The sequence below is a fragment of the Clostridium sp. YIM B02555 genome, from assembly GCF_022320955.1.
Taxonomy (GTDB): Bacteria; Bacillota; Clostridia; order Clostridiales; family Clostridiaceae; genus Clostridium; species Clostridium saccharoperbutylacetonicum.
This window is the reverse complement of sequence record NZ_JAKJJY010000003.1, coordinates 173015-230685: the sequence shown is the minus strand read 5'-3', so window position 1 is coordinate 230685 and position 57671 is coordinate 173015. Positions and strand designations below refer to the sequence as shown.

Below are 57671 nucleotides of genomic sequence, written 5' to 3'. Positions count from 1 at the left end.
ATTTACAGTTTCAGCCGCAAAAGCATAACTTATATTTTCCCCAAATAAAAAAATCATAAGAAGAGTATTTGCCAAAAATATCAAAAAATATCTTATTCTATTTTTCAATTCCTTTTCCCCCCATACAAATAATTTTATAAAAATATAATCCTTCACTTCTTATAATCTTCATTTTTATATTTTTTATTTATGGTAATTTTATGTACTTTGTATAAGTTGTAATTAATCAGTACCTTTCATTTTAATAAATTCTGAAAAATAACCAGATTTTCAAAACAATTGATAATTGAACATATAAAAAACTGCAATAAAGAGTTGACCATAATTATCTCTTTACTGCAGTCCAAATTTAGGGTATATATATATAGGTTTCATAATAATTGCTATTAAATACTTATTAAAATTGTAGAGTGTCAGTTTTTTAATTTTTGTATTATTTATTATGAAACACCATAAGCTTAATAATATTTTTATAATGTTTATTCACTAAGATATTGATCTATAGCCGCAGCAGCTTTTTTCCCTGCTCCCATTGCTAATATAACTGTAGCAGCACCTGTAACTGCATCTCCACCAGCATAAACACCTTCCTTAGTTGTTAAACCATCTTCATTAGCAACTAAACAAGCTCTCTTATTAATTTCTAATCCTTTAGTAGTTGAAGAAATTAATGGATTCGGTGAAGTTCCAAGTGACATTATTACTGTATCTACATCTAAAACAAACTCGGAATTCGCTACTTCTACTGGCTTTCTTCTTCCTGAAGCATCAGGTTCTCCAAGTTCCATTTTAACGCATTTCATTCCATTAACCCATCCATTTTCATCTGTTAAGATTTCTGTTGGATTTGTTAGAACATCAAAGATTACACCTTCTTCTTTAGCATGATGTACTTCTTCTGCTCTCGCTGGAAGTTCTGATTCACCTCTTCTATAGACTATGTGAGCTTCTGCTCCTAGTCTTAAAGCAGTTCTTGCAGCATCCATAGCAACATTTCCTCCACCAACTATAGCAACTTTCTTTCCTGCTCTAACTGGAGTATCATATTCTTCTTTGAAGGCCTTCATTAAGTTTACTCTTGTTAAAAATTCATTAGCTGAAAATACTCCATTAGCATTTTCTCCTGGGATTCCCATGAATTTTGGAAGTCCTGCTCCAGATCCAATAAATACTGCTTCAAATTTTTCATCTTCAATTAATTCATCAATTGTAATTGTTCTACCAATGATTACGTTAGTTTCTATTTTTACTCCAAGCTTCTTTATGTTTTCAATTTCAGCTTTAACAACATCTTCTTTAGGTAATCTAAATTCAGGGATTCCATAAACTAAAACTCCGCCTGCTTCGTGTAAAGCTTCAAAGATTGTTACATCATATCCTTTTTTAGCTAAATCCCCAGCACAAGTAAGTCCTGCAGGACCACTTCCTATAACTGCAACTTTCTTTCCTTTCGATGCTTCTTTGTCAGATAAATCTACATTGTTTTTTCTCGCCCAATCGGCTGTAAACTTTTCTAATTTTCCAATTGCTACTGCTTCGCCTTTTATTCCAAGAACGCATTTACCTTCGCATTGGCTTTCTTGTGGACATACTCTACCACAAACTGCAGGAAGTGAGCTGTATTTTGCAATTTCTTTAGCTGCACCTTCAAAATCTCTATCCTTAGCTTTTGCTATAAAACCTGGAATGTTTATTGATACTGGACATCCTTCAACGCATTTAGGATTTTTACAATTTAAACATCTACTAGCTTCTTTTATAGCCTTTTCATCATTGTACCCTAAACAAACTTCTTCAAAGTTTTTAGCTCTTACTTCTGGAGCTTGTTCTGTTACAGGTGTTCTTTTCATTCTTTCTTGCATATCCATTATTTATCCCCCTTGCATCCACAACCACCATGGTTATGAGTATCTCCTTCTTCAAATTCTAGTGTTGCTCTTCCTTCTTCACTCTTATACATAGCTTGTCTTCTCATTGATTCATCGTAATTTACTAAATGACCATCAAATTCTGGCCCATCAACACAAGCAAATTTAACTTCACCACCAACTGTAACTCTACAAGCACCACACATTCCAGTACCATCAACCATTATAGGATTTAAGCTTACTGTAGTTGGAATATTTAATTCTTTAGTTAACATAGACGTAAATTTCATCATTATCATAGGTCCTATAATAATTGCATGATCATATTTCTTTCCTTGATTGTTAACCAATTCCTTTAACATATCTGAACCTGTTCCTTTTGCTCCATATGAACCATCATCTGTAGTCACATATAAATTCCCAGAAACCGCCTTTAATTCTTCTTCATAAATTAATAAGTCTTTATTTCTGCTTCCTAAAATAACATCTACTGCTACTCCATGCTCATGCAACCATTTAACTTGTGGATATACTGGCGCAGCACCAACTCCACCTGCTATAAATATTATATTTTTCTTCTTTAATTCTTCTAAATCTTCATGAATAAATTCACTTGGTACACCTAATGGGCCAACAAAATCGGCAACATGATCTCCTTCATTAAATGAAGCAAGCTGTTTAGTACCTTTTCCTATTGTTGCAAAAACTATAGTTACAGTACCTTTCCCTGCATCATAATCTGCAATGGTTAATGGTATTCTTTCACCTTTATCATCATTTTTAATAATTATAAATTGACCTGGTTTTGCAGATTTTGCAACTCTAGGTGCTTCTATATCCATCAAGAATATATTATTCGTAAGTTCTCTTTTACTAACAATTTTGTACACGCTTTGTACCTCCTATAATTTGAATTCCTATATATATTCCAATTATCCCAATTCTCATATAATGTATGTATTTATCATAATAGCCATAATGTTCCTAATTTCTTTCAAAGCAGTAAAAGCCCTCTATATTGAGAGCCCTTACCACATATATATAATAATTTGATTATGAGCGTAATAATTTATATTTTATAATTCAACCTTAGTTCCATAGAATGTGCATTCAAATAATTTTTCCATTGTAGCATCATCTATTTCTCTAGGATTTGAACCTGTACATGCATCTAACACAGCATTATGTGCTATAAATGAAAGATTAGCCTTGAAATCTTCTTCAGTAACTCCATATTCCTTCATTGAACTAGGAATGCTTAATTTTTCATTTAATTTATTTATTCTAGCAATTAATGCATCAGTTAATTCAGCATCATTGTTACCTTCTAATTTTAATGCTCTAGCTATATCAGCATATCTTCCTTCACATTTAGTTCTGTTATATTGAATTACATATGGTAAGAATATTGCATTTGCACATCCATGAGGGATATGGAATACAGCACCTACCTTATGAGCCATTGAGTGAACTATTCCAAGTAAAGCATTTGAGAATGCCATACCAGCTAAACATTGAGCTTCGTGCATTAAGTTTCTAGCTTCTTTATCACCTTCATATGATTTAAATAAATTCTCATTAACCATTTCAATAGCTTTAATTGCTAGTGGATCTGAGAAATTTGATCTTAAAGATGCAGTATATGCTTCAATAGCATGAGTTAACGCATCCATTCCAGTATGAGCTGTTAATGTTTTTGGCATTGTTTGTGCTAATTCTGGATCAATTATAGCTATATCTGGTGTTATGTTAAAATCTGCTAAAGGATACTTAATTTTTTCAGTATAATTTGTTATAACTGAAAATGCAGTTACTTCTGTAGCAGTACCACTTGTAGATGGAATAGCTACAAACTTAGCTTTTTGTCTAAGTTCTGGTAATCCAAACGGAACAATTGCTTGTTCAAAAGTAAAATCAGGGTATTCGTAGAATATCCACATAGCCTTCGCTGCATCAATTGGAGATCCTCCGCCTATAGATACAATCCAGTCAGGTTCGAAATTTCTCATAGCCTCTGCACCCTTCATAACTGTTTCAACTGATGGGTCTGGTTCTACACCTTCAAATAATTCTACTTCCATTCCTGCTTCTTTTAAATAATTTTCAACTTTTTGAAGAAATCCAAATCTTTTCATTGACCCGCCGCCAACTACAACAAATGCCTTCTTTCCTTTCAAAGTTTTAAGTACTTCAAGAGCTCCTTCTCCATGATATAAATCTCTTGGTAACGTAAAACGTGCCATAAACTATTCCTCCTAAAATTAATCAGTCATTTTTTATCCTCGTAAATATATATAGCAACTTCCATGCCAACTTGTTATTTATTTATCAAATTTATCCTGATTTTTTACAATAATACTTTATCAAAAGTATATTTTCGGAGCTTTTTCACTAAGAAACAAGGATTTCAGCCTATTTACAAGAGCTTACTCAAATAGCTTTATACCGTCTATTATAAATAAAATTAATATTTTTTATAATTGCTCTCCAATATATTTTACACTTTAATAAAATTTAAATATATTTTTAACAAACAAGTGTCCTAAAATAATACATATTATAAAAAATGTGTGTATTATTTTAGGACACCGTATGATTTTAGGACATTTCAATATTATATTTTTTAATCTTCAAATATAAAGTATTTCTACTAATACCTAACGCTTTAGCTGCCTGTGTCATATTATTATTGTACACATGTATAGCTTTGCGAATAACTCCCACTTCTAACTCCTCTAAATTAAAAACTTCTTCATTATTTATTATATCTTTAGCATAGAAATTTTCTTCAATTAATACCTTCTCTTGCTTTAAGGCTTCTGAATCATTTTTATTTAAACTTTCCCATTCTTCCCATAAATCAAAGGATAATCTTCCATCCAAATTAACTATATTTTCAATATAATTTTCTAATTGCCTTATGTTTCCTGGCCAATTATAAGAAATCAAATCATTATATAATTTTTCATCAATCTTTGGTATTGTTTTATTTAAACTGAACGATTTTATTCGCAGAAAATAATCTATAAGCATTTTTACATCACCTTTTCTTTCCCTCAAAGGTGGTAATGTAATTGGTATTACACATAATCTATAATACAAGTCTTCTCTAAAGGTACCCTTTTTAACTTCATTTTTTAAATTTTTATTAGTAGCTGCTATCACCCTCACATCAATTGGAATTTCCTTACTTCCCCCTAGCCTTGTTACTCTTCCATTTTGAAGGACTCTTAATAATTTTACTTGAGCATCTAATGGCATTTCTCCAATTTCATCTAAAAATAAAGTTCCACCACTTGCAATTTCAAATTTTCCAGGATTACCACCTTTTTTTGCACCAGTAAAAGTTCCATCCTCATATCCAAATAATTCACTTTCTATAATATTAGCTGGTATTGCGCCACAATTAATTGCAATAAATTTATTTGCTCTTCTTAAACTATAATTATGCATAGCTTGAGCTAATATTTCCTTACCTGTTCCACTTTCACCTTGAATTAAAACTGTTGAAGGGCTATTAGATATAATCTTGGAATTTATGATTACATTAGCAATAGCTGCACTTTCTCCAATAATATCATTAAAGGTAAAATACGCTCCAGTATCATTCTTAGGATCTTTTTCTTCTTTTTCAGTGCTTATGGTTACAACCATTCCAACAATGCTTTCTTTATGCTTTATTTCTTTAAAAATCAACTTTATTTTATGATTACTATTATGCTTAAATTTTATTTCTTTTATAACAGCATTATTACCATCATTTAATTCATCTATTATATTTCCTAAGTCAGGTAAAATATAATCAATTTGTTCATTTATAAGTAAATGTTTATCTTTATCAAAAATCTCTGCTCCAAGCTCATTAATATTGACTATTTTTCCATCTTTACCTATAATCATAATCCCTTTATCTACATTATCTATTACGCTTTCCATATAATTGTAGGTTTGATTTAAAATATCACATACTTCCTTTTTATCCATTTCATTTTCAATTGCTTTTACGCCAAATACAACTAGTCCTAAAGTATGTGGATGCTTCATATTGCTTCTTCCTGTTAAATTTAAAGTACCAATAATTTCTCTTTTCGTATTATGTATAGGTGCAGCTGAACAAGTTAATTTATGAAAACCTTCTATGTAATGCTCTGTTGCAGTTATCTGAATACATCTATCCTCAGAAATTGCTGTTCCCATAGCATTAGTACCGATATTTTGTTCATCCATATAGGCACCAACATTTAAATTATCAACACCAAGCTTACTGTTGTTCTCTTCTGCTCCTTTAATATATAAAATACATCCATCTTTATCTGTTAATACTATAATAAATTCATTGTCCATTACTGCAGAAAATACCATATCAATATATATTTTTGATATTTCTATTAATTCCTTATTTTCACTTAATTTATTTTCCAGCTCTTCTCCAACAAGAATTTTATTAGAATAATTGGATTGTTTAATAACACCATAACTTTCACTTCTCTTATGAGAATTTTCAATCACTTCTCTTTTATTATCCATAAAGAAGCTTCCTCCTCTTTTGATACGCAATAAATATCACACTGTAGAAACACTAATCGCAGCAACTTTATCCTTTAACATCTTCTAAAATAATTTTAAGTAATTCATCTTTATCTCTAATATCCTCTTTAATAACCCTATCTGCCTGCTTCATTTTTATCTTTTCAAAATATTTTCTAACTAATCGTCCATTTCCAAAATTCTTATCTTTGTTATCATATAGTTTTTCAAAAATAGCTACCACTTCAATTTTTGCTTCTTCTGAAAGCATATAACTTTCTTTTTTACATAACCCATCAAATATTTCCATTAATTCCTTAGCATCGTAATCAGAAAATTCCACTGTAAACTTAACTCTGCTTTCCATACCTGGATTTAAATTTATTAATTCCTTCATTTCCTTGGTATAACCAGCCATTATTACTACAAGCTTATCTCTACTATCTTCCATTTCTTTTATTAAAGTTGCTATTGCTTCTTTACCAAAATCATTGCCTGTAGTTCCATTTAAGCTATAAGCTTCGTCTATGAATAGTATTCCGCCATAAGCTTCTTTTATTTTATTTAGGGTTTTAGGTGCAGTTTGTCCAACATATTCTCCAACTAAATCTGAACGAGTCACTTCAACCATATGTCCCTTCTTTAAAACTCCTATAGCTTTTAATATTTTACCAATAATTCTTGCAACAGTTGTTTTTCCTGTACCAGGATTACCTGTAAATATCATATTTAATGAAATATCTTGAGATTCAATACCCATCTCTTTTTTTCTATGTTGAAGTTCTAGCGTATTTACTATTCCTTTAACAATATTTTTTACATCCTTTAAACCAACTAAGTTATCTAATTCATCTTGTAATTCGATTATTTTATCTCGAGCATTAAATTCTAAGTCTATTCCAAAATCCTCAGAAGTTAGTGTTACCAACTCTTCTTTAGATACTTCACTGTCTCCAATTCTAAAAGCTTTTTCCCTTATTGCTGATTCTAATATATTTCTCGCAACTCTTGCATTTGCAAAATTCTCATCAACTTTCTCTATTTTTATTTTTTCAAGAAAAGCCTTTTCTCCTTCTTCATCAAGTTTGTAATAATCTTCATTGGCCATACTTTTTGCAATTTCAACAAGTTCAAAGTCCTTATAATCTTCAAATTCAATATCTAAATTAATTCTACTCTTAAGTCCAGGATTCAATTTCATTAAGTTTCTCATTTCTTTTGTGTAACCGGCTAAAATAACAGTAAATTTATCTCGATTATCTTCCATAGCCTTAATTAAAACTTCTATAGCTTCTGCACCATAATCATTACTTCCTTCTCCGCCCTTAGCTAAAGAATATGCTTCATCTATAAACAGAATTCCTCCCATAGCTTTATCAATTGCCTTTTTAGTAAGCTTGGCAGTTTCTCCTATATATCTCCCAACAATAGTGCTTCTATCAACTTCTATCAATTGACCTTTTTCTAAAATTCCTAAATAATAAAATATATCCCCTATTAATCTGGCTACAGTTGTCTTTCCTGTTCCCGGATTACCTAAAAAAGCAAAATGATAACATTGATTAATATTTTTCTCAATGCCTAACACATTTGCTCTATTATTTTCATATTTAATAAGCTGAACAATTCTCTTTATTTCATTCTTAACGTTATCTAATCCAATTAATGCTTCAAGTTTTTCTAAAGCTTCTTCTAAAGAACTAGAATTTCTATCATCCTCACTTTTAATTTTTCCTTTATTAGAATCAATAGCTTGACTAATTTCTTTTGAATTTACTTCTTCAACCTTACTTATATTTTCATTATTATCCGTATCATTAGATTTAACTAAATCTTCATTTTTTAGACCCATATCCATAATGTCATCAATAGATGATTTTACTTTACTTTCATTTATTAGATATTCTTCACTTTTATCATCATTACCTGAACTTAACTCTTGCTCTTGATTTAATCTAGCTTTACTTAACATAACTTTTTCATATATTTTTGAAACATATTTTGTTGCTTTTTGAGAAATATATGAATCAGTATTTTCAATAATGCAACGCTTACACTCTTTTAAACACTCAAAATATTCACCATTTATATATAAATATTTAATTATATCAAAGTCAAGCTCGTTATCATTACCAAGTTCCCTAGCTTTATTAAGAATTTCTAAAACTTCTCTTTCATCTTCTCCTCTGGCAATATAGCATCTACTTAACAATCTTATGGCTTGAAAGTTTTCATCATCAATATCAACTGCTAAAGATGAATATTGCATAGCTTCTTCATAATTATGCCTATATAGTTCTATCTTACCTAGAGTTATAATAGCATTCAAATTATAATTATCAAGTTCATATGCTTTTTTTGCATAATTATATGCACTTTCAAAATCATTTATTTCAAAAAAACAGCAACCAATTAAACCTAAATACTTATTGTTATTTTCGTCATAATATATAGCTGTTTTTAAACAATCTGTAGCTTTTAAGTATTCTTTACAATTATAATATGTCAAGGCTAGTAAATAATGAAGTCCGGGATGATCTGTAAAACACTTTATTGCCTCTCTCAAAATCGTAGTTGATTTAGAATATAAGCAGTTATTATTGTATTGCTGAATTTCATTTTGAAATCGATAAAATTGTGACCTATCGTGTAGATTTGTAAATTCCATATTCCCTCCTCCCGAAGCCTTTACCGCTTATTATAATTATAATTTCTACTTTCCACAAAATTATATCATAACTACTTATTTTTTCATATTATATCCTTTACAAGTTATATAAAATATTTACAAATAATAATCGATTTATGTATAAAAAAAAAGCATAAAAATTATTTTTTAAACCTCTTGTAATAAACTTAAGTTTATTACGATTATAAAAAACATTTTCTATGTCTTTCCTTTTGTTTCCAAGATAATGTTGATTTTCATTTATTATATAAATACAATGAATTAATTGAGGGGAATCTAAAGAATTCATATTAAGTATCCTGTTAATAAACGCCCTATAAAATCAACATTATCTTTTCCTATAACTGCTCTATATATTAAACCCTTAGCAATTATATACAAATTTTAATTTGTTTTTCTCTCTCTATTAACTATTATATAGCATTATAAAAATAAGTATATTATACCAAAGTATAATATTTATAATTTTTTTCCTTATGTAAACGATATTATGTGTATATTTTTCACTTTTATCTAATAAAAAAATTAAAAATATTTTTTTTATACAGTTTTAGCTTCATATTTTAAATGATTTGTGTCATTTAATCCAATTAATGCCGGCATCATTTCATCATTAAAAACAACAGTGTTAATACATGTATTTCCTAATGCCATTTTATGGTACATAGTCATATCCCATTCAAATATTCCTATAAGTCCAGCTTTAATAATCCCTCCATGAGCAACAATAGCAATCTTATTCCCTTTATGTTTTTCTACAATATCCAAAATACATTTTGTAGCCCTATTTGCTGCATTATGAATACTAGAATCTCCACCGCAAATAAAACTTTCTTTTTTATCTGTTCTCCAAGCTTTAAAAACTTCTGGATATTTTTCTCTTATTTCGTGTATAGTCATTCCTTCCCATTCTCCAAAATTAATTTCTCTTATTTCTGGAGCAATAATTACTTCTTTATTTGTGTTTTCTGCAACTATTTTTGCTGTTTCAAATGCTCTAATAAGTGGGCTTGCATATATATAATCAAAATCTCCATTAATTCTTTCTTTTAGTACACCAGCTTGTCTAATACCTTCTTTAGAAAGTTCTATATCTGTACACCCTTGAAATTTCCCTAAGGTATTCCACTCTGTTTCTCCATGTCTAATTAATAATACTGTTGTTTTCATATGTTACCTCTTTCTTTTACATTGATATGTTATTAAATAAATCTGTACTATATTTTTGTATATCTAGTAAGTTTACCATATTATATTTTTCTTTAATACCTTTAAAATATTCAGCAATTGAATTTTTATCTATTATGTTATTAGAATTATCATCATCAAAAGCATTCTTATACATTACATTCGCTCTGGTTAATATCCAAGGTGCCTCATTTTGAGTCATTTGAGTCAATATTTTTCCACTATAGCAGCCATAAAATTTAATTATGCTTTCAACCACATTTCGCTCCACATCATCAATTTTTAATTTTCTATTTTCTAATATATCTTGATTTGTTTCTTCAAAGCCAATTTTATTATACCTATCCCATATACTTTTATATATTGGACCATTTGCACCTGCTTCACAATCTTCTGTAAAGATAAATTTATCCGTAAAAATATAATAAAAGCCTTGAACGTAATATAGTAATTTATAAAGCATTGAAGGGGTAAAATCCTCACATCTAATCAATAGATATTTAATAACTGCATCCATTTTTTCTTCTGAAATATTATTATTTAAAATTTCTTTTACAGCTTGTCTACTTATATTATAAGCCACAGCATTTATCCTATCTTTATTTGTTTGTAATATAATTGAGTAATAATTAGGATTGCTATATATTTTTTCAAGAATATCACTATGAGAATTTGCTGGTATATCTCCTTCTAAATATCTGTTTACAGAGTCAATTCCCCATCCTAATAGCAAAGATAACGTCCGTTCATCAATGCAATACTTCGCTATAATTCGTTTTATAATATTAACAGATACAATATTATGCTTTTTCTTATATTCTTCTTGCAAAAGCTTTAAATTGTAATCATATATTTCAGTCACAAAAATTTCATTTCCGCATTCAATACAAATAGTCTCATTAGCTTTATAAATTATTTCTTCTTCATTTAATATAGATACTTTATCAACTTTTTCTATTTTATATTCATTTTCTTTCATGCAATATTCACAGAAAGATTTTTTCATGAAAATCCTCCTCCTTTAATCTTGAAGCACTTAATCTTGTTTAAATAGAAAAGAACTTGCCTTATTTCTTTTATGTAACGAGACTAACACTCTATATTCCTGAAATTCATCCCATATTACATTAAATTTCATGTAAATATATATTAGTTCTCTTTTATCTTCAATATTATATAATTCTTTTTGCCTACAAAAAACGTAAAGATCATTTTGTTCAATTCCATTCTTCATATTTTGTACACCATAGCAAAAATCCTTATAATCTAAATCACATAAAATACTTATTCGTTTCTTTTCATTTATATTATATTCCTCAATAAATTGAAGATTTTCCATTTTATTTTCGTCTAAAGATATAGTATATTTATTTTCTCTGACACATTCTTTTATAATTTCTACCAAATTTTTAATCTGTTCTTCAGTATAATCTTTTAATATCACAGTTCCTCACCACCTATCATTTATAATGGCTTCCAATAATATAACAAAAGATTATCATTTTAAACTATTTGTGTCAATAAAAGCCAACAGCAATGCTATTGTTGTCCAATAGACAAATGAAATCAAACAGATTTTTATTACACAGGACTATTAACATATAATTAAAACTTTTAAGCCTCTGCTTTATAAAAATATATTTGATTTCTAATATATTTTATTATACTATCCATTAACCTTCTTGAGGTGGATATTCTTTTTGTATAGATTCTGCTTTTTGTTCTGCTACTAAATCATCTAGATGCACAGTAATAATTTCTTGAATTGCTTCATTATTAGTTTTATAAGCTTTAGTTCTTATTTTATTAGTATATACACCTTTCATTCCATCATTATATATATTTCTTATAGCATCTAAAACATATGGATTTTCACCTTTAAATTTATTAACATCATAGCCTTCCATTGCACTCCATATAGCTATTTGTGTAGCAAAATATGCTTCATTTTCATCACTTAAATTTAATTCTGCAGGAGATCTATTAGGGTATCCAGCCGCTACAACATTTCCGATATTCTTACTAAGGTCTCCAATTGAAGAAAAACTTTGACCAGATGGATAGTTTTTATTAATTTCTAAGCAATATACAATATTTTTGCTTCCCTCAATACTTATTTTTCTTGCGTTAAGATCATAACCATTATACTGAACAGTTCCTATAATCTGCTTACCAGTTATTACTTTAAAATTTGGTGTTGCATCTGCACCTATGATCATACTCATAAATAATGTTAAAATCATAAAGTAATTTATTTTTCTTAAATATTTATTTATTTTCATTACACTTTCCTCCTATTTATTATCTTAGGAGTAGTTTTTGTTTAAATTATCTTATATATTCATAAATTGAATATAAATCTACGATTTGAACTAAAAGGTAATGCATCACAAAAAAATTAAGGATATGGAACCATCTTTCCATATCCTTAATTTTAATTAAAGTTTATATAATTATTCTTTTTCATTCATTATTCCAAGTTTATCAAATATCATAAAGCTTATGCTTAATACCATAGCTACTAACGTTGCTAATCCCATTCCCTTAATTTCAGTACTTCCAAAAGTCAATTTTATTCCACTTAAACCTATAACAAATATTATTGAGGTTAAAATTAAATTTCTTGACTTAGAAAAATCAACTTTTCCTTCAATAAAAGTTCTAAGTCCTGAGGTTGCTATTGATCCAAACAATAACAAACTAACTCCTCCTATAACAGGAGTTGGGATTGTACTTATAATCGCTGACATCTTCCCTGAAAAACCTAATATTATTGAAATTAATCCAGCACCGCAAATTACATATACGCTATAAACTTTAGTTAAGGCTAACACTCCAATATTTTCTCCATAAGTTGTTGTTGGTACCGAACCAAACATTCCAGAAATTATTGTTGATAATCCATCTCCAAGTAGTGATCTATGAAGCCCTGGATCTTTTGTTAAATCTTTACCTACAATGCTGCTTGTAACCTTTAAGTGACCTACATGTTCAGCTATTACAACAAAGGTTGCAGGTAAAATCGTCAAAATAGCATTTATATCAAAATGTGCAACTTTTATATTAGGTAATAAAAAGAAGCTTGCGTTGCTTACTGTGCTAAAATCTATTAATCCCATAGATAAGGATACAATATAACCTACTACAACTCCAATTAATATAGGTATAAGTTTTAAAAAGCCTCTTAATAAAACATTACATAATATTACTGTTACTAGAGTTATAGAAGATACTATTACCCAACTAACATTTAAGGTTTGAGTATTACTTCCTCCTACTGGGAAACCTGCCATATCTGCTGCTGTACTTGCTAATTCTAAACCAATTATAGTTATGATTGCACCCATAGCTGCTGGTGGAAATAATTTATCAACCCATCCTATACCAGTATATCCAACAATTATTGCTATGATTGAAAATACTACTCCTGCTGCTACAAAACCACCTTGTATTGTTTCAAAATTATAACCTTGACTATATAATAATAATACCGGCGAAATAAACGCAAAACTTGAACCTAAATAAGCTGGAATTTTTTTCTTAGTGAGAAATGCATATAGTAATGTACCTATACCATTAAAAAATAAGACAGTTGTTGGATCAATTTTAAAAATAAGTGGAACTAAAACCGATGATCCAAACATTGCAAATAGATGTTGAAAACTTAGAGGAATTGCCCTCTTTAAAGATATTTTTTCTGTCACGTCCACAAAATCGTTTGTGTTTTCGTATAATTCATTAGTTGTCATATTTATCCTCCTTCTTAGCTTCTCTGAACTAAATTAAAAGTACGCTCTTGATAACTTAACATAATGACATGCACTTTGTCAAGTTATTAAAATCCCCTCAAACTATTTTATAACAAATTATTCTATGATATTATTATATATAAGAGTAAATCATTATCACTTTAATATTTACAACCAGTGAGTTTTAAATTATATTTTAACTTATGATATTAAGAGGTGTTGCTAATGGAATTCGTCGATATAAATACTTTAAAAGAAAATGAAATAGTTAAATTTATCACGCCTGAAAAGACCTTAGTAGACGGGATTATAAAAAAAATCTCAAGTGATTGCTTAGGCATAACAATTAATTCTAGACAAGATTCATACTTAATCTTATCTAAGGACCAACCTGTAAAAATAATATTAATAAATAAGCATCAAGCAATTAAATGCTCCTCTGTTGTACTTGCCTGCACTCAAAATGATCATGAACAAGTTGTATTAATAAGTAAACCTCAAGTTTTATTTGGTATTGAAAGAAGAGAATATGAAAGACTTCCTATTGTTATGGATATAGAATATTCACTACTTCCAGCTGAAGTAAATTATGAAAAGTTAAATGCTGTCGAGCCAAAATACCTCAGATCCTTAAAAAAATCATACACTGTAAATATCAGTGCTGGCGGAGTGTATTTTGTACTTCCAAAAATTGAATCAGATAGTAAATTAGCAATTATTTCTTTAAATATAAAAAGCGAAAATATAATTTCCCTTTGTGAACAAATTAGACTTGATCACACTGATGATACTAAACATCAAAGGGCTGCCTATAAATTTAATGACATAAAAACAAATCACAGACAATTAATTTTAGATTTTGTTTCAGAAAAATTGAAAGATAGTGCTGAATTTAAGTAGTTTTTATAAAAATTAAAATCCTTCTATATTACTGATATAATAGATTATCAATAATACAGAAGGATTATTTTATTCTTTGGGAATTTATAGTGCAGTAAAATCTGTGGATAATATATAAAAAAGACTATTTAACTGAGTTGTGTATAAGAAAAGAATAAAAAACAAATCATATTCGCCTGCCAGTTTTTTCTCACATACGTTCGAAAAGGCAGATGCGTAAAAAAAATCTTCGGCTCCACAGTCGCCTGCGATTTTTTTATACTTTAAATTTTTGTATCATAGCAGTAAGTCTCTGAGCTAATTCTGCCTGACTTTGAGCTGATTTTGCTACATCATTAATGGCAATAGTTATTTCATTAACACTACTAGCTATTTCTTGAGAACCTGCAGCTGATTCTTCTGCTGTAGCAGAAACACTCTGTATTGCAGAGCTTATTTGTTCAACTACATCATTCATTTGCTTTGAAGAAAACGAAATTTCTTGTGTAATCTTATTAACAAATTCCGAATCATTTTCATACTGAATTCCTGTGTTATGAAGAAATTCATAGTTTGGTTTTACATTATTCTCCATAAATTTAAGTACATCTTCTCCACTTAGCGAAAGTTTAGTAACTGCAAATTGTACTTGATTAACCAATTCCTGAATATTAGCAACAGCTCCAGAAGATTGCTCTGCAAGCTTTCTTACTTCATCTGCAACTACAGCAAAGCCCTTACCTTGTTCACCTGCTCTTGCAGCCTCAATTGCAGCATTTAACGCAAGTAAATTAGTTTGTTCTGCTATATCTCCAATAGAATCAGCCATAATTTTTATCTCTTCTACTACCTTAGCTTCTTCAATCGCAGTCAAAATGTTAGTACGATTTTCTAGGTATATAATATTACTTTCATCTATATTTTTTGAAGCTTTATTTTTAATGTCAAGTGCACGTTTTTTAATCTCTCCAACTGAAACCTCTGCATCACTAGCTCTATTTGCAAGCCTACTAGTATTAGCGTTTATTTCCTCTGTCGATGCATTTACTTCTTCAGTAGTTGCACTTAAGTCTTGAACCCCTTTAGATATTTGCTCTATAGATTCGTTTACCACTTCCATCTTTGATGAAACCTCTTCAGTCATTGCGGATAGTTCCTCACTAGTTGAACTTATGTCACTTGCACTATTAATTATTTCACTAATTAGATCTTTTATGTTTAGATTAGCTTTGTTTAATGCTTTAGCCATATTCCCAATTTCTTCATTTGTGTCAATATTAATTATTTGAGTCAGATCTCCATCTCCAAGTGCTTCAGCAAAATTTAACACTTTTTTTAATTGCCTTGAAATCCAAAGTGATATTAAAGCACCTAAAATAATTGAAATAATTAATATTAAAGAAGTTATAATAATTATTTTATATAAAGAATTATTATAGGTTACATTATTATCTTTATTAGCTTTATCTGCTTGATTTACATTAATTTCTATTAATTCACTTAAGTCATCATATATTTTTGATCTGATTTTTGTTAAATTAGAATAATATCCATCTGCTTCGTCATATTTATTGTCATTTACAAGTTTAATAACTACATCATAACTGCTTTTATATGCCTGTACATCCTCCTTAAGTCTACCAAAAGCCGGTTTCTCCTCATCTGACAATATTGTTTTTTCATAATTTGACATTATACTAATAGTTTCATTATAAAATTTATCTATTTCTTTCTCCAGTTGCTCATTTTGATTGTTTATATTTCTCTGATAGTTTAACTTCAATAGGTCGCTACGAATATCTCCTAAATTACTCTTTAAATTGGATAATTGCTTTATTGATTCGAAATTATAATCGTGCATAGAATTTGAATTCTCTTTAATTGTTTTCATATTAAAAATACCAATACCACCTACTATTACTATAAAGATCGATACTAAGATAAATGAAAAAATCAGTTTTTGTGCAGTCTTTAAATTTTCAAACAGTTTCAAAATAACTCCCCCTCAAAGTATTTAATAATTTTTAACTTTGTCACATTTTCTATTCAATCCTTTATCATGCCTCCATTAGGAAGCATTTCATCTATTGGTGGGACTCCATTTTTTTGTTTGTACTCTTTCCTTTTGCACTCTTCTTGTTTCTCGCTTATGCAATACATTGCTACAAAGCCATTTACTGCAAGAGCTTTTGATTCACCGTATTTTTTCACGAATCCACATTTTTCCAGGTTCTGACAATCACTCATAATCATTCCCTCCCTATAATCTACATTAATATATATATATACAATTAATTCTTCACATATTAATTAATTCCTTTAAAAAATAAAATAAAATCCCATAAAAAGCGCCTTCATTAAAACAAATTTTTACAAAAAAGAACCTAATAAAATTTATATCATTTCATTAGGTTCCATTTATAATGCCAATAACAAATATGTAAAATAAATTATTCAATAATTATTTTTTTATATATACTATTTGACCATTTATTACTTTGTAATTTTCATATCCATACTGAACTTCTACATCTTTTCCAATAACTACAATGCCATATTTTTTCTCTAATTCATCTTGTTTTGCTGAAGCATCTAGTATTGAATATGATTTGACTCCATCAACACATTTTACTATTTTACCAGTTGCTTTTTCGTAGAATACTGTTATTTTGTAATCTTTTATAATAGTTTTACCAGAGTTCAACATTGAAATATCATTCTGCTTGTTTTCAACCCATGCACCATCTATTCCAAGAATGTAACCATCAACAACCATGTTCTTAACCACATATCCATTTTTATCAAAATAATACCAGTTGTCGTCTATTTGTTTCCAACCTAGAGCCCAACTATTCCCTTCTGCATACCAATACCCATGACTATCACTTCTCCATTCTGCATTTATCCCCATTGGTAACATTAATATAGTCAGTGTAGATGTTATCAAGATAGCTAGTAACTTTTTTTCATAATTATTATTCCCCGCTTTCATTAGTATAATATACCTCATTATACAAAACATAGCATGATTATGTAAATAATAAAAAACATACGTCAATAGATTTTAAAAATTAATCAGTCATTTTTATTTCTACCTAATATTAAATTGAAGTTTAATTATTTGATGCGCACTTGCAAAACTCCATCTAAGATTTCAGTATCTAATATTATGCTCAGTCTATTCTTCATGAAAAATAACTTATGACCATGTAAATTATACAACATTATTTCCACTTCTTCTACTTTATACTTGTTTATGCAAATTAGTACATATAATACATCCCCCATTCCAATTGTGTAGCAACATAAAAAGATACCTACATTTCTGCAAGTATCTTTTATAAACTTTATATTTAATTATCTTTTCAAACAATCATTTTATGCTATTACAGTTGAAGGTATTTTAATTGTTACTGTTCCTCCAGGTAGTATATCTCCAACATTAACTATAATGTTTTTAGATGTTGAACTTGAATCAACTGTTCCTTGAGTAGTTGTTACTCCATTAACATTAAAATCTATATGATTTGGCGCTGGATCCTTAACCACTACTGCTTTAGCTGTCTTTGTCCCAGTATTAGTAATTACAAGGGTATACGTGAAATTATCTCCTATCCATACGTCTTTTACATCTGCTGTTTTTACTAAACTCAATTTAGTGTCAGATGATCCATGAAATATAATCGTAACCTCTCCACCAGGATTATTGGTATTGGTACCTTTGGCATGAGCAATATTAGTTATATACTCTGTATCTATTGGTTGAGGATTTGGATCTGTTCCTTTTGGTATTACAGTCACAACACATTTAGCAGTTAATCCATCAGCAGTTGTCGCTATTATAGTACAAGTTCCTTCTTTTGCCGCAGTTACTTTACCAGCTGAATCTACTGTTGCTACTGAAGAATCACTTGATTTCCATGTTACTTGTGCTCCTGCTGGAGTTGTTGTTGCTATTAAAGTTTCTGAATCATCTATTATTAAATTTGTAGTTGATTTATTTAGTGATATTGACTCTTGCTCTGCTTTTTTAGTTACAGTTACTATACATATCGCAGTTAAACCATCAGAAGTAGTAGCTGCTATAGTTGCTTGTCCTTCTTTTATCGCTGTAACTTTACCATTTGAATCTACTGTTGCAATTGATTCATTACTTGATTTCCATGTTACACCTACACCTGCTGGTGTTGTTGTTGCAGTTAATTGTTCTGAAGCATCTTCTGTTAATATCATTGTTGATTTATTTAATAATATAGATTCTTTATTACCAGTCCAAGTTCCCCATGCAAACTGTCCACCATAAAGTCCCATATTAGCTACTGTTCCATCTGGATTTTTTCCTGTACCTTCATTTTGCCAACGACCTGAATCTGAAGTTAATTTAAATTTATCATCATAAGTCACATTACTTACACAAGTATCATTAGTCGCTATCTTTGCCTTAAATGCACAATTTACATAATTAATAGTACTATTATATTTAATACCTTGTTTAATTATTAGACAGTTATAAAAATTAGAACTAGTTACACTTACGTTAGTATAATATGAATTTTCTTCAAATATACAATTATATAAATTAAGACTTGCTATGCTAGCAAATATTTCACCATAAGTAGCAGTACTTGAATTAGATAAATAAACATTATATATATTTATAGATCCATTACTTATACTGCTAGTTATTTTAGAGCCATATTTTAAATAATCACCTATAATAGTGACACTTTTACTAGCAAGATTAATAGGATTAGTTGTTTCTTTAGTAGTACCTTTTAAAAATATAGCAGAACCTTTAGCACTGCACACTTCTAAAGCCCTTTTGATTGTACTATATGGATATTTTTCATTTCCAAGACCTGTAATGTCATCTCCATTTTGTGGATCTACATAAATAACTTTATCGAAACTTATAGTTGTATCATTAATGCGTACTGTGGTAGCGTAGCTGACTGACAACACATGGCTGACTGCAAACGCATTAGTGAAATTTCCAAACATAATAGCAAAAGCAATTATAAACATTACACTAAACTTTTTAAAATAATTTTTCATTTATCAGTTCTCCTATTTATTCATTAAATTATGAACATGTTCATCAATTATTTTAATCTCATAATTAGTTAAATCCAACAAAAATCGTAATACAAATTCTGCCATTTTTCCAAATTAAAGATATAGTCTATCTAGAAGCAATGTATGCGTCAGATATGAACAAGAAAAAAGACTATTGAAAGTCCTTAATCATGCTTATAATTTTTATTTAATTATTATGCTCATTCTTCCTAGTATGCACCAATATTAAAAGGCACCTACATTTTTGTAAGTGCCCATTATATAAATAAACATATTAATATTTTCTTATTTCAAAAGATGTTATTTGATTATGTACAACATCTTCTTCTACTGATATATTTGAATTTACTGTTTTATTAAATACATATGTTAACTTATTTTCAAATTCTGATTTATTATTGTACCATGATTTAAACTTATCAACCTCAGAACTTGAAACATCAAATACTTTTGTTTCTCCATCTGTTAAGTTTATTATTAAAATTGCCCCTATTTTCGTATCAGTTGTTGGATTATCTGGTTTAGGAACATCTTTCTTGGTTACATTGATAGTACATGATGCACTTAACTTATACTCATCATTTGTTGTAGCTGTTATTGTACAAGTTCCTTCTTTAAGCGCATTAACTTTTGTTATTTTACCATTAGTAGGATCAACTTCTATTGTTGCTATTGAAGGATCACTCACTGTCCATGTTACTCCTACTGATGCTGGAGTTGTTGTTGCAGTTAATTTTCCTGAATCCCCCTCTGTTAGATTCATTGTTGATTTATCTAATGTTAATGATTCATTATATGGTAATAATTGTCCATCTATATCTATTGCATCTATTCCTACAAATGTATTTGAGTTCTTTGATTTAGATATAACAAAGCTATGAATTCCAGGAGACAAGTTAAGTTTTTGAATAACTATTACTTTTGATTTTGGATTATCACTCCCATCATTAACCTGCCAAATATTTTCTGAAACACCATCCAAAGTGAATATCGCATCAGGATCTCTGTCCTTAGCTAACGGTGCTATAATTCTCAATTTTGTACCTGTAAAGCTAAATCGAAGAGTAGCATCAGAAACCTTAGTAGAGTGACCTGTATAATTTACGTATCGAGTATCATTATTTTTGAACGAACTCCAATTGTCTTCACTGTATTCTATTGTGCTATTAGTATCATCATATCTTATCCATCCTTTTTCAGGTTGTTCTAGTATATCTCCCTGTTTAGGAATATTACTTAAAACAGTACTTCCAATCTCTTTATATTCCTCTGATGCAAAAGCACTAGTAGCACATCCTAAAATTAGCACCAAAACCATCACAAACATAACACTAAACTTTTTAAAGTAATTTTTCATTTATCATTTCTCCCTTATATTTCAATAATAAATGAATGCGCATTCCTTATATTTATTTTAGTTCTAATACCTGTTAAATCCAACAATAATCGTAATACAAATTCCTTTATATCTAAGAAATATAGTAATTTTTTACAGTATTCATTTTAATGTAAAGATAAGCCAAATAAAAAACACCTATAATGGTGCTTATTTGGCTTATTAAGTTTTCATCATATATTTCTAGTATGTAGCAATATAAAAAGGCACCTACATTTCTGTAAGTGTCTCCTATATACTTAAAATTCTATTATCTTACTTCAAACCAATCTATTTGATCATGTACTACATAATCTTTGTAAGTGCCTTTTGTAAACTTATATGTAGCTGTCAATGAATGATCTTTATCTCTATTTTCGAACCATGATGTAAATTTATTAATTTCATCTTGTGATACAGTGTATTGTTTTATTTGTCCATCTACTAATTCTATCAATAAATTAGCATCTCCAGAAGGTTGAGTTGGTTGAGGATCATCTTTTTTAGTTACTGTAACAGTACAGATTGCAGTTGAACCATCTGCAATTTTTGCTGATATTGCACACACACCCTCATTAGTTGCTATTACGTTACCTGTCGAATCTACAGTTGCTATTGAAGTATCACTTGATGTCCAAGTTACTTCTGCACTGGCTGGCGTAGTAGTTGCGATTAATTTTTGCGCATCACCTATTGTCAAATCAATTGAAGACTTGTTTATATCTATTGATGGTGATAATAAATATCCACTTGAATCTATATCTATTGCATCTAACCATGTTGTATAACCTAAACTTGCTGAAATGGTTACAGTATGAATTCCTAATGTTAATCCTGTTTTTTCATATGCTATTACTTGATATAACGAAGACCCTTTTTCTGAATACGTTGTCGATTCTGAATCTATAGTGATTTTTCTGGTAGCATCTCCTGTTAAAGTATTTAACCCTATTATTCTTATATTTTTTCCATAAAATGAAAATTTGATTTTAGCATCAGATGAAGAACTATACCATACATGACCTTCATACCTACCAGCATCTGTCGCATTTACCCATCCAGAACCTTCTCTTAGAAACTTATTATTATCATCATCAATTCTCTGCCACCCATTTTCAGGTAATGCTAATTGTTGCCCAACAGTAGCTGCATTAGCACCATTTCCACCATATATCATTCCAATTCCAATAATAGCTAAAGCCATCATAAACATAATACTAAACTTTTTAAAGTAATTTTTCATTTATCATTTCTCCATTAATATAATTTTAATAATAAATGAACGCGCGTTCCATATATTTATTTTAATAGTTATACCAATATAATCCAACAATAATCGTAATACAAATTCCTTTATATCTAAGAAATATAGTAATTTTTTACAGTATTCATTTTAATGTAAAGATAAGCCAAATAAAAAACACCTATAATGGTGCTTATTTGGTGGCTTATTAAGTTTTCATCATATTTTCCTAGTACTCACCAATATTAAAGGACACTTACAATTTATGCAAGTGTCCTTATATAAACATACATATTAATATTTTCTTATTTCAAAAGATGTTATTTGATTATGTACAACATCTTCTTCTACTGATATAGTTGAATTTACTGTTTTATTAAATACATATGTCAACTTATTTTCGAATTCTGATTTATTATTGTACCAAGATTTAAACTTATCAACCTCTGAATTTGATACATCAAATACTTTTGTTTCTCCATCTGTTAAGTTTATTATTAAAATTGCCCCTATTTTCGTATCAGTTGTTGGATTATCTGGTTTAGGAACATCTTTCTTAGTTACATTTATTGCACATGATGCACTTAAATTACTACCATCTGTAGTGGTTGCTGTTATTGTGCAAGTACCTTCTTTTAACGCATTTACTTTTACAATTTTACCATTAGTAGGATCTACTTCTATTGTTGCTATTGACGGATCGCTTGATTTCCATGTTACTCCAACTGCTGATGGAGTTGTTATTGCAGTTAATTTATCAGAATCACCTTCTGTTAAATTAATTGTTGATTTATCTAATGCTATTGATTCATTAGGATCTACTAGATATCCAGTATAATTTATATCTATAGCTTTTAATGTTAAATCATTACATCCATTAGTTTCTGAAGTATTAATATTTTTTAATTCGATAATATGATGTCCTACAGACAATCCAGAATCTTCATATATTAAACCCTTAATTGCGGTAATATTTTGAGAATAAGCTGAATAAGTACCAATAATATTTCCATCTATTTTAATTTCAACTTTAGGAGAACCATTATTATCATACCATGATATAATTCTAAATTTACTTCCATAAAATCCAAACTTTATACTACCAGTATTATCATTTCTCAGATAATGCCCACCATTTTTATTTATCCAATTTGATCCGTTATATATTATTTTATTATTGTCATGTTCATATCTTGTCCATCCTTCTTCAGGATTAACTAATTCCTGCCCAATAATAGTAGCATTAACAACATATCCATTTTGAATCATTCCAATTCCAATAATAGCTAAAGCCATCATAAACATTATACTAAACTTTTTAAAGTAATTTTTCATTTATCATTTCTCCCCTTTATTTAATAACAAATGAATGCGCATTCCATATCTTTATTTTAATTCTAATGCCTGTTAAAACCAACAATAATCGTAATACAAATTCCTTTATATCTAAGAAATTCAGTAAATTTTTAGATATTTTATTATCAATATTTATACTATTTTACTTAAAATGGATAACAATAAATGACTTTTTATTTAAGCCTTTAATGCTATTTATGTTTATTTTATTGATAGTTCTTACTATGATGCACTAGTTTCAGTATATTTGCTTTCTGCTAATTGCATTAACTTAGTATATTCATCCTGTGAGATTACGTTAAATGCAAAGAATACACCCAACTTCTTTTCTACATCATCCTTAGTTGGATAAAATTTGTTGTTAATAAGATTCTCCATGATTAAATCCATTTTACTTACCTCCATTTTCTTTTAATAATATTTGTTCTTGTAAATTTGCTAATTGAGCTTGAGTTTCTAGCAATTGATCTTGTGTTTTTTCTAAATCTGTTTTTGGTATATCTTCAAGTATTGGTACGTTTGGTATTTTACTTGTATCAATGCCTGTTAGAATTTTATTTTCTGGTAGTTCTATTTCTAAATACTTTAAATCTCCTTGTGGTTTTTGATAACTTCCTGTTATCGGTGAACTAAAAATAGTTCCTGTATTATCATAAATTATTAATGTGCTCATATTTATTTTATCCTCCTAATTAATTAACTATATGCAAACCAAATTATAGTATCCCCACCGCTAACACCGTCAGTATTTAAAGGCATAACGAAGCTCCCTCCGTTTACTCCTAATGCTACTGTTGATTTTGTACTTGCTATACTTAAATTAAACCATAGTTGAGAATAACCATAATCAATTGTCAATGCAATAGAATCTGGCATTGAGTTATGCCAGTAAAACCTAGTAGTAGGCTTTGATTGTGAATATCCAAATATAGCTGACAGTGTGAAATTAAGACCAGATACAGATATCAATTTTGCGGCAGCAGAATTGTTAGGTCCATAAACGTTGTATCTTGTAGATCCTACTATAGCGGTATTAGATGCAAATTGTCTTCCTCCTATACTTGCTATTGTTGCTTGACCATTAATTAGACTTCCATTAACCCATGCACTAAATCCCGATAATATTTGTGCCGATGATGCATTAGCTGGTGTTTGGCTTGCTAAACTATTTGCAGTAATTGTTCCACCACTAGCATGACCAGATGGAACATTAAAGCTTTGTCCACAATTCAAATTAGCATTTAATTGCCCATTTTCAGGCATTGAGCCTGTTACTACTCCACTATCTCCGGTTGCTGTTTTACTTATTAATAGATCACCTGATGTTAAATTCCCACCACCTCCTTTACCCAATACAATAAAATTTGTGCCATTGTAGCATAATTGATAAGGTAGTCCAGCCTTTAATCCATTAGCAGTGATAGGATTTCCTAGTGTATCTAAAATTGTTTTAGCTTCCAAACCATTAATATTAAGGCTACTTGCACCTGTGCTAGCTGTTCCTATTTTTATACGCACTGTTAAGCCATCTTTATATGCTGTAATATCAGTGTTAGTAACTGTATAAGCATTAGTTCCAGTTGTAGCCCCACAATAATATATTCTATCTTGCACAATATCTGACTATTATGCAGCAATATTTAAAGGTACCTACATTCTGCAAGTACCTTTTATAAACTTTATATTTAATTATATTTTCAAACAATCATTTTATGCTATTACAGTTGAAGGTATTTTAATTGTTACTGTTCCTCCAGGTAGTATATCTCCAACGTTAACTATAATGTTTTTTGATGTTGAACTTGAATCAACTGTTCCTTGAGTAGTTGTTACTCCACTAACGTTAAAATCTATATGATTAGGTGCTGGATCATTAACAACTACTGCTTTAGCTGTCTTTGTCCCAGTATTAGTTATAACAAGAGTATATGTGAAATTATCTCCTATCCATACGTCTTTTACATCTGCTGTTTTTACTAAACTCAATTTAGTGTCAGATGATCCATGAAATATAATCGTAACCTCTCCATCAGGATTATTGGTATTGGTACCTTTGGCATGAGCAATATTATTTATATACTCTGTATCTGTTGGTTGTGGATCTGGTGTTGGTATTGGTTCAGTTTTTTTAGTTACATTTATAGTACATGATGCACTTAACTTATACTCATCATTTGTTGTAGCTGTTATAGTGCAAGTTCCTTCTTTAAGAGCATTTATCTTTGTAATTTTACCATTTGTAGGATCTACTTCTATTGTTGCAATTGAAGGATCACTTACTGTCCATGTTACTCTAACAGCTGATGGAGTTGTTATTGCAGTTAGCTGTTCTGAATTACCTACATTTAGATTCATTTTTGATTTATCTAATGATATTGATTCATTAGAATCTATTAAATAGCCATCATTATTTATGTCTATAGCATCAAAATTTAGCCCTAAATTAGTAGTATATAATTCAACAGTGTGAATTCCTTTAGTTAGTGAATTGTTTTGGTATAATAGTAATTGATAAATCTCACCATTTATTTGCTCTGAAAAATCCCCACATTCAATTCCATCTATTTTAATATAAACGTGATCTGAATAATAATTATTAATATTTTTATATCTATGAGCTATAAATCTAAAGTTACTCCCAAAGAATTTAAATGTAACAGACGAAGGTATAGAACAGTAATGATGACCTGCATTATAAGTATTAGAATTGTTGTCCTTTCTCCAACCACTACCTTTATAAATGAATTTATTATTACTATCATCATACCTTTTCCAACCCTTTTCAGGATTTTTTAATATATCCCCAACTTTTGCACTATTTTCAACAGTATTATTTAAATTAGCAGTTCCAACCACATAACTATCATCTGCGAAAGCACTAATTGATGCACCAAACACTAACATTACAGCCATCACAAACATTATAATAAACTTTTTAAAGTAATTTCTCATTTATCATTTCTCCCTTATTTTCAATTATAAATGAATGCGCATTCCATATATTTTATTTTAGTTCTAATACCAGTTAAATCCAATAACAATCGTAATACAAATTCCTTTATATTTAAGAAATATCGTAAATTTTTACATGTTCAATTATCCATATTTATACTATCTTACTTAAAATGGATAACAAAAAAAGACTTTTAATTTAAGCCCTTAATGTTATCTACACTTACTTTATATTAATCAGCCTAAAACCTTAATTATATTTAAGAAAGTATTTATATTAATTTAATCTACCTGACATAATACTGTCACAAAAGAATCATATAATAAAAACATAAAGTAGTTAAAGCATTATTATTTACCCCTTAAATAATACATATTAGCCAGTATTTAGAATAGTCTGTTACACCCTAGCAGGCTGTTCTATTTTTATTTTATAGAATATTTTCAAAGAATATCTTATTGCTTCTCAACGTGAATCATTTTTTTAAGTTGTAATATTCTTTTCTAATAATTATCTGATTGACATTACTTTTAATAATCTACAATAAACATAATCTATATATTTTAAGGAAACTTTATGCAATAAAAAAAACGCTTTTAATCTATTTATTTTTTAAACAATAGATTAAAAGTGTTTCTATTTACACATTTATATATTTTCAAAAGAACCCAGTGAAATTTGTACTAATTTCTTAATTATCTTTGTATTAAATTGTTTTTATTTGAAAATAATGGTATAATAAATATGCCATCTCGAATAATTTATATATCGCAGGAGGCGGTACACATGAAACGTAGACTTAACAGAAAACGTTTCGATAAAGAACTAGTGAAAGATATATTTGTTTTTCTTGGATCTCTATTTAATTTAGTCTCCGTAATTCTAAAATGCTTTAAATAATAAATTGATATACAAAAGTAAAATTTATAGGATTAATGTAATTATATTACTTAAAAGCGTGAATGGTACTCACGTGAGATGGTAAATAATATAATTAGAAAGTCCTTTTATTTCATTAAATTATCAAGTACAACTTAACAACTTATCCTACCCAAAACACAGATATTATTATACCATAAATAGGAATAAATGTAAATAGAAAAATAATTCTATAAGTATAATAATTAAGAAAAAAATAGGGATAGTAAAACAAGAATTTCTTCTGTCTACTATCCCTATTAATCCTTTAACTCACACTATAGAACAAACTGCCTAAAGTTGCTTTGATAGCGAAAACTAAATACTCGGTCTCAATCCATATTTCTGTATCATTACCTCTGACATAACGCTTAATACCTTGGAAGTAATTCAATATCGACTCATTCGTAACAATCACAAGCATAGGATAAATAGTTTGTAATAATATGACCTTTATTATTTATCATTCCACTTTTAAATCTATCAAATGGAAATTTTCTCCTGTGTACTCACTCTCTCCTTTTTCCCTATGACCATATACAGGCATATTACTATATTTATTACATAAATAATATTTCAATTCACACCAAGCATTAAATTGTTCTGTTGGCATTTCTATTCTATTATCGTAATTACCCTCTAAAGCAATTCCAATAGTATTAGTATTACAACCTTGGCAATGTACACCAATAGCATTATCTGGCCTAACCTTATGTACTGAACCACCTAATCTAATATATAATGATATCCAATATCAGCCCATCCATTTTCATTTTTATGCATATTATGTATTTGTTTATTTGCCCATCATATTATTTTTCACCTTCCATTTTATCTGATCTTCCATGGGCAAATTGAACACTTTCTTCAACTTTTATAAGTCTACTATCTTGATTTTTTATATCATTCTTTAAATCCTTAGATATTATTACTAATATTATCTAATTTAACATTTATCTTAATTTAATCTACCTGACATAATACTGTCACAAAAGCCTCATATAATAAAAACATAAAGTAGTTAAAGCATTATTATTCACCCTTAAATAATACATATTAGCCAGTATTTAGAATAGTCTGTCACACCCTAGCAGGCTGTTCTATTTTTATTTTGTAGCATATTGCCAAAAGATTCTTTATTATTTTTATACTTGAATCAATTTCTTAAGTTGTAAGATTCTTTCCTAATAATTATCAGATAGACATAGCTTGAAGTAACCTACTATATTACCATCTATTTGTTTTTTAAGAATTTTAGGCAAAAAAAAACACTTTCAATATATTAATTCTTAACTAATATTATATATGCCATATTTTCCAACAACAAAAAAGAATCTAGTATAACTTGTACTAAATTCGAAATAATAATATTTATATTATTATTTTAAGCCTCCTACTTATTATTTCAAGTCTTCGAAATTGTATTTTTTACCATATAATGATATACTTAACATGCCATCTCGAATATTTATACATCGCAGGAGGCGGTACACATGAAACGTAGACTTAGCAGAAAACGTTTCGATAAAGAACTAGTGAAAGATATATTTGTTTTTCTTGGATCTCTATTTAATTTAGTCTCCGTAATTCTAAAATGCTTTAAATAATAAATTGATATACAAAAGTAAAATTTAAAGGATTAGTATAATTATATTAATTAAAAACGTGAATGGTACTCACGTGAGATGGCAAATAATATAATTAGAAAGTCCTTTTATTTCATTAAATTATCAAGTACAACTTAACAACTTATCCTACTCAAAATACAAGTCTTATTATACCATAAATAGAAATGCATGTAAATTATTAATGTGATTCTATAAGTAAAATAAAAGAAAAAGATAGGGATAGCAAAACAAGAATTTCTCCTGTCTATACTATCCCTATTATGTATTGGCTAGTTGTGCAATTTAGCCTTAAATATTATAACATATTAAATATTTACTGTGTAATACGAATTTAAGAACAATTCTCCTATCCATTATCCCTATACTACCCTAACTTTTCCATTATTCTATCCACTTTTTGTTCTATGTCTTCCATTTTAGTATTTATATTACCCACAAATGAAGCATTAGTTTCCACCAATACTTTATTATTCTCAGTTATTGTACTAAGTAACTTTAAAAATTCATCTAATATTGGTTTAAAAAATTTATCACATAATGCTTTAAATCCTCTATAAACACCATAAATAATTATCAATGCTAGTCCAATAGGAAATCCAACGCTTCCTATTAAACTCCCCATAGCTGTTAAATCCATTATTGTCACCTCCATTCTGCTTTATCAATTTCTTTTGTTTGATTTACTGCATTGTCTTGTCTTTCTTTTCCAAAATAAAAAGCCACTAACATTGTATAAATTGTAAGAAATTCTGTACTCAATCGATTGTTAATTTCCAATATTGCAAATACTATTGTAAGTATCACAGTTATTAAAAATCTCCCTGAAGTTAATTTGTTTACTATTCTATCTAACATTCTATCCACTCCCCTTGCTCATTAAATTTATATATTATTGTTTCATTTGTTGCCATCTTACAATCATTCTTAAAGTAATACCATTTATCCCTGTATTTTAACCATCTATTTTGATAACAATATCCTTTTTCATCAGCATAATACCAATCATTTTCTAATTGAAACCATTTATTTTGAGGATATGTTCCATCACTATTAACATGCCAAAATCCTTTGTCATCTTGTTTCCATATGCCATTGGAATTCTTTGCTACATTTTGCACAACTTGACCAGTTAATCCACATACAATTGCATTAGATATTGCTTCAGCTCCAATTGAATTATATTTATCAACATCACTTTGAGTATCGCAGAAACATATTTTGATAAGTATATCTGTAGCCCTAGGATGTTTAACTACATATAATCCAGAACCATCCTTAATCACTCTATTTGAAATCCTAAAGCCACAATATTATTTAATATATTTCTAGCTTCTGGAACTTCTTTAGCATTATAAGTAAATACTTCTGTTCCAACTCCACCGCCTGCATTTGCATGTAAACTAACATAAAAATCTACATTGTTATTATCAGCCTTTTGACATCTTTGACATAGTGAAGCTGAAACACTTGAAGCTTATGTTGGTCTTACTCCAATTACTGTATGGCCTAATGTAACTAGTTTAGCCAATACTAATGTTCCGACTGCATTTATAATGTCTTCTTCAGCTACAAAACCAACCGCTCCTCTGTCACTTCCAACTCCATGCCAAAATCTACTGCTATTTTCATTTATAAATCACTCTCTTTCCATAAAATTAGGCAATAAAAAAACAGGTGCATATAAACACCTGGAATTATTGCTTTTTTTCTATTGTTAAATTACGTTATTATTATGTTAATTTTTCCTATTACAAAGAAAAATATGTAACATGCCAATTTCTAATCATTAATTTTACTTTGCATATTGTAATCATTTAGAACTTGATTAATCTTCATCTGGACAATCTTGAATCATTTCTTGTTTCATTTCATCAAGTAAATCTTCAATATCTTTTATTAATCCCACAAAATCTACTATGTCTTTTTGTGTTAATGAAGTACCTAACCGAGAATTAATAGTCATCAAAATATATGACCTTTCCTCTCCATAATGTTTTTCCTCATCATACTCTTTTAAATTAAGTGAACATTATTCCAAATACAATTATATTTACTATCGCTAAAAATTTATCCAATTCAAATCCTCCTAAACTCAATTTTCTGCATAATAAAAGAGCACATTTTGTGCCCTAATTTAGAATCCTTTTTTAAAAATCCAATTCTTTAATTATATATACTCGCCATTCACCATTTTCTTTTAATTTCTTTATATAACCTAAATTTTTCAAATCTTTTTGATAATTCACAACTAATTCGTTACCCATATGATCTGGCGATCCTTCATAAACATAATCAATCATTTCTCTAAGATTAGTTTTAGCCAATTCTGTATTATTTTCTTTACTCTTATTTAATATATACTCATATGACCTAACTAAATATTTTCTATAATTACCTGTTGGATTTTCCTTTTGAGCCCTTAAATAATCTAATTCTTGTTTCACTTGTTCTTCTGTCATTTCTTTTCTCACCATCTTCCATATAATACAATTATACAAAAGATGGCAAACTCCTCTAAAATTATGCAAGTATATAAATTAACATTTCATCCCCATAAACTTCCTAATATCATTAATATCTTTTTCTATTTTAATTATTGTTGATTTATTGCTTGTGATTGCAGCTTCATTAATAACGTCTTTGTCATGAAAGTTAATTTCTTCTTTTAGTTCTTTTAAGATAGTTCTATATATAAAGCAACATCCAAAATGATTTTCTTTCTTCAGAATATCTGCATAAAAGAAAAGTACCGCAATTATTATATAAAGAAATAATAACAATTTATTTCATGATTCTCTATTTTACTTATTCTTTTAAATGTATCTTTATATATATTAATAGGTTCATTATTCATATTGTCCACCTTCCATATAATTATATCCTTATTATGTAAAAAGTGGCATGATTATGTAAATAGTAGGAACCCTGTTTGTAAAGTTATTTCAATAAATATCTATTTATTTTTTATTTAATAGGTGCAACTCCATTTCTTTTGCTATATTGAATAACTCTTTCATATCGTAGTCATCTTCTAGTTTATTTTCTTTTTTCATAATATATTTTAAGAATTGCACATCATTCATAAATTTCACCCCAATATATACAATTATGTAAAAGATGGCAAAATACTTTATTAAGTTCTACAAATTAGTATAATAAAAGAACCCTATTTCTAGAGTTCTTTCAGTTTTTATGTAATTCTACATTCTTTAATACCTAACAATAGTAAGATATTGTCGTGAATATAAAACTCCATTTTTGTATGCGTCAATTACAGCTGTTCCAGGTGCTTTTCCAATTACAATCATACCTTGTATAGTAACATATTCCGATCCAGACACAACTTTTATTGAATCTCCTGTCAAGGAAGTCCAATGTCCGACTCCTAGTTTACTATAATTTGTAATGGCATTTGTTTGTTGAGAACCACCAAATAAATTACTTAAATCTGTTCCATTAATTTTAGTTGGTTCTTTTCCACCAAATAAATTACTAATGTCTGTTGCATTAATTTTAGTCGGTTGGCTTCCATTAAATACAGATGCTGATGCGCTAATTGTAGAACCAAATAACGTACAAGCGGTAAGTGCTATAACAATTAACTTTTTCATTCCTTCACCTCCTCTATATAATATATTATACAAGGAATGTAAAATTCCTTTTTATTTTCCAAATTAATTTTAATTTTCCATAAATTCTTTTAATTTCTTATTCCAAACTACAACTTTATAATCATATTAAGGATATTTTAACTTCATCATTTTCCACTTAATTTTAAAAGTTTCTTCTATTGTTTCCTTGCAACCTTTACAATCAACCATAATTATTTCACCAGTAGTAAGAACTCCAATACAAAATCGACAGTTAAAGATATCTCCCTAACTGCCTTATTATTCTTATCTCTAAATTTATTTTGAATTATATATTTAACTTGCCTTTGAACATTACTAATTCCTAGTTTGTCCTTATTTTTCAATATGTATTGATAATAATTGTATTCAGTTTCAGAATCCCACTTAATTCCATCTGAATCAGTAATTTTTTTACTATAAAATCTCTTTCCCATTATTTTTACCCTTACTCTCCCAAACAATATCCATTGCAGTATTTATCAAAACATACACTAACAAAAGAACACAAGTAACTTTTAAATTAGTGCCATTGTCTCTAACAACTTTTACTAATGCATCTAATTCCATAAATTATCTTAGAACGCTTTTCCTTATATTCTTTTGCTTTGTCTAAATTTCTAATATATTTTTCTCTTTTCCTAACCATATTACTGTTATATCCATAGTCTTTATCAAAGCAATCACTATATAAATTCATATACTTTTGTTCTGTCTTAAATAAATCTTCTATAGCACATTCCTCTAATACAATAAACTCAAAACTGTCTAATCCATAATTAACAACATCTTCAACCATGTTTTTATTACCTAATCCATTTGCTAACTGACTCTTATAGTGGCTAAATCTCTTATCAATGTCAGTTGCTGAGCCTATTCTAATTCTTTTAGTCACATTGTTTTTAATTAAATATACTCCATTAATTTTACACATAATAATTCCTTCCTTTTTCAACAACCTGTTTAGTCGGTTGTCCACTTATTTAAATTTATTTTTCATTTTTATATTGTATTTAAATAATTATAATATTTTTAACATAAAAAATAATAAAAAAAAAGCACCCCAACCAAGTAGTGCTTCATCAGTGATTTAGTATTTGTTTACATATCAATTCAGTAGTCCTTTGAAAAAGGCACTCCATCCTACCAAAGACAAGTGCTAATTTCGTAATTATTTAAGTACATAATTTTATGCTTATCTAGACACTATAAGCAAAGATTATAGTTACCAGCCTATACCCTATTTTCTCTTTTTGGGAAGCGATGCGTAATAAAAACTTTATATAAAACAAAAGATGTGAGTTTTTATTTTACTCACACCTCTATATAATCTAATTTATTTCTTTGTATTAATTATATAATCTTTATACTCACATGTTTCAATAAATTCACACTTCTCAGTTTTACATCTTAAATTTGCGCCATCATTTGCAAAAGGTAGAATTATATTTGTCTGTGTACCAATTTTTCTTACATTCACATCATAACCTTTTTTACATTCTTTTATCATTTGATTCCTCCTATGTTATAGTTTACAAATATTATAACATATTGTTAGGATATTTGTTGATAATTTTCGACATAATTTCATTTTTTTTATTAATTACATATTAATTCTTTAACTTGTTTCTCCTCTACTATCATCTCTTCAACTCTCAGAAGTTGCAATTTCAATAAATTCCAATGATCTTTTACATTGATTAATAGTCAATATATTTTCTTCATTAGCTTCCAATCCAGATATTGTATCAAGACAATCTTCCAATGCCTGTTCGGTTTTAAGTTATGATTCAAATTCAATTTGCTTAAGATCGTCTATAACTTGTCTCTCAGAACATTCAGATAATTTATCCATTAATTCTTCAGCCTCGTTAAGTGTAAATCCACCTCTTACCATTTTCTTAACCATCATCATATTACTCATAATTAAGCCACCTTTCTAAGTTGTTGTAACATATTTTCAACTGCATTGCCAATATTTACATAACCATTTTCATCCATTATGTATTTCTGCCTTAGCAATTATATCTTCAGCATTATTATCACTTCTATAAGCTACTATTTCATTTTTAATATATGAACAACCTACATTGCTTATATTGAGCTTTTTACATTTATCTAATAATCTATCTCGGATGGATTAATTAAATTATTTTTATCTATTTCAACTAAATAATTTTTTAACTTAAGTTCACATGAATCGGTTTTATCATGTAATAAATTTTTAATTTCATTTATATCTCTTTAAAAAGACCAAAGAACTGTATAGTTCATCAGCCATAAACCTTAATTATATTTAAGAAATCATTCACCTTAATTTAATCAACCTGACATAATCTTGCCACAATTACCTTTTATAATAAAACCATGATGATGATAATTTTTCATAAATATATTACCCTTTAACACAGTATTCAGGATAGTCTGTTACCCATTAACAGATTGTCCTTTTTATTTTTATAATTATCTACTCATCATTTCATTTACTATCTTAAATAGAATAATTTATATTAAGTTAATTAATTTGACATAATGTTGTCACAATTACTTCTTATAATCATAATTGTTAGGCTTGTTAAATTATTACTGCAACTATAATTTAATATTGTCCAAACTCAGTACTATTTTCAAATGACTTATTACACCACAATAAGTCACTTTTTTATTTTCTTACCAAAGGCTGATTTACTGAATAATTTTTAAGTAAAACTTGACTTATGAACAATGCCCAGAGAATAATGTTTTAAATTGAAGAATTTGAGCAAAAAAATAATTTACCTATAAGCTATCAAAAAAATTAAATTCTTGATAGTTCATAAGCAAATTAACTCTAAAGCTAATGTTTTGAGTTGAATAGGAATCGCTTTAAATCTTTGTTATTAATTACATTTCTGTATAAGCAGTTTTACCAACTAATACTTGTCCTAGTTGTTAAATCACTACTCTTTACCCGCCTTTAGACACCAAGTAACCACCGAAGCTGTTATTTATAAAGGTATTGGTCGCCACGCACCTATGTCATATAAATACTTTCCTAGCATTTATAACAAAGATAATTAATACTAGCTTTATATGACATTGTCACTCTATAGCATCGGTTGACCAGACCTATGGGATATTTTATACTTGTCCCATCGCATAGCAAGTAAAGTTCGCTTTAAAATTTTGCGAACTTAATAAACCATAGCATCTTTATTTTTTGAAAAATTTGTGATATCATAATTTTATCGAGATTATGTTACCACTTGAATAAGATGGTACAGATTATAAACTATATTCAATTGTAGTTTTAGAGTAGGTAAGTTGCTGGTAACAACTCACCTATTTTTTTATTTAATTTTTATCTCTTCAAATTTTTAGTTGTATAATCTTTCCCTAATAATTATTTCTATTCATATTTTCTAAAGGACTAAATCTCTGATATTTTTTTCTAAAATCCTCGTCCATTAAATCAAGATAGGATTTTTCGGTAACAGTCACCGAGCTATGTCCTAAAATTTTACTAAGCTTATGAATAATTGTTTGACTATAATAAACAACTCTGTCTCTTCTACCCTTGTTAATCTCTGATGGTATTAAAATAGTTCTTCTTGTAAAATCAACATCATTAATAGTTAAATTTAAAGTTTCATTTAGTCTCATCCCAGAATCCATAATAATATTACATATAATATAATCACGATACTCATGGAATTTTGTAATATCTATAGATTTTATCAGTTTATTGAACTCAGCATCTGTTAATTGATCTTTGGCTTTTCTTTCAGTTTTTACAAATTTACATTTAGATACCGTATTTTGCTTTATCATCTGATTTTCTTCTAATCAATTAAAAAACACCTTAATATTCCTCAAATAATTGTTTAATGTACTGTCAGATACTTTTTTACCTATATCTGACCTTCTATCAATATTAGCTTTAACCATTCCATCTATGCTTGCTACAAAACTATATTTCCCCCTATCTTTTGTAAATGTAATGTATTCTTGTACAATATCTTTATTAATCTTATTAATATCTGTAATATCCTTTTCTTCTTCAAGGTATCGCATAAATAAAATTAATGTTTGATTATAAGATTTAATAGTTTTAATAGATAAATTTTTATAGTTACAATAATCTAAAAAATCTTGAATTAAATCTATCATTAGTTTTGTTTTTTTAATAATTCTTGGCAAAGAAAAAACACCTCCTATACATCAGTGCTTGAACTGACGTACAAAAGGTATTTATTTAACAATTTAATTTTAAGTTCATAGATACGAAATGCTAAAATCCATAGCGATTTTCATTATGTTTATCGATATGAAATTTTCACTAAATAAGTCTGTCATTAGACCTAGCTAACCTTGTTTTTCAAACGAAGCTTATCAGCGATAATAGCGATAAATTCACTATTTGTAGGTTTACCTTTTTCTGTATGGACAGTATATCCAAATAGTCTATTAATAGCATCTATTTGTCCTCTACCCCATGCTGACAAGTCCCAACGACTATAGACATTTAACCATTAAAGCAATTATATTTTACTTTCCACTCTAAAATTATATATATTTTTCCTAATATTAGTTGGTATAACTTATTGATATTAGTTGCTATTATTATATAGCTTTTTTATAAGTAATTCAACTGGTGAACCCACCTATTTATTTACCTTTGCATTATTTTAATTAGAAGTATTTGAACTAACTAATATTCTTTATAATCTATATATTATAAAAGCAACTAATGCAAATTTTTAGCATAAAAATAGAAGAAATAATTAGGTCTTAACTTGTACTAAAAATTAAAATGGCATATCATAATCATCATTTACCTTTATTGTTCTTAATCTTGATACTATATTCCTACAAAGCAATTCTCGCTCATATGTATTAGATTTCTTCATTAAGTCATAAAAGTCTTTAACGACTGATATTCCTATTTTTTCTGAATTAGTATATTTAAAATTTGTTTTAATAAAGCATTTAATTAAATCTTCATTATTTTGAATCAAGTCTTCAAAAATACTTTCTTCTAGCACTATTTCAAGCTTTTTTAGAATAATATTTGAATCCATTTCATATTCTTGATAATTATTTTCATGTTCAATTATTATGTTTGTCAATCCATCTGCAAAATACATATATATTTCTTTCTTATAATCATCTATCATAATATTTTCAATTATACTTTTATTTATCTTCTCTCTAATTGCAATGAATGAATCAATTCTATCTTTCTCATTAACTTTAATCATGTTCTCAATTATATAATTATATTTAAAATTCTTCATATTATTTGAATCTAATATTTTTTTAAATAGTTTTCCTAAAAAATACATATCTGTTTTACTAGTATATTTCCAATCTAAAATTTCATCAGGCATCTCACTCACTGGCCATTTTAAAATAACGCTAGCATCCTCTTTTGAATTATTTTTAATATTTTTACCAAATCCAAAATCTATTATTTTTACTACACCATCATTTGTAATTAGTATATTATTCGACCTTATATCTCTGATGATTGAAGAATATATTGATTACTATAACAATATACGCTTGCAGAGAAATCTTGGTGTATTAACACCAATGGAAAAGCATGAAATATATTTACATGCAGCATGAAAACTGCCAGCAGGTTAGACCCACTGGCAGAAAATTTTTTGTTTTTTTAATTGTCCACTTGACGGGAAGCAGTTCATAAAACTATCTCTTTTCTATTTTATAATTTCTTTTACATATATTTTTTGTGGTTGTCCACGTTTTATATCTCTTTCAATTAAATCAAATTTTTCTAATTGTTTCAACATTCTAGTGGATACACTATTTGTTGTCCCTACAACTATTGAAATTTTCTCTCCAGTTATAGCAACATACTCTTTACCGTCTTTATCTTTTTCTTTTGGCAACGCAGAAAGAAGACCATATAATATAGCATCATTATGTCTCAATCTATCAGGATCACCATCTTTATTGTATTTTGGGTTTATCAACAATTCTATCGGTACTGGTATTGATTGACCATATTCTTCTAATATATTATCAATATCTTTAATATCTTTGTTCATTATAATATCACTCTCCCATAAAAATATTAACCAGCAAATTCACTAGTTATTTTTATATTTCGATAAAATTACAAAATATCCTTTAAATTACATAAAAATATTTAAATAATTATAACCAAAGAGTTTATTAAATATTAAAAAAGACCACCATTTAGGTAGTCTTAATAGAATAATATAGTTATTTAGTCTTATCAATACTATAACTCCAAAATTTATCACCATCTAGTATTTCTTTTAATTCTTTACTTATATTATGACGTATATAAATTGTAGAGCCATTAGCAATACCAGTCCGCAAATAATTACGTGCTGATATCAAATCATTTTTTTGAATTATGTTGGAATATCCTAATATAAAGCTTGCAATTCGATGACATTCTTGCAAATCCTCAAAATAAAAATCTTTTTCTTTTATTATGTCTCCAATGACTTTTCTTATTAAGTCAGAATACTTTTCTATTAACTTCATATCTTCATTGAATTTTTTTACATTAATTACTCTCACTAGTGTTTTGCCTTTATTTTTATTCATTTACATTTCTCCTTTATCATTAGTATTATTGATAGTATAGAAAGAGTTTATTAAGAAGAATAGTGGAAACTTTTTCCTAATTTTTTAAATCAAATGGATAAAGTGTATTAATTATATTTAAAATGGAGAATATAAAAATAAAATATTTTGAAAGTGAGTGTTATTCATGAATTCCGATGTAAAACTTGAACTATCATTTGCTACTACAAATTCATATATATTTAGAGGTATATTATCAGGAAAAGATATAGAAGTTCATATTCATATTGGTCAATACCATGTAATGCATATAAATATAATTGTATCAGATTTAGGTATTTTTATAATTAAAGATAGAAAATTCTTAACTTATTTAGATAATTTGATGTTAGAAATAAGTATGCAAGTCGCTAATTTATTCGGATTTCTTAATACTGGTTATAATGTCGAAACCTATTTTCATATTAATTTTAACAGCATTAGAATTAATTTTCCACCATGTTTCATGATAGATTCAGACGAGGAATATAAGCGAATACGTTCAAATCTCAGCGAGATAATTTTTAATAAAATTAAGACCTTTAAACCTAAAGAATTTTATTGATATTTAAAGTTGTCATTTCATCAACTGTTTTAGTTTGTCCAATTATTTTATGTGATTGAGATATAAAATCTTCACGTGATTCAATCGGTAAATCAAGTAGTGCAAATATTTTAAACTGTCCCAACGTTGAGACGCCTACTATAATATAAAAATAAAGGAATAGTAAGAGAATTTTCTTACTGTTCCTTTATTTAATAATCGCTAATTAGATTTTTGATATAATACTATTATGACAGAAATTTTTTCGCAATAAGTATACTAAATATCCATAAGCAAATAATTATAATAAGTATTAAAAATAATATATATTTTATTACTTTCTTTATTTTATTATTTAATATTCAAATCACCTCTAACATAATTATTGGGGAGTTGTCCAACCTTCAATGTTTTTGTTAACATCTCCCTGTACACCAAGTTCAGCACTTCCATATTTAACTCCTAGCCCTTTCCATATAAGACTAAATGTAACATCAGATGTAGCCCATGCTTTTTGTGAATTATAATCTAAAGATACATCACTCCAATTAGTATCTAAAAGAGGACTGTAATTTTTTCCTGTATATGCGTTACCATCATCTACAGATAAAACTTCATCACCATTATGAGTATATTTCACCCATATTATGGCTTGAAAAACATCAACATCAAAAAGTGTGATAGCATCTTTATATGTTCCTGTTACTTTATGTTCTTGAGCATCTCCATAAGATGATTTACTAATACTATTACTTTTATTTGACTTATCAGTATCTTCAACATTTGAACTTACTGTAACTTTTATATCGTCATTATATTTAAAAACCTTATTAGATGTTGATTGACTTGAACTATTAAGAGAAGATAAAGATGACTTTTTAACCTCTTGTTTTACAGCATTATTTGCAGTCTTAATAGCATTAGACATAATTTCTGGATTGTTAAGATATTCAATAAATTTATCTTGTTTTTCTTTTGTTAATGCTTTAAATTGACTTAATGCAGTTTTTAAATCAGCTTTTTCACTTCCAGTAGATTTTTTTATTTTTTCGTTAAACCATGAAATATAAGAATCTTTTGTTAGTGTATTGTTTTTAATAGAAGATTCAATTAAAGTCCCATTTGTAGTAGTTGTAGTTGCAAATGCAGGAATAGAAGTTGTCCCAATTACAGTCGTTAAGATTGCTACAACTGCCAATAGTTCTATTTTTGTTTTTTTCATATTCTTTTCATTCCTTCCTTTTTATTATTGTATTACCTATTATATACCTATTTATTATAAAATTCAATATTATGTATTATTATCCAGAATGATTCTATAATCAAAATATTAAAATAAGTTTCAAATAACCTTTATAGTACTTAGAGTTTAGATATTGTAGGTTTAATGTGGGGTTTGTCAAAAATGTTAGTGACACCACTAACAAAGCCAATAAAAATATAAATATAAATAATTAATATTGTATAATATCTAATTATTAAGAATTTTTATGCTTACTTTGCTTATATGTAGCTTATGTAAAAAGCGTTATAACAAGTGGTTTGTAATCCATAATGCACTAGATAGTTTCTATTTGAGATACTTCTAAATAAAAGACTTGAAATTTACTAAATAATTTTAAAAGTTAAGCTTGACTTATGATTTTGTACTTGATATTGTTGAGGAATTTTCAGATTTTGGATATAAGAAAGCCGATTTTTCACGACTTTATCATTGTTGAGTCTGTTTACGAGTTTCATCAACAAGCTTACATATTGTTACTAGACACTAACAACCCTGTCCATATGTAAGTAGCATCAATTGTTATTTCACCACCCTAATTATAAAGCCTTTGGGCATTGGCTCTAAGGTAATTGCTCCCCATAAACTTTACTGCATCGGCTTTATGTAACCTACCAATATTATTTATAGTTGTAATGGTGCTTGTACAACTTACATATTGTATTTTTGACAATATGATACCAAGCCTATTGACACTTCAAAATTTTTCAAATACAATAAACTTAACATATGGTCTACTGGTATTTTGAAGTATCAATAAGATTAATAAAACTATATTTAATTGTAGTTTGGAAGTAGCAAGGTACTGGTAATACTTTGCTACTTTTTATTTGATTTAATATTAATTTTTTCTCATATTTTCCAATGGACTAAATTTAACATAACTTTTTCTAATATCCTCATCTGTGACATCTAAATATGCTTCTTGAGTTACTCGAACATCTGAATGCCCTAAAATTTTAGATAATATAAAAATATCTCCACCTGATAATAAAAATCTTTTACTGAAGTTATTACGAATTTGGTGACAAGTTATCGATTCTGCAAGATTAGCTCTCATACAATATTTTTTCAAATTTTTCTCAAAGTTAATTATATTAAAATTAGAACCTCTCGAACTAGTAAACACATACTCCGAATCGAAGTATCTTTCTTTATAATCAATCCACTTTTTTAATATATTTTGCATTATTGTGCTAAAAAAGACATATCTATCTTTTCTACCTTTTGTTATCTCACTAGGAATGAAAATAGCTTTTTTATCTATTAATATATCTTCTGTTCGCAAATTTAAAGTCTCTCCAATTCTCATACCCGTATCTAGCAATAGTTGTAAAATAACATAGTCTCTATATTCTGCATAAGAGGTCAAATCTAGGCACTTTAATACTTTGTTAAAGTCAACATCCTTTATTTCCTTTTTAGGCTTTCTGCTGTGCTTATAAGCCTTAATTTGCACTACTGGATTACTCTTAATTACCTTATTGTCATATAACCATGTAAAATATACTTTAATGTTTCTCAAATAGTTATTCACCGTATACATCGAAACCTGTTTTCCAAAATCTCCTCTTGCACTTGGATTGTTATACTTTAGTGAATCACTATCTACAACATATGAGTATTTTCCTTTTGATCTTGTAAATTCTAAATATTCTTTTATTTGTTTTGATGTTACCTCAAGCGGCGTAAATACGTTAGCTTCATCAGACAAATATTTAGCAAATAGTTTTAATGTACTTTCATAAGATTTCATAGTCTTTTTAGTTAAATCTTTGTTTGTACAATAAATCATAAAATCATTAATACTTTCTTCAAAATCATAAATTCGTTTAGTAATTCTTGGCATAAAAAATAAGACACCTCCTAATCAATTTTTCACAAACTGATTAAGTGATGTCTTATTAAAGAAAATTTATATTTGTAGGTATAAAATCATATTGGTTGCCCTACTCTGTAAATGTTACATAGTCTCTAACCCAGTAAAATAGACCTAGCTAACCTTATTCTTAAGTCTTAATTTATCAGCGATAATAGCGATAAATTCACTATTTGTAGGTTTACCCTTTTCTGTATGAACAGTATATCCAAATAGTCTATTAATAGCATCTATTTGTCCTCTACCCCATGCAACTTCTATTGCATGTCTTATAGCTCTTTCTACTCTTGAAGCTGTTGTATTGTACTTCTTAGCTATTGAAGGATATAATTCCTTTGTTACTGCTGATAATAGCTCCATATCATTTACTACCATAGTTATAGCTTCTCTTAAATACATATAACCTTTAATATGAGCTGGAACGCCAACTTCATGTATGATATTAGTAATTTCTGTTTCTAAATCTACTGGTGTTTTTGATTTTGGTTCACCAGAAGTCATTACTGGTGATTGCATATATGAACTTGCTCTAACATTAGATTCTTGCGCTGGAGCCCCATTGAACATTTCTCTTATTCTCTTAGTGAATACTTCCATATCAAAAGGCTTTACAGTATAATAATCTGCACCAAGAGTTATAGCTTGTTGAGTTATTTTATCTTGCCCAACTGCAGATAGTATTATTATTCTTGGAACTTTTTCTAAATTCATTGTATTTAATTTTTCTAAAACTCCTAGTCCGTCTAAATGAGGCATAATTATATCTAGAATAACTAAATCAGGCTTTCTCTCTACAATCAAATCTAAGGCTTCTCTACCATCTTTTGCAATACCAGTGACAACGATATCCTTTTGGTTTAATAAGTAATCATTTAAAATGCTACAAAATTCTTTGTTATCATCGGCAATAAGTACAGATATTTTTGAATCTTCCATCTTTCTTTCTCTCCTTTTGTCCATTCATTTATTATGTTTATATTTTGATAAATTTTCTTACCCCATAATTTTCCCTTTAATAATTATTCAAATATTATAAAATATATCTTTTTCTTAATTATAGAATAATATTTTAGAATATTTTAGGGTATGTACCTTTTCCTTTAAATTTAACAATTACAAATATATTGGTAATAATTTAAATATTTCATAGAGTTAAGTTTAATAATGTATTTATCTTCCACTATTTGTAAATTATACACTTTTTTTAACCAAAAGTAAATACTATTCCTAAAAAATACTTTAAAAGTATTTTTTCTAAATAATATGTAACTATATTTTCCTCTGTTATCAATAAATAAGTTATTATATATTTATTATATATTTATATTGCTTTTTCTACAATGTATAAAATGGCATAAAATAATAATTTAGGTGGAAATTTAACTCCACCTAAACTATTATTTTATTATTCCTGCATCTTGAAGCATCCATTCTATATAAATTCCGTATCCTGTATCTGGTTTGTTTATAAGAACGTGAGTTACAGCTCCAATGATCTTGTTATTTTGAATTATAGGACTACCACTCATTCCTTGAACTATTCCTCCTGTTTTTTGCAATAACCTTGGATCAGTAATTTTAATTAGCATGCTCTTTGAATTTGCTGTGCTTTGATTTAAAACTTTTTCTATTTCTATATCAAATTCTTGAGGTCCATTTTCATCAATTGTTGTTATTATTGATGCTTTACCTAAAGAAATCTCATCTCTAAATCCAATTTTTAACGGCTTCGAGTATTTTTTTATCATTTCAGAATTTACTATTTCCCCAAATATTCCACTTTGCGTATTCTTTTCGATTTTTCCAGTTGGATTGTCTTCATGCAAAAATATTCCTTTTAATTCTCCTGGCGCTCCTCTTTCGCCTCTTCTTACACTAATTATTGATGATTCTAACAAATCTCCTTTCTTAATTAAAAAGGGTTCATTTGTATCACAATCAGTTATTGGATGTCCTAATGCTCCAAACTTTTTTGTATTAGAGTCATAAAACGTCATTGTCCCAACTCCAGCAGTTGAATCTCGAATCCATAATCCAATTTTATAATCTTTATTATTTTCTTTTATTAGATGTACATTTTTTGTAATATTCTCTCCATTCCTTAATAAATCAACTTTTATATTTCCATTATCACATTCTTTAATTGTTTTTAGCAGATCTAAGGAATTTTCCATATCTTCTCCATTAACCTTTAATATCACATCTCCTATTTCAAGCCCACATGCCTTACCAGGACTTTCTTCCTTTTTATTATCAACTTCTATCTCTGAATATCCTACTACTAAAACTCCTTGACTATTTACCCTTACACCTATAGGATTGCCTCCTGGATATATTTCAATATCTTTAATTTTTTCAACTTGCAATGATTTTAAAGAAATCATTCCTAAAAATTTAATTTCATATTGATTTTTTTCATTTTTAACCTTATTTATTGTATTTCCGATTGGAGCTAATGATTGAACCGTTTTTTCATCTTTAGTATAAATCTTATCTGGTAATTTACTTAAATTAATGAAGGTCATTAAAATTAAAATAAGTATTGGAGTAATAATCAAGCTAGTTGTATATATAAATAGTTTCTTCATGTTTATCTCCTCCTTCTGCTTACTAATTTTAATTTTCCCTTTTAATTAAACTACTATCCTATAAGAACTCTGTTATTATAGACAAAAAAAATAGCTTATACTAAATTTTAAAAATACAATTATTTTATCTCTTTCATACAATAAATTTTTTTTACGCATCTGCCTTTTTCGAACGCATGTGAGAAAATTCTGCACATTAAAAATGGCAGCTATGCTACATATGAGAACATTTTATGCAGGCGAATATGATTTGTTTTTTTATTCTTTTCTTATACGTAACTCAGTTAAATAGCCTTTTCATATATTCTCCACAGATTTTACTTCATTATAAATTCTTAAAGAATAAAAAAATAAAACTATGTATCACATAGTTTTATTTTTACCAATTTTACTCTTTATATGTATTTATTTTTTAATTTCAATTTTTTTAATTTCACTTATTTTTATCATTTCTTTAACATTGTTTAATGTAGCTTCTGTAACTTCATCACCTGCTAGCATTTTACAAATCTCAAGTTCTTTTTCTTCTTTTTCCAAAATCTTTATTTCCGTAAAGGTCTTATCATTTTTTACATTTTTCATGACAAAATAGTGATAATCGGACAGCACTGCAATTTGTGGTAAATGAGTTATGCATAAAATTTGATGAGTTTTAGATAATTGATACATTTTTTCTCCAACTCTTTGTGCAACTGCTCCACTAATTCCTGTATCTATTTCATCAAAGATTAAAGTTGGTATTTCATCTTTTTCTGCAAATACACATTTTAATGCTAACATTATTCTTGATAACTCTCCACCAGATAATACCTTTTCTAGTGGCATAAGTGGTTCGCCGGGGTTAGTAGAGATTAAAAAAGCAACTTCATCAAAACCTTTTTCATTAAACTCATCTTGTCTTAAAACACTTATTTCCATCCTTGACTTTTCTAATCCAACAAACGCAAGTTCTCTTAAGATTTTTTCTTCTAAATACTTACTTTTATCTATTCTAATATCATGAATAATTAAAGCCTGCTCTTCCATTTTTGATAATATTTCTTTTTCTTTTTGCTCTAATTCTTGTATTATCTTTTCTGAATTTATTATTTCATCATGTTCTTTTTTTATTTTTTCATAATAATTTAAAATTTCCGGAATGCTTGGAGCATATTTCTTCTTATACGAGTTTATTTCATAAATTCTAGCATTTACTTTATCCAAAGCATCTTGATCATAAACTACATCTTCAACCATGTCTCTTATTTCGTGACTTACTTCTTCTAAGGCATAAAAAGCTTCTTCAATGGCTTGTTTATTCTTTTTAATTTTTTCAAAATGATTTTCTACACTTGATAATTCTTGAACTATCTTTGAAATTGAATCTATTACATTTCCATCTTCATTTCCACTTAATATTCCATAGGATACAGATAAACTACTATTTATCTTTTCAGCATTAGCTAAAATATTATATTCTTCTTTTAAATTTTCTTCTTCATCAGGCTTTAACTTTGCTTTTTCTATATCTTCTATTTGAAATTTTAGATAATCTAAAAGCTTTTCCCTATCTTGATTACCGCAAATTCTTTTAATTTCTTCTCTTACACCCATTAAGTCTTCTCTTAATTCACTAAACCTAGCCAATGGGGCAATTATTTCATTTCCTACAAATCCATCTAAATATGAAATATGCGTATTTCTTTGTAAAAGTTCTTGATTTTGATGTTGTCCATGTATATCTAAAAGTTTTACTCTTATTTTTCTAAGCTGCGATGTTATTAAACTTTTTCCATTGACTTTGATTAAATTTTTTCCACTAACATGACTTTCTCTTGAAATGATCAATAAATCCTCATATTCAATATCTAATTCTTCTAAAACTTCATAAACTCTAGACTTTTCAAGCGTAAATAAAGCTTCTACATAAGTCTTATCTTCACCTGTTCTAATAAGATTTTTATAAAACTTTCCACCAAGTACAAAGTCTATTGCATCTATCATAATAGATTTTCCTGCGCCTGTTTCTCCTGATAGTATATTAAACCCTTCACTAAAGTTTATGGTCATCTCTTCTATTAGTGCAAAATTTTTAATATTTAATTGAATTAGCATATAATCCCACCTTATTCCTATGATGACATTCTTTTTCTTATTTTTTCTACTAAGTCCTCAGCACTTTTTACACTTCTAACTAAAATAAAAATAGTATTGTCTCCCGCTACTGTCCCTGCAATATCAGCACTTTCTAAATTATCAATCGCCTCAGCTGCAATTGGTGCCGAACCTGTAATAGTCTTAATAACTACCATTTTATCTACATTTTCTACTGAAAGTACTGTGTTAACTAAGATATTACTTAATCTATCTATAATATTTTTTTGTTCTCCAGCTGAAACAACATATTTTGACTTTCCACTTGAAGCTTGAATTTTTATTAATTTTAAATTTTTAATATCTCTAGATACAGTTGCTTGTGTTACATCAAAGCCTTCTTTTTTTAATGCTTCTGCTAATTCCTCTTGAGTTTCTATTTCTCTCGAGCCTATAATCTCTAGTATTTTTGTATGCCTTTTTGATTTCATAGTTTATCACCATCACATTCTTTAGAATTATTTAATATTTTACTTCTTAAAACCTTAAAATAGTCGTAATCATCAAATAATAGTAATTTAAAATTCTTATTATTTTTACTTATCTTTACAGATGTTTCTTGAGTAATTCTAATTGATTTTTGCCCATCTACTGTTAAATATATTTTTTCTTCATCATGATCAGCAAATATTTCAACCATACTTTTACCACTTAATACTATAGTCTGCATACTCTTGGTATGAGGACATATAGGTGTTATAGTAATAAGCTCTAACTCTGGAGATATAAATGGACCTCCAGCTGAAAAAGAATACGCTGTAGAACCTGTAGGTGTAGCTACAATGAGTCCATCACCTTTAAAAGTCGTATATATTTTGCCATCAACAAATATTGTGAATTTGACCATTCTTGACAAGGTTCCTCTTGCAAGAACTATATCATTCAAAGCTGTAACTTCTTCTTTTGTATTTTCATCTTCGACTATACAATTTAACATCATTCTATCTACAACATTGTATTTACCTTCATAAAGCTTGTTTAAAGCAAAATCAATGTTTGATATTTCAACACTTGATAAAAATCCTAAATTACCTATATTTATGCCTAAAATTGGTCCATGAAAAGTTTCATTTAGGGAGCGTGCTATTCCTAATAAAGTTCCGTCCCCACCTAATACCACAAGTAAATCAATATCCTCTAAATTTTGTTCACCTATGTCAAATGAATTAAAAACTGAAATATCATTTAAATTAAATTTATTTTTAAATTTATTAACAACTCTTTTTAATATTTTATCGTCTTTATCCTTTGATGGATTAATAGCAATTCCAATATTATTCATAGCCCCTCCAAAAGAAGTTAAATTTCTACATGTGATGCTTCAACTACTGTATCTATATCTTCTTTTTTAAAATTACTTTCTTTATTTTGATCCTTTGTAAAATAAACTAAATATTCTATATTTCCTTCTGGTCCCTTAATTGGAGAATATCCTACTCCTAATACATTAAGGTTTTGTTCCAAAAGAAAATCAACAATATTATGAACTACTTCTTTATGAGTACTTGCCTCTCTTACAACACCTTTTTTACCAACTTTTTCACGTCCAGCTTCAAACTGTGGTTTTATAAGAGCAACAACTTCACCAGTATCTTTTAAAAGGCCTAAAGTTGCTGGCATTATTTTCTTTAATGATATAAAAGATACATCAATTGAAGCAAAATCTAAAGGTTCTCCTATATCTTCTAGGGTAACATATCTTATATTAGTTCTTTCCATACAAACTACACGTTCGTCTGTTCTAAGCTTCCATGCAAACTGTCCATATCCAACATCAACTGAAAAAACTTTTTTTGCTCCATTTTGAAGCATACAATCAGTAAAACCGCCAGTAGATGCTCCAATATCCATACAAACTTTATCTTCTAATGAGAGCTCATAAGTATTCATTGCTTTCTCTAATTTAAGTCCACCCCTGCTAACATATTTTAAAGTTTCTCCTCTATACTCTATATTAGCAGTAACACTTACTTTTTCTCCTGCCTTATCTACTTTTTGTCCATCAACATAAACCTTTCCTTCCATGATGCATGCTTTTGCTCGCTCTCTTGAAGTAATTATGCCCTTTTCAACTAAAAGTAAATCAAGTCTTTCTTTTTTTTCTGCCATGTGTATCTCCTTTTAATCATAAAGCTGTATAACAACCTTACTTATGTTATCGCAATCTAATCCATATGCTTTATATAATATTTCTACGCTGCCTTGTGAAACAAATTCATCCTTGTATCCAAGTGATTTAATCGTACCTTTATAATCTGTCTCAATTAAATAATCTCTAATAGCAGACCCTAATCCACCCTTTAAAATATTATCTTCTATAGTTAGAATATTATATCCTTCTTTTTTAATATTTTCTAGTAAATCTTTGTCAATTGGTTTAATAAAGGTAGCATTTATTACCATTGGATTGATTCCTTTTTCATAAAGTATATCTTTTGCAATCATAGCATGTTGAACCATCTTACCTGTTGCAATTATACATACTTTAGAACCCTTGTTTATTATTTCCCATTTGCCTTCTTCAACTTCCTTTATTGGAGAAAGATTATTAATAATATTTCCACCTTTAGGATATCTAATAGCAACTGGAGCATTTTTATTTAAAGCCCATTCCAATAAAACTTCAACTTCTTCTAAACACTTTGGCGCAACTATATGTATATTGGGAATCATGGATAAGTATGATAAATCATTAATGCCTTGATGAGTTTCTCCATCCTCTCCAACTATTCCAGCTCTATCTATTGCAAATACTACAGGGAGATTTTGAATACAAACATCATGTAAAATTTGATCAAACGCCCTTTGTAAAAAAGTCGAATATACTGCAAATACAGGTTTTAGCCCATTACTTGCCATCCCAGCCGCCAAGGTAACTGCATGCTCTTCTGCAATCCCTACATCAAAAAATCTTTCTTTGTATTTCTCTGAAAAACATTTAAGTCCAGTTCCTTCTGGCATAGCTGCAGTTATTGCTACTATTCGGTCATCTTTAGCTCCCAAATTTACTAATGCCTTCCCAAATGCTTTTGAATAATTATTTTTAGGTGAAACATTTAGCTCTCCACTTTCAAGATCAAAAGGAGCTATAGCATGATATTTACTTGGACTTTCTTCTGCTAGAGTATATCCCCTTCCTTTTTGAGTCAAAACATGAATTATAACTGGTTCATTAATTTCTTTAGCTTTTAATAACACCTCTGTCATAGAAGCAATATCATGACCATCAATTGGGCCAATGTATTTTACTCCAATATTTTCAAAAAACATAGAAGGAACCACCAGCTGTTTAATGCTATCTTTAACTTTAGATATCTTTCCTGCTATATTTTTTCCTAAATTTGAAGTATCTAACGATGCATGTATACCTGTTTTCAATTTATTATAACTTGGATCTATTCTAAGCTTATTTAAATACCTAGACAATCCTCCAACATTTTTTGATATGGACATTTGATTATCATTTAATATAATAATCATCTTTGTCTTTCTAAATCCAACATCATTGAGCGCTTCAATTGACATTCCACCAGTTAAAGCTCCATCTCCTATTACAGAAATCACATTATATTTTTCTTTCTTTAAATCTCTTGCTCTTGCAATTCCAAGCGCTGCAGATATTGAAGTACTACTATGTCCAGTATCAAAAGAATCGTATTTACTTTCATTTCTCTTTGGAAAGCCGCTCATACCATTATATTGTCTAAGTTTTTCAAACTTATCTTTTCTACCAGTCAAAATCTTATATACATAACTTTGATGTCCAACGTCCCACACTATTTTATCATTATCAAAGTTAAATACTTTGAGCAAACTTAAAGTAAGCTCTACAACACCTAAATTAGATGCCAAATGTCCTCCAGTTTTGGAAACACTATCTATTAAAAATCCCCTGATTTCATCACTTAGTATATTATAATCATCATCATTAAGTTTTTTTAAATCTTCTGGGAAGTTTAATTTATTCAATAATTTCATTACACTCATTCCCTTTGTTAATTTTCTCTATTTAAAAGATTATACGTTAAATTTACTAAGTATTCAGCATTAACACTTAAATTATTAAGAATTGTTATACATTCTTCAGTTAATGATTCACATAAATCAATACACTTTTCTAATCCAAAAACTGATATAAAATTGGTTTTGTTATGCTCTTCATCTGCATGTGTATTTTTTCCTAGCTTATTCTTATCACCAACAACGTCTAAAATATCATCTTTTATTTGAAATACTAAACCAAGCTTCTCTCCATATTTTTCAAACATTTCCAAGTCATCTTTTGGTGCATCTGCTAAAATAGCGCCTGCAACTATTGATGCTTTAATGAGAGCACCTGTTTTTTTTGCATGCATATATTCTAACTCATCTTTAGAAATTTCTTTTCCTTCTGAAACAATATCAACAACCTGACCACCTATCATACCTTCTGCTCCAGCAGCAGCAGCTATTTCATGGGCTGCTAATAATGAATTTTCTTTATTTTCCAAAGCAAATTTCATCATAATTATCATAGCTTCATTTAATAATGCATCACCTGCAAGTACTGCAATATTTTCTTGAAATTTTATATGATTTGTAGGTTGACCCCTTCGTAAATCATCATCATCCATACATGGTAAATCATCATGAATCAATGAATAAGTATGTATCATCTCAATTGCAGCTGCCATTGGAATAACTTTATTATAATTTTCTTTGTATATATAATAAGTTAAAGCTAACAATATAGGTCTTATTCGTTTTCCTCCTATATTTAAACTATAGCTGCACGAATCATATATAACTTTATTGTATGTACCTTTATTTATAAAGTAATCTTTTAAATAACTATCGATATCTTGCTTTAGATTATTTATCTCCATCTCCATCATTAAACTCCACTTCTTTTTCCTCTTTAATTATAGAAATTTTAGCCTCATATGAATCTAGTACTTTATAAATCTTATTTATGAGTTTAACACCTTCCTCATAAGACTTCATAGACTCTTCTAGATTCAACTCATCATTTTCTAAATTATTCAAAATTTCTTGAAGCTTAATTAGCATTTCTTCGTAACTCTCTTTTTTAGCCATGATTTAAACTCCTATTCTAATGTTGTAAAATTCCCTTTTGTTTCGCCATCTTTAAGAATAATCTTTATTTCTTTACCTTCCTTTAACATCTCTTTTGATGTTATTAAATTGTTATCATTATCTTCTATTATAGCATACCCTTTAGATATAACATTAATAGGATTATGAGCAAATAGCAAGTTATTTAAATTTTCTATTGCACTCTTCTCCTTCTTAAGTTTTGCCTTAATTACAAATCTTAGTCGTTCTTGCAATTTATCTAATTCCAAATATGAATTAGATATCTTAGTTATAGGAGAATTCAGCTTCAAAAGCCTTTCTGCGCCACTTAATTCAATTTTACAGCTTTGCAATTTGCTATCTATCTTTTTATCTATTCTATTAGATATATCACTTATTTTATCTCTTATATCACTACTTAAAGGAACTGCAATTTCAGCTCCTTGAGATGGTGTTGCTGCTCTTACATCTGCTACAAAATCACAAATTGTAAAATCTATTTCATGACCAACTGCTGAAATTATAGGTATTTTTGAATTATAAATTGCTTTAGCTAACTCTTCTTCATTAAAATTCCATAATTCTTCGATTGATCCACCACCTCTGCCAACTATTATTATATCAACAGAGTTCTTTTTATTGAAATATTTTATACCTTCAATTATTTCCTTATAGGCATCTATGCCTTGAACCTTTGCTGGATATAAAACCAAATCAACTAAATTACTTCTTCGCGTTGCAACATTAATAATATCCCTGATAGCTGCTCCTGTTGACGAAGTCACTATTCCAACCCTTTCAGGATATTTAGGAATAATTTTCTTATGAGCTTCATCAAAGTAGCCTTCTTTAGATAATTTTTCTTTAAGCTTTTCAAACTTAACAAAAAGGTCTCCTATACCTTCTTTGCGTATTTCCTCGCAGTATAGCTGAAAACTACCAGTAGCTGGATAAATTGAAGCCCTTCCTTTAATTATAACTTCCATGCCTTCTTCTAATGCAAACTTAAGTAGCATTGCACTACTTTTAAACATAACACAATTAATTTTTCCATTATTATCTTTAAGAGAAAAATATATATGTCCACTGCTATGATATTTTAAATTAGAAATCTCTCCTTTTACAGAGAGATTACTTAAAATGAAATCATTGTCTAACATTCTTTTAATATAATTAGTAACCTCTGAAACTGTTAACGTCTTAATATTCATTTTCTTTTAACGCCTCACATGCATTTTTAATCAATAGAGTTGTAGTTAATGCACCAACTCCACCTGGAACTGGTGTCAAAAGGCTACACTTATCTATTACTTTATCAAACTCCACATCTCCAGTTATTTTTCCTTCAAAAGAAGAAGTTCCAACATCAATTACTACTGCATTTTCATTAACATAGCTTTCATCAATAAATTTTGGCTTACCAATTGCTACAACCAAGATATCTGCACTTTTGCAAACTTCTTTTAAATTTTTAGTTTTTGAATGACAAATAGTAACAGTTGCATTTTCATTTAGCAAAAGTTGTGCTACTGGTTTACCTACAATATTACTTCTTCCAAGAACTACAACATTCTTTCCAGTAATATCTATATTCAGGCTCTTAATCAATGTTACTACAGAGTTAGGTGTACATGGCAAAAATCTTGGCTCACCCATATATAATTTTCCTTGGCTTTCAAATGTAAGACAGTCTATATCTTTGCTAGGTGATATTTCTTTAATAATCTTCTTTTCGTCAAATTTATCTGGAAGTGGTAATTGAAGTATTATACCTTGAACACTATTATCTTCATTTAATTTATGTATTTCATTTATAACCTCTTCTGCATTACAAGACTCACTTAAAGTTACTTTTAAAAATTCCACTCCAAGAGATGTAGCTACTTTCTCCTGACTAGACATATAATAAATTGATCCCCCATCGTTTCCAACCAATATTGATGCAATTTTGGGTGCAGCAAGATTTTTTTCTTTTCGTGCTGCAACAAATTCCTTTATTTCGTCTTTTATTTTTAATGCAACTTCTTTGCCATTAATAATTTGCCCCATTGATAATCTACCTACTTTCTAGTTTATGTTACTGGTTATTTCAAGCTATTGCTAAGATATGAAAAATCACTATTATTTAATTTTATCAAGCACTCCATTAATGAAGGATACACTTTTTTCGTCTGAATATCTTCTAGTTATTTCTAATGCTTCATTTATAGCAACGTTTCTTGGAACTGTTTCATCATGTAATAATTCAAAAGTTGCAAGTCTTAATATACTTAAATTTACTTTAGATATTCTTTCTAGTTTCCAATTATGTAAGTTAGCTTCTATAACTTTATCAATTTCTTCTTTATTAGTTTCAACTCCATTTAAAGCTTGTTTTATGTAGTCTAAATCAATATCTTTTATATTTCCTTCATAATTTTCTGTGAAACCTTCCATTGCTTCTTCAATTGAATCCTTGCTTAATGTGATTCCAAATAATAACTCCATTGCTTTTTCTCTTGATAATTTTCTATTCATATATTTTATAATTCCTCCTAAATATGTATCAATAATCTAAAGTATATTTTTAATTATACACAATTTTAACTTGTTTTAAACTATCTATTGTTCGCATAGAAACACCCTCTGAGAATTTCAGAGGGTGAAAATCAAACTAATTAGATTCATTTTCTTCCTTTTTTGGCAAATAAATATTTTGAACAGAAACATTAACAGCTTCTACACTTAATCCAGTCATAGCTTCAACAGTTTTCTTAACATTCTCTTGAACTTGTGCTGCAACATCCATTATTTTTCTGCCGTATTCAACTGATATATTCATATCTATAATTGCCTTATCTTCTTCCAAAGTTACTTTACTAGCTTTTGCAGTATTTTTCTTGCCTTTAAATATACTAGTCAAATTGTTTGTTACACCTACTTGACTATCTAATATTCCATCAATTTCTTGAGCAGCTATTCCAGCAATAACGCTTACTACTTCATCTGAAATTTTAACAACTCCAGTATTTTCTTCATGAATTAAATCTTCCATGTTACTTAACCTCCTAGGTTTTGCAATAACAAAACATGATAATCTTTTGTCTATTATATCAAATATAATTTAACATTACAATTATATTATGGTTTTTCTACTATTTTTGAACTTGTATTATTACATCTTTTATTTTTGATGTGTTTTGAACTATTTCTTGAATTGCTACAGTTTCATTTTCTTGTAGAGCATTTTGAGATTTAACGATTACTGTTGCCTTTTCTCCTTGTAACATACATAAAGCATCCTCATATCCTTTATTCTTAATACCAAGCTCAATTCTACCTTCGTAGTCCCTTGCCATTGTTTTTTGATTTAATTCTTTTGTAGCTTCTGCTTTTTGTTCTTTTGAGGTATTAGAATCAGAAATTATTTGATTTAAAGTTTGAATTGTTGATGAGTCTTTTTGCTCTCTATCACTTTTAGCTTCATAAAAATTATTTTGTTGATTTAAAGCTTGCGCATCTTGATCACTATTAGCCTTATCAGTAGATAGTACTTGGCTTAAATCTGTTGGATCATTTAATCCTCCCTTATTAAGCTTAGCTGCTAACATACCTACACATAATATTAATGCTAATAATGTAAAAATAATCCCACATTGTTTCTTTGTCATAATAATCTTCCTCCCATTCTTTTTCTTTAAAATTATATGCTACTTCTTCATACTATATACATTAACCTTATCTAAACTTAAGTTATATAATTTAGATACAGCTTGTTGTATTTCATATTTAATTTTGCTATTTTCAGCACCTTCCGCTAAGATCATAACGCCTATAAGTTTTGGTTTATAGGTTGTTAATATAAACGGCTCATTATTTCCATCCTTTGTTGTCATTACTACCTTTGACGAATCATTATTTTGATTATTTACACGTTTTCCACCCTCAGTATCGGTTTCCTCAGTAACAGATTTTTGACCATTTTTATCATATGCAGGAATCTTTTCTTCCCCATTTTCAAAAGTCATCATTACCTCAACATCACCAACTCCATTCATCTTCTTTAACATATTTTTCAAATTGTTCTTTTGATTTTCTTCATAATTTTTTTCGTCTTCTTCATTTACAATATTTGAAGTGTTTACATCATCTTTTTTATTTGTCATTGTTGATAATTTATTTGGGCTAAAATTTTTATTAGTATCTAAAAATACATCCATGGCAAGATAGACAAACAATAAAATTATACAAACTACTATTAGACTTTTTATTTTTTTTTGTCCTAATAATTTATTAAGTTCATTCTTAAATCGATTTTTATCCATTTGATTCCCCTCCTATTCCTCTAATTTATATATTTCAATTTTCTCTTTAGGTATATCTAATTGATTTGAAATATAGTTAACCACTTCAGAATATTCTTCATTTTCTTCCTTATTATCAGTCTTTTCCTTGTTAATCCTAACTTTTTTTATCTTATTTACTTTGCTATCAGCTATCCCTATTTTT

General features: G+C 28.2%; 58 protein-coding genes and 2 pseudogenes (2 of these 60 running past the window's edge). 2 read left to right on the top strand and 58 right to left on the bottom strand.

Annotation, left to right across the window (positions count from 1 at the left end):
- From L3B98_RS06690 to uraA, 11 genes are all read right to left on the bottom strand, one after another.
- Positions 1 to 108, bottom strand: partial view of a polysaccharide deacetylase family protein gene (locus tag L3B98_RS06690; RefSeq protein ID WP_238916037.1) — the beginning only. The gene continues 630 nt to the left of window position 1, outside the view; only the first 108 of its 738 coding nucleotides appear in the window; its start codon is at positions 106 to 108; its stop codon lies off the left edge, out of view.
- A 371-nt stretch (positions 109 to 479) separates the two neighbouring features.
- A complete protein-coding gene (gene gltA, locus L3B98_RS06685) occupies positions 480 to 1868 on the bottom strand; it encodes an NADPH-dependent glutamate synthase (protein WP_238916036.1) in 1389 nt (462 codons plus the stop codon).
- On the bottom strand, positions 1868 to 2758 hold the full coding sequence (locus L3B98_RS06680; RefSeq protein ID WP_077362875.1) for a sulfide/dihydroorotate dehydrogenase-like FAD/NAD-binding protein: 891 nt from the start codon (positions 2756 to 2758) through the stop codon (positions 1868 to 1870). Before L3B98_RS06680 ends, gltA begins: the two co-directional genes overlap by 1 nt.
- Positions 2759 to 2944: 186 nt before the next feature.
- On the bottom strand, positions 2945 to 4111 hold the full coding sequence (locus L3B98_RS06675) for an iron-containing alcohol dehydrogenase (protein WP_077362873.1): 1167 nt from the start codon (positions 4109 to 4111) through the stop codon (positions 2945 to 2947).
- Between the two features lie 355 nt (positions 4112 to 4466).
- A complete protein-coding gene (locus L3B98_RS06670; protein WP_238916035.1) occupies positions 4467 to 6395 on the bottom strand; it encodes a sigma 54-interacting transcriptional regulator in 1929 nt (642 codons plus the stop codon).
- Positions 6396 to 6462: 67 nt separating this feature from the next.
- Positions 6463 to 9063, bottom strand: coding sequence for an AAA family ATPase (locus L3B98_RS06665; protein WP_238916034.1), 2601 nt, complete (start codon positions 9061 to 9063; stop codon positions 6463 to 6465).
- A gap of 561 nt (positions 9064 to 9624) precedes the next feature.
- Complete coding sequence (locus tag L3B98_RS06660) at positions 9625 to 10254, bottom strand: histidine phosphatase family protein (RefSeq protein WP_015392861.1); 630 nt, start codon at positions 10252 to 10254, stop codon at positions 9625 to 9627.
- A gap of 16 nt (positions 10255 to 10270) precedes the next feature.
- Entirely contained in the window at positions 10271 to 11278 is a 1008-nt protein-coding gene (locus tag L3B98_RS06655; protein ID WP_238916033.1) for a type II toxin-antitoxin system antitoxin SocA domain-containing protein, read from the bottom strand.
- Positions 11279 to 11308: 30 nt separating this feature from the next.
- Positions 11309 to 11716, bottom strand: a complete 408-nt coding sequence (locus tag L3B98_RS06650) for a hypothetical protein (protein WP_015392859.1) — start codon at positions 11714 to 11716, stop codon at positions 11309 to 11311.
- A 229-nt stretch (positions 11717 to 11945) separates the two neighbouring features.
- Positions 11946 to 12554, bottom strand: coding sequence for a thioester domain-containing protein (locus L3B98_RS06645; protein WP_077362867.1), 609 nt, complete (start codon positions 12552 to 12554; stop codon positions 11946 to 11948).
- 171 nt (positions 12555 to 12725) lie between these two features.
- Positions 12726 to 14021, bottom strand: coding sequence for a uracil permease (gene uraA, locus L3B98_RS06640; protein WP_238916032.1), 1296 nt, complete (start codon positions 14019 to 14021; stop codon positions 12726 to 12728).
- A gap of 225 nt (positions 14022 to 14246) precedes the next feature.
- Here uraA and L3B98_RS06635 point away from each other — a divergent pair, with 225 nt between their 5' ends.
- On the top strand, positions 14247 to 14921 hold the full coding sequence (locus L3B98_RS06635; protein ID WP_238916031.1) for a pilus assembly protein PilZ: 675 nt from the start codon (positions 14247 to 14249) through the stop codon (positions 14919 to 14921).
- A 256-nt stretch (positions 14922 to 15177) separates the two neighbouring features.
- Here L3B98_RS06635 and L3B98_RS06630 read toward each other — a convergent pair whose 3' ends face one another.
- From L3B98_RS06630 to L3B98_RS06495, 28 genes and pseudogenes are all read right to left on the bottom strand, one after another.
- A complete protein-coding gene (locus L3B98_RS06630; RefSeq protein ID WP_238916030.1) occupies positions 15178 to 16893 on the bottom strand; it encodes a methyl-accepting chemotaxis protein in 1716 nt (571 codons plus the stop codon).
- Positions 16894 to 16946: 53 nt separating this feature from the next.
- Positions 16947 to 17147, bottom strand: coding sequence for a hypothetical protein (locus tag L3B98_RS06625; protein ID WP_238916029.1), 201 nt, complete (start codon positions 17145 to 17147; stop codon positions 16947 to 16949).
- A gap of 214 nt (positions 17148 to 17361) precedes the next feature.
- Entirely contained in the window at positions 17362 to 17892 is a 531-nt protein-coding gene (locus tag L3B98_RS06620) for a hypothetical protein (RefSeq protein ID WP_238916028.1), read from the bottom strand.
- A 386-nt stretch (positions 17893 to 18278) separates the two neighbouring features.
- Complete coding sequence (locus L3B98_RS06615) at positions 18279 to 19955, bottom strand: Ig-like domain-containing protein (RefSeq protein ID WP_238916027.1); 1677 nt, start codon at positions 19953 to 19955, stop codon at positions 18279 to 18281.
- 295 nt (positions 19956 to 20250) lie between these two features.
- Positions 20251 to 21333 carry an Ig-like domain-containing protein gene (locus L3B98_RS06610; RefSeq protein ID WP_238916026.1) on the bottom strand — a complete coding sequence of 361 codons (1083 nt, stop codon included), beginning with the start codon at positions 21331 to 21333 and terminating at the stop codon, positions 20251 to 20253.
- Positions 21334 to 21622: 289 nt separating this feature from the next.
- A complete protein-coding gene (locus tag L3B98_RS06605) occupies positions 21623 to 22594 on the bottom strand; it encodes an Ig-like domain-containing protein (protein WP_238916025.1) in 972 nt (323 codons plus the stop codon).
- A gap of 294 nt (positions 22595 to 22888) precedes the next feature.
- Positions 22889 to 23929, bottom strand: coding sequence for an Ig-like domain-containing protein (locus L3B98_RS06600; RefSeq protein ID WP_238916024.1), 1041 nt, complete (start codon positions 23927 to 23929; stop codon positions 22889 to 22891).
- Between the two features lie 243 nt (positions 23930 to 24172).
- The gene (locus L3B98_RS06595) at positions 24173 to 24340 is read right to left on the bottom strand and encodes a hypothetical protein (protein WP_238916023.1); all 168 of its coding nucleotides are present in this window, start codon (positions 24338 to 24340) and stop codon (positions 24173 to 24175) included.
- Position 24341: 1 nt separating this feature from the next.
- Complete coding sequence (locus L3B98_RS06590; protein WP_238916022.1) at positions 24342 to 24623, bottom strand: hypothetical protein; 282 nt, start codon at positions 24621 to 24623, stop codon at positions 24342 to 24344.
- A 23-nt stretch (positions 24624 to 24646) separates the two neighbouring features.
- A complete protein-coding gene (locus tag L3B98_RS06585) occupies positions 24647 to 25564 on the bottom strand; it encodes a hypothetical protein (RefSeq protein ID WP_238916021.1) in 918 nt (305 codons plus the stop codon).
- A gap of 96 nt (positions 25565 to 25660) precedes the next feature.
- Positions 25661 to 26902, bottom strand: coding sequence for an Ig-like domain-containing protein (locus L3B98_RS06580; protein ID WP_238916020.1), 1242 nt, complete (start codon positions 26900 to 26902; stop codon positions 25661 to 25663).
- Positions 26903 to 29813: 2911 nt separating this feature from the next.
- Positions 29814 to 30086: a hypothetical protein gene (locus L3B98_RS06575; RefSeq protein WP_015392850.1), complete on the bottom strand. Its 273-nt coding sequence runs from the start codon at positions 30084 to 30086 to the stop codon at positions 29814 to 29816.
- A gap of 5 nt (positions 30087 to 30091) precedes the next feature.
- The gene (locus L3B98_RS06570; protein WP_015392849.1) at positions 30092 to 30304 is read right to left on the bottom strand and encodes a hypothetical protein; all 213 of its coding nucleotides are present in this window, start codon (positions 30302 to 30304) and stop codon (positions 30092 to 30094) included.
- Positions 30298 to 30732, bottom strand: a complete 435-nt coding sequence (locus tag L3B98_RS29085) for a hypothetical protein (protein WP_015392848.1) — start codon at positions 30730 to 30732, stop codon at positions 30298 to 30300. Before L3B98_RS29085 ends, L3B98_RS06570 begins: the two co-directional genes overlap by 7 nt.
- Before the next feature lie 542 nt (positions 30733 to 31274).
- Entirely contained in the window at positions 31275 to 31415 is a 141-nt protein-coding gene (locus L3B98_RS06560) for a hypothetical protein (RefSeq protein ID WP_156875915.1), read from the bottom strand.
- 181 nt (positions 31416 to 31596) lie between these two features.
- Complete coding sequence (locus tag L3B98_RS06555; protein WP_238916019.1) at positions 31597 to 31908, bottom strand: hypothetical protein; 312 nt, start codon at positions 31906 to 31908, stop codon at positions 31597 to 31599.
- A 78-nt stretch (positions 31909 to 31986) separates the two neighbouring features.
- Positions 31987 to 32229, bottom strand: coding sequence for a hypothetical protein (locus L3B98_RS06550; RefSeq protein WP_238916018.1), 243 nt, complete (start codon positions 32227 to 32229; stop codon positions 31987 to 31989).
- A 177-nt stretch (positions 32230 to 32406) separates the two neighbouring features.
- A complete protein-coding gene (locus L3B98_RS28850) occupies positions 32407 to 32532 on the bottom strand; it encodes a hypothetical protein (RefSeq protein ID WP_257788326.1) in 126 nt (41 codons plus the stop codon).
- Positions 32533 to 32658: 126 nt separating this feature from the next.
- Complete coding sequence (locus tag L3B98_RS06545; RefSeq protein WP_017810630.1) at positions 32659 to 33060, bottom strand: hypothetical protein; 402 nt, start codon at positions 33058 to 33060, stop codon at positions 32659 to 32661.
- A 212-nt stretch (positions 33061 to 33272) separates the two neighbouring features.
- Positions 33273 to 33515, bottom strand: coding sequence for a DUF1064 domain-containing protein (locus L3B98_RS06540; RefSeq protein WP_238916017.1), 243 nt, complete (start codon positions 33513 to 33515; stop codon positions 33273 to 33275).
- 101 nt (positions 33516 to 33616) lie between these two features.
- Entirely contained in the window at positions 33617 to 34012 is a 396-nt protein-coding gene (locus L3B98_RS06535) for a GIY-YIG nuclease family protein (RefSeq protein ID WP_015392841.1), read from the bottom strand.
- 402 nt (positions 34013 to 34414) lie between these two features.
- Positions 34415 to 34588, bottom strand: coding sequence for a hypothetical protein (locus L3B98_RS06530; protein WP_238916016.1), 174 nt, complete (start codon positions 34586 to 34588; stop codon positions 34415 to 34417).
- A 273-nt stretch (positions 34589 to 34861) separates the two neighbouring features.
- Positions 34862 to 35002, bottom strand: coding sequence for a hypothetical protein (locus L3B98_RS06525; RefSeq protein ID WP_238916015.1), 141 nt, complete (start codon positions 35000 to 35002; stop codon positions 34862 to 34864).
- A 1451-nt stretch (positions 35003 to 36453) separates the two neighbouring features.
- Positions 36454 to 37257, bottom strand: a pseudogene (locus L3B98_RS06520) (tyrosine-type recombinase/integrase).
- 161 nt (positions 37258 to 37418) lie between these two features.
- Positions 37419 to 37556: pseudogene (locus tag L3B98_RS06515) on the bottom strand (sporulation initiation factor Spo0A C-terminal domain-containing protein); the annotation flags it as partial.
- Positions 37557 to 37865: 309 nt separating this feature from the next.
- Positions 37866 to 38576: a protein kinase gene (locus L3B98_RS06510; RefSeq protein WP_343073649.1), complete on the bottom strand. Its 711-nt coding sequence runs from the start codon at positions 38574 to 38576 to the stop codon at positions 37866 to 37868.
- A gap of 204 nt (positions 38577 to 38780) precedes the next feature.
- On the bottom strand, positions 38781 to 39131 hold the full coding sequence (locus tag L3B98_RS06500; protein WP_238916013.1) for a hypothetical protein: 351 nt from the start codon (positions 39129 to 39131) through the stop codon (positions 38781 to 38783).
- Between the two features lie 178 nt (positions 39132 to 39309).
- Complete coding sequence (locus L3B98_RS06495) at positions 39310 to 39663, bottom strand: hypothetical protein (protein ID WP_238916012.1); 354 nt, start codon at positions 39661 to 39663, stop codon at positions 39310 to 39312.
- Positions 39664 to 39829: 166 nt separating this feature from the next.
- Between L3B98_RS06495 and L3B98_RS06490 the strand changes: the two genes are divergently transcribed.
- Positions 39830 to 40246 (top strand): hypothetical protein, encoded by a 417-nt coding sequence (locus L3B98_RS06490; protein ID WP_238916011.1) that lies wholly within the window; start codon positions 39830 to 39832, stop codon positions 40244 to 40246.
- On the opposite strand, the gene L3B98_RS06485 is transcribed toward L3B98_RS06490, so the two are convergent.
- The 19 genes from L3B98_RS06485 to spoIIIAF form a co-directional block, all read right to left on the bottom strand.
- The gene (locus L3B98_RS06485; protein ID WP_238916010.1) at positions 40230 to 40370 is read right to left on the bottom strand and encodes a hypothetical protein; all 141 of its coding nucleotides are present in this window, start codon (positions 40368 to 40370) and stop codon (positions 40230 to 40232) included. The genes L3B98_RS06490 and L3B98_RS06485 overlap by 17 nt on opposite strands.
- A 237-nt stretch (positions 40371 to 40607) precedes the next feature.
- The gene (locus L3B98_RS06480; protein WP_238916009.1) at positions 40608 to 41447 is read right to left on the bottom strand and encodes a hypothetical protein; all 840 of its coding nucleotides are present in this window, start codon (positions 41445 to 41447) and stop codon (positions 40608 to 40610) included.
- A gap of 901 nt (positions 41448 to 42348) precedes the next feature.
- Positions 42349 to 43356, bottom strand: a complete 1008-nt coding sequence (locus L3B98_RS06475; protein ID WP_238916008.1) for a tyrosine-type recombinase/integrase — start codon at positions 43354 to 43356, stop codon at positions 42349 to 42351.
- Between the two features lie 144 nt (positions 43357 to 43500).
- Entirely contained in the window at positions 43501 to 44322 is an 822-nt protein-coding gene (spo0A, locus tag L3B98_RS06470; protein ID WP_015392838.1) for a sporulation transcription factor Spo0A, read from the bottom strand.
- Positions 44323 to 44783: 461 nt separating this feature from the next.
- A complete protein-coding gene (gene spoIVB / locus L3B98_RS06465) occupies positions 44784 to 45974 on the bottom strand; it encodes a SpoIVB peptidase (protein ID WP_077362842.1) in 1191 nt (396 codons plus the stop codon).
- A 405-nt stretch (positions 45975 to 46379) separates the two neighbouring features.
- Positions 46380 to 48068: a DNA repair protein RecN gene (recN, locus tag L3B98_RS06460; protein ID WP_238916007.1), complete on the bottom strand. Its 1689-nt coding sequence runs from the start codon at positions 48066 to 48068 to the stop codon at positions 46380 to 46382.
- A 17-nt stretch (positions 48069 to 48085) separates the two neighbouring features.
- Positions 48086 to 48538, bottom strand: a complete 453-nt coding sequence (locus L3B98_RS06455) for an arginine repressor (protein WP_238916006.1) — start codon at positions 48536 to 48538, stop codon at positions 48086 to 48088.
- Positions 48535 to 49389 carry an NAD(+)/NADH kinase gene (locus L3B98_RS06450; protein WP_015392834.1) on the bottom strand — a complete coding sequence of 285 codons (855 nt, stop codon included), beginning with the start codon at positions 49387 to 49389 and terminating at the stop codon, positions 48535 to 48537. Before L3B98_RS06450 ends, L3B98_RS06455 begins: the two co-directional genes overlap by 4 nt.
- Positions 49390 to 49406: 17 nt before the next feature.
- The gene (locus L3B98_RS06445) at positions 49407 to 50216 is read right to left on the bottom strand and encodes a TlyA family RNA methyltransferase (protein ID WP_238916005.1); all 810 of its coding nucleotides are present in this window, start codon (positions 50214 to 50216) and stop codon (positions 49407 to 49409) included.
- Between the two features lie 12 nt (positions 50217 to 50228).
- Entirely contained in the window at positions 50229 to 52085 is a 1857-nt protein-coding gene (gene dxs, locus L3B98_RS06440) for a 1-deoxy-D-xylulose-5-phosphate synthase (RefSeq protein WP_238916004.1), read from the bottom strand.
- Positions 52086 to 52102: 17 nt separating this feature from the next.
- Positions 52103 to 52972 carry a polyprenyl synthetase family protein gene (locus L3B98_RS06435; RefSeq protein WP_026106393.1) on the bottom strand — a complete coding sequence of 290 codons (870 nt, stop codon included), beginning with the start codon at positions 52970 to 52972 and terminating at the stop codon, positions 52103 to 52105.
- Entirely contained in the window at positions 52959 to 53183 is a 225-nt protein-coding gene (locus L3B98_RS06430) for an exodeoxyribonuclease VII small subunit (RefSeq protein WP_015392830.1), read from the bottom strand. The genes L3B98_RS06435 and L3B98_RS06430 overlap by 14 nt, the downstream gene beginning before the upstream one ends.
- 11 nt (positions 53184 to 53194) lie before the next feature.
- Positions 53195 to 54394 (bottom strand): exodeoxyribonuclease VII large subunit, encoded by a 1200-nt coding sequence (xseA, locus tag L3B98_RS06425; protein WP_238916003.1) that lies wholly within the window; start codon positions 54392 to 54394, stop codon positions 53195 to 53197.
- Positions 54384 to 55232: a bifunctional methylenetetrahydrofolate dehydrogenase/methenyltetrahydrofolate cyclohydrolase gene (locus L3B98_RS06420; RefSeq protein WP_238916002.1), complete on the bottom strand. Its 849-nt coding sequence runs from the start codon at positions 55230 to 55232 to the stop codon at positions 54384 to 54386. The genes xseA and L3B98_RS06420 overlap by 11 nt, the downstream gene beginning before the upstream one ends.
- 72 nt (positions 55233 to 55304) lie before the next feature.
- On the bottom strand, positions 55305 to 55700 hold the full coding sequence (gene nusB, locus L3B98_RS06415) for a transcription antitermination factor NusB (protein WP_238916001.1): 396 nt from the start codon (positions 55698 to 55700) through the stop codon (positions 55305 to 55307).
- Between the two features lie 136 nt (positions 55701 to 55836).
- Positions 55837 to 56217, bottom strand: coding sequence for an Asp23/Gls24 family envelope stress response protein (locus tag L3B98_RS06410; protein ID WP_015392826.1), 381 nt, complete (start codon positions 56215 to 56217; stop codon positions 55837 to 55839).
- 100 nt (positions 56218 to 56317) lie between these two features.
- Positions 56318 to 56833 (bottom strand): SpoIIIAH-like family protein, encoded by a 516-nt coding sequence (locus L3B98_RS06405; protein WP_238916000.1) that lies wholly within the window; start codon positions 56831 to 56833, stop codon positions 56318 to 56320.
- Positions 56834 to 56872: 39 nt separating this feature from the next.
- On the bottom strand, positions 56873 to 57487 hold the full coding sequence (gene spoIIIAG, locus L3B98_RS06400) for a stage III sporulation protein AG (RefSeq protein ID WP_238915999.1): 615 nt from the start codon (positions 57485 to 57487) through the stop codon (positions 56873 to 56875).
- 12 nt (positions 57488 to 57499) lie between these two features.
- Positions 57500 to 57671: the 3' portion of a stage III sporulation protein AF gene (spoIIIAF, locus tag L3B98_RS06395; RefSeq protein ID WP_238915998.1), read on the bottom strand. It continues 428 nt past the right edge of the window; only the last 172 of its 600 coding nucleotides appear in the window; its start codon lies beyond the right edge, outside the window; it ends in the stop codon at positions 57500 to 57502.

Bases quoted from the DNA above. Each gene is read 5' to 3' on its own strand.
- L3B98_RS06620 (WP_238916028.1), bottom strand. From the start codon at position 17,892: ATGAAAGCGGGGAATAATAATTATGAAAAAAAGTTACTAGCTATCTTG.
- L3B98_RS06625 (WP_238916029.1), bottom strand. From the start codon at position 17,147: ATGAGTGATTGTCAGAACCTGGAAAAATGTGGATTCGTGAAAAAATAC.
- L3B98_RS06430 (WP_015392830.1), bottom strand. From the start codon at position 53,183: ATGGCTAAAAAAGAGAGTTACGAAGAAATGCTAATTAAGCTTCAAGAA.
- L3B98_RS06410 (WP_015392826.1), bottom strand. From the start codon at position 56,217: ATGGAAGATTTAATTCATGAAGAAAATACTGGAGTTGTTAAAATTTCA.
- L3B98_RS06605 (WP_238916025.1), bottom strand. From the start codon at position 22,594: ATGAAAAATTACTTTAAAAAGTTTAGTATTATGTTTATGATGGCTTTA.
- L3B98_RS06480 (WP_238916009.1), bottom strand. From the start codon at position 41,447: ATGAAAAAAACAAAAATAGAACTATTGGCAGTTGTAGCAATCTTAACG.
- L3B98_RS06670 (WP_238916035.1), bottom strand. From the start codon at position 6,395: ATGGATAATAAAAGAGAAGTGATTGAAAATTCTCATAAGAGAAGTGAA.
- L3B98_RS06660 (WP_015392861.1), bottom strand. From the start codon at position 10,254: ATGAAAACAACAGTATTATTAATTAGACATGGAGAAACAGAGTGGAAT.
- L3B98_RS06545 (WP_017810630.1), bottom strand. From the start codon at position 33,060: ATGAAAAAGTTAATTGTTATAGCACTTACCGCTTGTACGTTATTTGGT.
- recN (WP_238916007.1), bottom strand. From the start codon at position 48,068: ATGCTAATTCAATTAAATATTAAAAATTTTGCACTAATAGAAGAGATG.
- L3B98_RS06555 (WP_238916019.1), bottom strand. From the start codon at position 31,908: ATGACAGAAGAACAAGTGAAACAAGAATTAGATTATTTAAGGGCTCAA.
- nusB (WP_238916001.1), bottom strand. From the start codon at position 55,700: ATGAATAGAAAATTATCAAGAGAAAAAGCAATGGAGTTATTATTTGGA.
- L3B98_RS06535 (WP_015392841.1), bottom strand. From the start codon at position 34,012: ATGTGTAAAATTAATGGAGTATATTTAATTAAAAACAATGTGACTAAA.
- L3B98_RS06615 (WP_238916027.1), bottom strand. From the start codon at position 19,955: ATGAAAAATTATTTTAAAAAGTTTAGTGTAATGTTTATAATTGCTTTT.
- uraA (WP_238916032.1), bottom strand. From the start codon at position 14,021: ATGACAACTAATGAATTATACGAAAACACAAACGATTTTGTGGACGTG.
- L3B98_RS06600 (WP_238916024.1), bottom strand. From the start codon at position 23,929: ATGAAAAATTACTTTAAAAAGTTTAGTATAATGTTTATGATGGCTTTA.
- L3B98_RS06525 (WP_238916015.1), bottom strand. From the start codon at position 35,002: ATGAGTAATATGATGATGGTTAAGAAAATGGTAAGAGGTGGATTTACA.
- spoIVB (WP_077362842.1), bottom strand. From the start codon at position 45,974: ATGAAGAAACTATTTATATATACAACTAGCTTGATTATTACTCCAATA.
- L3B98_RS06570 (WP_015392849.1), bottom strand. From the start codon at position 30,304: ATGTTAGATAGAATAGTAAACAAATTAACTTCAGGGAGATTTTTAATA.
- L3B98_RS06455 (WP_238916006.1), bottom strand. From the start codon at position 48,538: ATGAAATCAAAAAGGCATACAAAAATACTAGAGATTATAGGCTCGAGA.
- spo0A (WP_015392838.1), bottom strand. From the start codon at position 44,322: ATGGAAGATTCAAAAATATCTGTACTTATTGCCGATGATAACAAAGAA.
- L3B98_RS06655 (WP_238916033.1), bottom strand. From the start codon at position 11,278: ATGAAAAAATCTTTCTGTGAATATTGCATGAAAGAAAATGAATATAAA.
- L3B98_RS06500 (WP_238916013.1), bottom strand. From the start codon at position 39,131: ATGAACAAAGATATTAAAGATATTGATAATATATTAGAAGAATATGGT.
- L3B98_RS06435 (WP_026106393.1), bottom strand. From the start codon at position 52,972: ATGGAGATAAATAATCTAAAGCAAGATATCGATAGTTATTTAAAAGAT.
- L3B98_RS06495 (WP_238916012.1), bottom strand. From the start codon at position 39,663: ATGAATAAAAATAAAGGCAAAACACTAGTGAGAGTAATTAATGTAAAA.
- L3B98_RS06595 (WP_238916023.1), bottom strand. From the start codon at position 24,340: ATGGATTTAATCATGGAGAATCTTATTAACAACAAATTTTATCCAACT.
- L3B98_RS06675 (WP_077362873.1), bottom strand. From the start codon at position 4,111: ATGGCACGTTTTACGTTACCAAGAGATTTATATCATGGAGAAGGAGCT.
- L3B98_RS06420 (WP_238916002.1), bottom strand. From the start codon at position 55,232: ATGGGGCAAATTATTAATGGCAAAGAAGTTGCATTAAAAATAAAAGAC.
- L3B98_RS06475 (WP_238916008.1), bottom strand. From the start codon at position 43,356: ATGCCAAGAATTACTAAACGAATTTATGATTTTGAAGAAAGTATTAAT.
- L3B98_RS06575 (WP_015392850.1), bottom strand. From the start codon at position 30,086: ATGGATTTAACAGCTATGGGGAGTTTAATAGGAAGCGTTGGATTTCCT.
- L3B98_RS06490 (WP_238916011.1), top strand. From the start codon at position 39,830: ATGAATTCCGATGTAAAACTTGAACTATCATTTGCTACTACAAATTCA.
- L3B98_RS06635 (WP_238916031.1), top strand. From the start codon at position 14,247: ATGGAATTCGTCGATATAAATACTTTAAAAGAAAATGAAATAGTTAAA.
- spoIIIAG (WP_238915999.1), bottom strand. From the start codon at position 57,487: ATGGATAAAAATCGATTTAAGAATGAACTTAATAAATTATTAGGACAA.
- L3B98_RS06590 (WP_238916022.1), bottom strand. From the start codon at position 24,623: ATGAGCACATTAATAATTTATGATAATACAGGAACTATTTTTAGTTCA.
- L3B98_RS06405 (WP_238916000.1), bottom strand. From the start codon at position 56,833: ATGACAAAGAAACAATGTGGGATTATTTTTACATTATTAGCATTAATA.
- dxs (WP_238916004.1), bottom strand. From the start codon at position 52,085: ATGAAATTATTGAATAAATTAAACTTCCCAGAAGATTTAAAAAAACTT.
- L3B98_RS06540 (WP_238916017.1), bottom strand. From the start codon at position 33,515: ATGGGAAAGAGATTTTATAGTAAAAAAATTACTGATTCAGATGGAATT.
- L3B98_RS06665 (WP_238916034.1), bottom strand. From the start codon at position 9,063: ATGGAATTTACAAATCTACACGATAGGTCACAATTTTATCGATTTCAA.
- L3B98_RS06645 (WP_077362867.1), bottom strand. From the start codon at position 12,554: ATGAAAATAAATAAATATTTAAGAAAAATAAATTACTTTATGATTTTA.
- L3B98_RS06445 (WP_238916005.1), bottom strand. From the start codon at position 50,216: ATGGCAGAAAAAAAAGAAAGACTTGATTTACTTTTAGTTGAAAAGGGC.
- L3B98_RS06580 (WP_238916020.1), bottom strand. From the start codon at position 26,902: ATGAGAAATTACTTTAAAAAGTTTATTATAATGTTTGTGATGGCTGTA.
- xseA (WP_238916003.1), bottom strand. From the start codon at position 54,394: ATGAATATTAAGACGTTAACAGTTTCAGAGGTTACTAATTATATTAAA.
- L3B98_RS06610 (WP_238916026.1), bottom strand. From the start codon at position 21,333: ATGAAAAATTACTTTAAAAAGTTTAGTGTTATGTTTGTGATGGTTTTG.
- L3B98_RS28850 (WP_257788326.1), bottom strand. From the start codon at position 32,532: ATGAATGATGTGCAATTCTTAAAATATATTATGAAAAAAGAAAATAAA.
- L3B98_RS06530 (WP_238916016.1), bottom strand. From the start codon at position 34,588: ATGATAAAAGAATGTAAAAAAGGTTATGATGTGAATGTAAGAAAAATT.
- L3B98_RS06450 (WP_015392834.1), bottom strand. From the start codon at position 49,389: ATGAATAATATTGGAATTGCTATTAATCCATCAAAGGATAAAGACGAT.
- gltA (WP_238916036.1), bottom strand. From the start codon at position 1,868: ATGGATATGCAAGAAAGAATGAAAAGAACACCTGTAACAGAACAAGCT.